Genomic DNA, 51374 nt, shown 5'->3' on the forward strand with positions numbered 1-51374 from the left:
ACGCCCTGCGCTCCCGCGGTCCCGGTCGGCCCGGCAGCGCCCTGCGGACCCGAGGGCCCTGCGGCCCCGGTGCCCTGCACGCCCTGCGCTCCGGCAGTCGGCCGCACCCGACCACCTTCCGGCCGACGCCCCCCTTACCGCCCTGGCGCCCAGTGCCCCCGCGCCCCCGAGACCCCGCGCCCCCACAACGAAAAAGCCCCCGGCCTGCGAGTGAACTCGCGAGCCGGGGGCTTTTTCACATGGGGTGGTGGAGATGGCGGGAATCGAACCCGCGTCCAACGGTGCAGAAATAGGGCTTCTCCGAGCGCATTCCGCTGCGCTTTTCTCGGCCCCGGAGATCACACGGACAAGTCTCCGACGGGCTCAGTCACTGTTTGATTTCCCTCTATCCCCCGTGACCGGAGTTAGAGGTTTAGATCCCTAATTGACGCCAGGATCCGGACCGGGACCACTTCCGGGCTGACGCTCCTCACAGAGGCTTCAGCTCACTGTTATTAGGCAGCGAGGGTGAAGCGGGAGTTATCGCTCTTGGAGTTGGCGATTATTGTTTGCGACATATGGTTAACGAGATCATTGCCGCTTTCTCGGCTCGCTTCCCCTACATCGACATCCGCTGTCGAAACCGATCATCCCCATGTTTCACGCTGTTCAGTTATGAGATCCAGCAGGCGCTCTCCATGCGTCCCGCTCGACCGGCGCCACCCGCAAGCGCGTGGTGCTGACGCCATCGTACGCGAAGTGGACCACGGTGTGCCAGGAGGTTAAAGCTGGCCGCGCTCCTTGCGCTTCACCGCCGAGATCACCCGGTTCGTCTCGCGCGTGTCCTGCTTCTCGCGCAGCGACTGCCGCTTGTCGTACTCCTTCTTGCCCTTCGCCAGCGCGATCTCGATCTTCGCCCGGCCATCCTTGAAGTACAGGGCGAGCGGCACGATCGTGTTGCCCGTCTCCCCCGTCTTCGAGTCCAGCTTGTCGATCTCCTCGCGGTGCAGGAGCAGCTTGCGCTTGCGCCGCGCGCTGTGGTTGGTCCAGGTGCCCTGGCTGTACTCCGGCACGTGCACGTTGTAGAGCCAGGCCTCGCCGCTCTCCACCGACACGAAGCCGTCGACCAGCGAGGCACGGCCCTGACGCAGGGACTTGACCTCGGTACCCGTGAGCACGAGGCCGCACTCGTAGGTGTCGATGATCGTGTAGTCGTGCCGCGCCTTCTTGTTCTGGGCGATCAGCTTGCGCCCTGTTTCCTTAGCCATAGTGCGGTCATTTTCGCACTACGGACCCACCCCGATGCCACCCAATACCGTGCGGGCCCGTTCCTCGACCCGGTCCGCCGCCGCCAGGTCCGGGGTGATGCCCGTGCCGTCCAGCCCGCGGCCCGCCGGAGTGCGGTACGTCCCCACCGTCAGCTCCGCCACCGATCCGTCCGGCAGCTCCGTGGGCATCTGCACCGAACCCTTGCCGAAGGTGCGGGTGCCGACCACCACCGCGCGGCCGCGGTCCTGGAGGGCTCCGGTGACCAGTTCGGCCGCGCTCATCGTGCCGCCGTCGATCAGCGCCACCAGCGGGCGGGCCGTATCGCCGCCCGGGGCCGCGTAGAGGGCCCGCTGCTCGCCGCGTACGTCGTACGTCGCCACCAGGCCGCCGTCCAGGAAGGCGGAGGCGGCCGTCACCGCCTCGGTGACCAGGCCTCCGGTGTTGCCGCGCAGGTCGAGCATGACCCCGCCGCCGGCCGGGGCGGCGCGGACCGCGGAGCGGACCCGGTCGCCGGAACCCCGGGTGAAGGAGGCGACCTTGATGACCGTGATCCCGCCGGGGAGCGACCGCACCGTCACCGGCTCGCTGCGCAGTTCCTCGCGCCGCACGGTCTGCGTGAGGTCGGCCCCGCCGCGGGTCAGCTTCAGCTCCACGGGGGTGCCGGCCTCGCCGCGCAGCAGGGACACCACCTCGGCCACCCTGAGCCCGGTCACGCCCTGCCCGTCGATGCTGAGCAGCCGGTCCCCGGCGCGCATCCCGGCCCGCGCCGCGGGGCTGCCGGGCTGGACCCGGTCGATCTCGATGCGGCCGTCGCGCAGCCGCCCGGCCCACACGCCGACGCCCGTCCAGCGGCCGTCCAGGTCGTCGGCGAAGGCCGCGTACTCGCCCTGGTCGTACACCGCGGCCCAGCGGTCCCCGCTGCGGCTGACCACGTCCTGGGCCGCCGACTTGGCGGACTTGCCCTCGGCGACGGCCTCGGCGGCCGCGCGGGCCACGGCGTCCCGGTCGGCGGTCGCCGCCTCGCGGGGCACCTGCGCGGGGACCCGCGGCCCGGGCGGGGCGGCGGCGGGTTCGGTACCCACCACCAGCGCGGCGGGACCCGCGGAGTCGGCGGAGCCGCCGTGGCCCCAGCTCCCGGTGCCCGCGCCGACCCCCACGGCGGCGAGGAGGAGCAGCGTCACAACAGCCCCGCGACGCACGTCGCGGGGCTGGAGACAGAAGGCGGGAACACTCGGCAAGCCCGGCATGGCGCCGAGTCTAGGACAAGGCCCCGCGCGGTACGGGTGGTTGGCCGTACCGCTCGCGGGGCACTCGTCAAACCTTCAGGTACTTGCGCAACGCGATGAAGGCGGCCAGCGAGGGCATCAGTACGCCGATGACCAGGACGAGCGGCAGCTTGGTCAGGACCGAGTCCCAGCCGATGAAGTTGATGAGCTCCATCTTCTCGCGCAGCGCGGCGCCGTGGTCGATCACGAAGTACTGGCCCGCGCCGAGCATCCCGCAGGCGAGCAGTGCGCCGATCAGGCCGGCGAAGGCCGCCTCCATGATGAACGGCACCTGGATGTAGAAGCTGGAGGCGCCCACCAGGCGCATGATCCCGGTTTCGCGCCGACGGCTGAAGGCCGAGACGCGCACCGTGTTGACGATCAGCAGCAACGCCACGACCAGCATGATCAGCATGATGCCGAGGGCGGCCCAGTTGAGGTAGCCGAGGAGCTTGAAGAGGTTGTCCGTCACACTGCGCTGGTCCTCGACGGACTGGACGCCGTCACGGCCGGAGAAGGAGGTCGTGATGACCTTGTACTTCTCGGGCTGCTTCAGCTTCACCCGGAAGGATTCCTGCATCTGGTCCGGGGTGATGGAGGCCGCCAGGGCGGTCTTTCCGAACTGTTCCTGGTAGTGCTTGAAGGCCTCGTCGGAGGACTCGTAGGTGACGCCCTTGACGAGGTCCATGCCCTTGAGCTCGGCTTCCAGGGCCGCCTTCTGCTCCGGGGTCACCGCCCCCTTGGAGCAGGCCGATCCGCCCGTCGCCTCGGCGTCGTTCTTATTGCAGAGGTAGATCGAGACATTGGCCTTGTCGTACCAGTACCCCTTCATCTTGCTCACCTGGTCGCGCATGAGCAGGGAACCGCCGAACAGGGCCAGCGACAGGGATACGGAAATGATGACCGCGAAGGTCATGGTGAGGTTACGGCGGAGACCGACCCCGATCTCCGACATGACGAACTGGGCGCGCATCGCGTCTCAGGAGCCTTTCAGTGCTGGTAGCCGTAGACGCCGCGCGACTGGTCGCGGACGAGACGGCCCTGCTCGAGTTCGATGACGCGCTTGCGCATCTGGTCGACGATCTGCTGGTCGTGGGTCGCCATGATCACGGTGGTGCCGGTCCGGTTGATCCGGTCCAGCAGCTTCATGATGCCGACGGAGGTCTGGGGGTCCAGGTTGCCGGTCGGCTCGTCCGCGATCAGCAGCGCCGGCCGGTTGACGAAGGCACGGGCGATGGCCACGCGCTGCTGCTCACCACCGGAGAGCTCGCCTGGCATGCGGTCCTCCTTGCCGCCGAGGCCGACGAGTTCCAGGACCTGGGGAACGGCCTTCTTGATCTCGCCGCGAGGTCTGCCGATGACCTCCTGGGCGAAGGCCACGTTGTCGGCCACCGACTTGTTGGGCAGGAGGCGGAAGTCCTGGAAGACGGTCCCCAGCTGGCGCCGCATCTGCGGAACCTTCCAGTTGGAGAGCTTGGCGAGGTCCTTGCCCAGGACGTGCACCTGGCCGTGGCTCGCCCGCTCCTCGCGCAGGATGAGCCGCATGAAGGTGGACTTGCCGGAGCCGGAGGAGCCGACCAGGAAGACGAACTCGCCCTTCGCGATGTCCAGGGAGACATCTCTGAGTGCGGGGCGGCTCTGCTTCGGGTAGGACTTGGAGACGTTGTCGAATCGGATCACGGGTGCACCACGGTCGCCGGGAGTAGGTGTGCGTGACCATACGCGAACAGGCGCGAGGTGTGGACCCGGCGTCCGGAGTTGCCCGATATATCCCCTGGTCCGAGAGGTGAGCGACCGCGATTGCCCGGAGGGGCCGCGCCGAATGTCATCGAAGCTGGCACAGTGGGAGGGGGAACGGACCGGTTCCCGTGACCGTTGTAACCGAGGGGACGAGAGGAGGAGCGCATGACATATGACCGGCTCGTGTGCGCGAACTGCGCCGGACCCGTCAGCCAGGGCCGCTGCCGTGTGTGCCGGGCGAACCGGGAGCGCCTCCAGCAGGAGGGCCCCTTCTCCGGTGGCGTGAACCCGGTGGCGCTCGTCGCGCTGCTGGTGATCCTGGTGGCCGCGCTGGCACTGGTGGCTCAGCAGACGGCGTAGCTCCTCAGCCGCCACGTCCCGATCAGACGCGGAAGACACAAGACAAGAACGGAAGGACCCGGACACCGCAGAGGTGTCCGGGTCCTTCCTTCGCCACGTACGCAGGTCGCAGGTACGCGTACCTGCCGACTACGCGGTCTGCTCCTGCTGCTTGCGCCAGCGGATCCCGGCCTCCAGGAAGCCGTCGATCTCGCCGTCGAGCACCGCCTGCGGGTTGCCGACCTCGAACTCCGTCCGGAGGTCCTTGACCATCTGGTACGGGTGCAGGACGTAGGACCGCATCTGGTTACCCCAGGAGCTTCCGCCGTCCTTGAGGGCGTCCATCCTGTCCTTCTCCTCCTGGCGGCGCCGCTCGAGCAGCTTGGCCTGGAGGACGTTCATCGCGCTGGCCTTGTTCTGGATCTGCGAGCGCTCGTTCTGGCACGAGACCACGATGCCGGTCGGCAGGTGCGTGATGCGCACCGCGGAGTCGGTCGTGTTGACGCCCTGGCCGCCGGGGCCCGAGGCGCGGTACACGTCCACGCGCAGCTCGCCCTCGTCGATCTCGACGTGGTCGCTGGACTCGACGACCGGCAGCACCTCGACGCCCGCGAAGGAGGTCTGGCGGCGGCCCTGGTTGTCGAAGGGCGAGATCCGGACGAGGCGGTGGGTGCCCTGCTCGACGGAGAGCGTGCCGTAGGCGTACGGGGCCTTGACCACGAAGGTGGTCGACTTGATGCCGGCCTCTTCCGCGTAGGAGGTCTCGTAGATCTCGGTCGGGTAGCCGTGCCGCTCGGCCCAGCGCAGGTACATGCGCTGCAGGCGCTCGGCGAAGTCGGAGGCGTCGACGCCGCCGGCCTCGGCACGGATGTTGACCAGCGCCTCGCGCTCGGCGTACTCGCCGGAGAGCAGGGTGCGGACCTCCATCTCGTCCAGGGCCTTGCGTACGGAGACCAGCTCGATCTCCGCCTCGGCGAGGGTGTCCGCGTCGTCCATCTCCTGGGCGAGGTCGAACAGCACCGCCAGGTCGTCGATGCGCCCGCGCAGGTTCTCGGTCTTGCGGACCTCGGCCTGGAGGTGCGAAAGCTTGCTCGTGATCTTCTGGGCGGCGTCCGGGTCGTCCCACAGGGACGGCGCGGCCGCCTGCTCCTCGAGCACGGCGATTTCTGCCCTCAGCTTGTCGAGGTCCAGGACGGCCTCGATCGACCCCATGGTCGAGGAGAGGGACTTCAGCTCTTCGGAAACATCGACGACTGCCACGGGTCCAGCGTAGCCGGTCCACGGGGGGCGCTCTCCGGCCGCTCTCCGGCCAGACCGAATCACCCGTACTAATGACGGGTCGCACGGGCGTACGCTCACGATATGACCGTCTTCCTCGTCAAGCGCCGCCATGTGGACCACATGCGTGTCACGACGACGAGCTGTCTGCCGCCGGACCATCCCCAAGCCTGATCCACCCCGATCCGACTTGGTCCTGTACGTGGCCTCGCGGTCCCGGCGCCAACCCTGCCGGCGGCCCTCCCCAGCCGCGGCCCCCGCCACCCCTGGGGACAGGACCCCGTGACATCCGAAACGGAGCCGTCATGCCGTCCGCGCACCCTTCTTCTTCTCCTGCTCCTGCTGCCGCCGCTTCTCCTTCTCCCGCCTCCTCCGCTTCGCCCGGGGCGCACTCCCTCCCGGTCCTGGACCTGTCCCAGGCCGATGATCCGGCCCTGCGCGAGGCCTTCCGCAAGGAACTGCACGCGGCCGCCCGGGACAGCGGTTTCCTGCACCTCACCGGGCACGGGATCACCGCAGCCGAGACCGCCCACATCCTGGCTCTGACCAGGGCGTTCTTCGCCCTCCCGGAGGCGGACCGGCTGGCCGTGAGCAATCTCAACTCCCCGCACTTCCGGGGGTACACCCGCATCGGGCACGAGCTGACCGGCGGCGCCTGCGACTGGCGCGACCAGCTCGACGTGGGAGCGGAGCGGCCGGCGCGGGACGTGGGACCGGACGACCCGGCGTACCTGTGGCTGGAGGGCCCGAACCAGTGGCCCGCGGCGCTTCCGGAACTGCGGGACGCGGTGCTGGAGTGGCAGTCCCGGCTGGCGGCGGTCGCCCACCGCCTGCTCCGGGAGCTGCTCGCCTCGATCGGCGCCCCGGCGGACTTCTTCGACGCCGCCTTCGCGGACCGGCCCCACCTGCACACGAAGCTGATCCGCTACCCGGGATCCGCCCCCACGGGCACCGACCAGGGGGTCGGGGCGCACAAGGACTACGGCTTCCTCACCCTGCTCCTCCAGGACTCGGTGGGCGGGCTCCAGGTGGTCCGGGACGGGGCCTTCCTGGACGTCCCCCCGATGCCCGGAGCCTTCGTGGTCAACCTGGGCGAGCTGCTGGAGATCGCCACGGAGGGGTACCTGACGGCGACGGACCACCGCGTGGTGAGCCCGGCGGGGGCCGTGGAGCGGTTCTCGGTGCCGTTCTTCTACAACCCGCGCCTGGACGCCGTCATCGAGACGGTCCCGGGCGACTACCTGGACGCGGCGCCGGGGATAGCGCACGACGCGTCGAACCCGCTGCACGCGGAGTACGGCCGCAACGAACTGAAGGGCTGGGTCCGGGCCCACCCCGCGGTGGCGCGGCGCTGGCACCCGGAACTGGTCCCCGGCGCGTAGCCCGGGAGCCCTGCGGGGCTGTCCCCCACCCGCAGGGCCGCCCACCCCCGCACCCGGCTACGGGGCCGTAGAGCCCGACTGCTTGTTGTCCTGCGGCGGCGCCGAGTCGGAGGAGACGGCCAGCCAGCCGCCGACGCCGACCGCCGCGGCCAGGGCGACGGCGGCGGCCGACAGCGCGAGCCGGCGCTTGCGGACGGTCTCCGCCCGGTGCCGCGCGGAGCCCGGCCGGTGCCCGCCGGCCGGACGCGGCACCCGGGCCGTACCCAGCGCACCCCCCGCCAGCTCGTCCGGCCCCGGCACCCGCATCGAGGTGTGGGTGTCCCGGTTGGAGTCGGTGGAGGAGCCCGGGACCAGCGGAACCACACCCCGCCGCCGCACCGGATCGGCGGCGGCCTCCGGTTCCGGGAAGTCCGCCTGCTCCGGCTCGTCCGGCTCGTCCACGTCCAGCGGCGGCATCCCCGCCAGCAGCGGCAGCAGGTCCCGCAGGCGCAGGGAGAGTTCCGAGGCCCGCAGCCGCGAGGCGGGGGCCTTGGCCAGGCACTGGACCATCAGCTGCCACAGCTCGTCGGGGATGCCCGGCAGCGGGACGACGGTCTCCGTCACGTGGCGCCGCAGCACCGCCCCGGGATGCCCGCCGCCGAACGGCGTGAAGCCCGCGAGCAGTTCGTACAGCACGGTGGCCAGCGCGTATATGTCCACCGCCGCGCGCGGCGGCAGTCCCTCGACGATCTCCGGCGCCAGGTAGTCGGGCGTGCCGATGATCCGGGTGGTGGGGGCCGAGGCCCGTCCGCCGGTGGACCGCCGCGGTGAGTCGATGAGCTTGGCCACGCCGAAGTCGGTGAGCAGCGCCGGGTGCGCGCCGCCCGGGCCGAGCGGGCCCTGCATGTCGAGCAGGACGTTCTCCGGCTTCACGTCCCGGTGCACGACCCCGGCCGCGTGCGCCGCGGCCAGCGCGTCGGCGACGTCCGCGACGATCGCGACGGCCGCCTCGGGGGCGAGCCGCCGCTCGCGGTCGAGGCGCGTGCGCAGGTCCGTACCGCGGACGAGGTCCATGACGAGGGCGAGGTCGTTGCCGTCCACGACGAGGTCGCGGACGCAGACGACGTGCGGGTGCTCCAGGCCCAGGAGCGCGCTGCGCTCCTGGACGAACCGTCCGACGAGTTCCTGGTCGGACGCGAGGTCCTCGCGCAGCAGTTTGACGGCGACGGGGCCGTCAGGCCCCTCGCCCAGCCACACCGTGCCCGCGCTGCCGCGTCCCAGGATCTGGTGCGCGGTGTACCGGCTGCCGATCTTCCGTGCCACAACTGCTCCCTCAGCGGCTGGCGTACGCACCAAAGCTACGCGGCCAGATGGGTGTTGGAGTCCACGGATCGCGGCGACCTTCACTTCTGCGGGCGAAATCACGTCCCGGAAGTCGACAAATCCACGAAGTCACCGGTACAAGGCCCGGTTCGGGTGGATTGTGCGGATCAGGGGGTCGGGCCGCCGCCCGTGGCGTCTCCGATCGCGGTGACCCAGTCCACGACGTCCGAGCCCCAGGTCCACACCTGGTCCCACCAGCCGCGGCCGGTGCCGACCCACTCCTGGAGGGGGGTCAACTCCCAGATCAGCCAGCCCGCGACGAAGAACACCAGGATCATCACCAGGCAGCCCTTGAGGCAGCCCAGCCCCGGGATCTTCACCGGGTTCGCGCTGCGGCGCGGCTCGCGGGGCTCGCGCCGCTCCGGCCGGCGGCCCGGCGGCGGACCCTGAGGGGGCTGCTGCTGAGGCTGCTGGGGCTGGCGGTACTGGGGCTGCCCCTGCGGCTGCTGGTACTGCTGGGGGTGCTGCTGCTGCGGCTGATAGTGCTGCGGCGGGGGCTGCGGCGCGTACTGCTGCTGCGGGTACTGCTGAGGCTGCTGGTACTGCTGCGGTGGCGGGGCCTGCCGGTACGGCTGCTGCTGCGGTCGCTGCGGCTGCGGAGGCTGCTGCGGTCGCTGCGGCTGCTGCTGGGGCCGCTGCGGCTGCTGGTGCTGCTGCGACGGCGGCGCCTGGCGCTGCGGCCGGCGGCGCAGGGGATCCTCGCTCGGGTCCAGGTACTGCATCTGAGTCTGCTCGTTGCGGTCGCGGGCCGCCTGCAGCTGCGACTGCCACGGGTGCGGCTGGTCCGGCCGCTGCACGGGCGGCATCACGGAGGTCGCGTCGGCGCCGGGCGCCCCCGTGCTCGGGAGCACGGACGTGGCGTCGGCCCCGCCGACCGGCGGCATCACGCTGGTCATGGCGTTGGGGTCGTAGGCCCCCATCGGGGAGGCACCGGCCGGGCCGGGCAGCATCTGCGTCGCGTCCGCGGCGCCCGGGGTCTCGGGGACCGGCGCGGGCGAGGGGTCGGGCGCCAGGAGCGCGCCGACGCCGAGGGCGGCCTCGACCTCGGCGGCCGTGGAGTGCACGCCGATGCCGGAGGCGACGACGCGCAGGCCGCGCGCCAGGGTCTCCGCGCTCGGGCGCTCGTAGGGCTCCTTGCGCATGCAGCGCTCGATGACCGTCCACAGCGGCTCGGGCACGTTCGGCGGGCGCTGCGGCTCCTCGCTGAGGTGGCGGTGCAGCACCTCCAGTGCGGTGCCGCCGGCGAAGGGCGGCCGGCCGGTGAGAAGCTCGTAGAGCAGGATGCCGGCGCCGTAGATGTCGACGGCGGAGGTTTGCGGGCGGCCCTCGGCGGACTCGGGGGCGACGTAGGCCGGGGTGCCGACGAACTCGTGCGTGCGCGTGAGGCCCGGGGAGTCCGCCAGGCGCGCGATGCCGAAGTCGGTGAGCATCGGCTTCATCTGGCCGTCGCGCTCGTCGACCAGGACGTTGGCGGGCTTCAGGTCGCGGTGGACCACGCCGTCGGCGTGGCTGGCGGCGAGCGCGTCCGCGATCTGGGCGGTGAGCAGGCTCGCGGCGACCGGGCTGAAGGGGCCGTTCTCGCGGAGGTACCGGTGCAGGTCCGGGCCGTCGATGAGGTCCATGACGAGGGCGAGGAGATCGCCCTCGACGACGAGGTCGCGGGTGCGGACGATGTTGGGGTGGGTCAGGCGCAGCAGGACCGAGCGCTCGCGCAGGAAGCGCATGACGATGTCCGGGTCCTGGGCCAGCTCCTCCTTGAGGACCTTGATGGCCACGGTCTCGCCGGGGTGGCCGGCCACGGCCGCCTCCGCACCGGCCGCCTCACGCTGGCGGGCGCGCCAGACGGTGCCCGTGGCGCCGCGCCCGAGCGGCTCCTCGAGCAGGTACTTGCTGCCGACTGGCCGCACGTCACGCGCTCCCTGCTGTCGTCGATTCCGGCGGGGGGTCCGCGTGCCGCACGCTCGGTGCACGCTCGATCCACGCCTGATCCGCGCAATGGTTTTCCGGCCCACTCTAGGGCTTGTCCCGAAGGAAGACGCGGGGTGAGGGAGGTTGGTTGCCGCACGTATGCGCGAAGGGTGATGTTTGCGGCGTATGCCGGAGGCGAATTTCCCGGCCATCCTGTCGATATCCGATCGGCCCGCTCGCAGGTCCGGTGCAGGTCCGCGACCGATCAAGATCACTTGCCGGTGGGTGGCGGGCGTGTCGATGACGACAGGTGCGAGGATGCACCCGTACGGAACGGCCGGGACGGGAGCCCCGCCTTCCGGGCAGACCTGACCGGACGACGCGTCCGTGCCGGGTGGGGGCGGACGGACGGGCACCGCGTGCGAACGGCACGCGTGATACGTCCCGCAGGTCCCTGCCGGGCGCACGCACCGCGCACCGCGCAGAAGGGACCGCTGACGGCGATGCAGATCCGGCTGACCGTCCTCGGGTCGGGGTCGCGCAGCGGCCACCAGACCGCCACCGCGAGCGCCTCCGGCGGGGGTACCGGCGGGGGAGGCACCCCGGCGAGCTGTGACGTGCTCGTCACCGCGCCCGCCGGCACGGCACTGTCCGCGGTGGCCTCCGGGCTCGCGGCGACCGTCGGCGGCCCCGACACCGGTGGCACGGTCGTGCTGTACGCCGGTACGGAGCGCCTGGACCCCGCGCGGTGCGCGCTCGGCGAGCCGCCGCTCGTGGACGGGGCGGTGCTGTCGCTGAACGTGCCCGGCCCCGACGTCCGCGCGGACGGGACCGCTGCGGCCCTCGGCGACGGGCCGCAGCTGCACGTCGTGGCCGGGCCGGACGCGGGCGGGGTGCACCTGCTGCACCCGGGGGCGATCCGGATCGGGCGCTCGGCCGACGCGGACGTCCCGCTGGACGATCCGGACGTCTCGCGCCTGCACTGCACCGTGACGGTGCTCCCCGACGGGCGGGTGGCGGTGGCCGACCTCGGGTCGACGAACGGTACGACCCTGGACGGCGCGGCGGTCGGCGCGGAACGGGTGGCGCTCGCGCCCGGCGCGCTGCTGCGGGTCGGCGAGTCCACGCTCCGCCTGGCCATGGGCCCCTTCCCCTCCCCCCTCCCCCTCACCCCGGACCTGGAGGGCCACCTCGCCGTCTCCCTCCCGGGCCACCCCGATGCCGACCCCCCAGCGGGTTCACACCCCGACGGCGACACCTCGGGCGGAGCCCGGGCCGGAGCTACGCCGGGCAGCCCGGCCGGGTCACACCCCGACGGCGACACCTCGGGCGGAGCCCGGGCCGGAGCTACGCCGGGCACCCCGGCCGGGTCGCGGTCCGCAGGCGGAGCCCGGGCCGGAGGGGCCTATCCCGACACGGGGAGCCAGGGGACGCAGGCGTGGATCCCCCACCCCGCCCCTTCCCGGAACGGCGGCTCCGCCCCCGCCCCCGCCCCCGACCACGGCCGGCCCGGCTACGGCGCCCCGGCAGCGCCCCCGGCGCACCGGGACGGCGGCACCGGAGCGGTCCCCGCCGCCCGGGGCTCCGAACACCACACCGGAGGCGGCCCGGCCGCGTCCGGCCCCGCCGCCGCGGCCCCCTGGCCGTACGGCGAGGCCGGCCGGGACGGCGAAGCCGACCCGCACCGCGCCGGCCGGATCGCCAGGCCCGGCGCCGGACAGGACGGCGGGGCATCCCACCGGGCCGGAGCGGCACACCCGGCCGCAGACCCGTACGCCGGCCCCCAGGGCCCCCACGGCCAAGGCGGCCAAGACGGCCCGGCGGCGCGGCGGACCGGGGTCGAGCATCACGGTGCGGGCGGCTGGGAGGGATCGGAGGCGGCCCCGGAGGCCGAGCCCCGGCGTGCGGGGCGTCGCGGTATCGGGGCCTGGGCGCGGAAGTGGGTGCGCGGGCCGGAGGCCCCCGAGGTGGAGGTGGCCGCCGAGGCGGCGGCCGCCGTCACCGTGCGGCCCGGCTCCGACGATCCCGCGACCCTGCTGCTCACCGCCCTCGGGCCGGCCCCGCGGCTGTGGGCCGGGCCCGGCGGGCTGAACGTCACGCTCGGCGCGGGCAGCGAGGTCGCGCTCCGCGAGACCGGCGCGCTCGGCATCGCGGGACCCCGGGCCCGGCTGACCGGTGTGGCCCGCTCCGTCATCGCGCGGCTGGCGGCGCTGCACGCCCCCGGCCAGCGTCTGGAGATCGTGCTGATCTCCACCGACCGGGCCCGCCCGCTCGCCGAACGCCGCCGCGACTGGGGCTGGCTCGGCTGGCTGCCCCACGTACGCCCCGCGCACGGGCAGGACTGCCGGCTGCTGCTCGCGTACGACCGTGATCAGGCGGCCGCCCGCGCCGGGGAGCTGACCCGGCGGCTCGACGACGGCCCCCTCGGCACCCACTGGGCCGCCGCGGGCCCGGACGCGGTGCGCGAGGCCTCGTACGCCTACCGGGGCCCCTTCACCCTCCTGGTCCTCGACGGGGACCCCGGTCCCGGGGCGCTGCGGGACATCACCAGCCGGCTGGCCTCGCACGGGCCGGCCGCCGGGATCCACGTGCTGGCCCTGGCCGAGGCGCCGGCCGCGACGCCCGCCTCACCCGTCACCGAGACCTACGAGGTGGCCTGCTCGGCCGCACCCGCCTTCCGGGACTGTTCCACCGCCGCCCTGCTCAGCGGTGATGTGGCCACGACCGTACGGACCTTCGCGGTCTCGGGCGGCAAACCGGCCGCGTCCGGCGGGACGGCGACGGCGGACGCCGTTTCGGCGGCCTGGGCGGAGCGGTTCGCCCGCGCCCTGGCCCCCCTCAAGGCCGACTCCCCCGCCACCGAGGGCGGTTACCGCCCGGCCGCCGCGCAGCTGCCCCAGACCTCGCGGCTGCTGGACGAGTTGGGGCTGGCCCGGGCCACCCCGGCCTCCCTGATGGCCCGTTGGGCCGCCGCCACCGACCAGGGGCAGCGCGTCGGCGGGCTCGCGGAGATAGTGCTCGGCACCGGCCGGCGCGGGTCGGTGGGCGCCGAACTGGTCACCGACGGGCCGCACCTGCTGATCGAGGGGCCCGCCGGCAGCGGCCGCACCGAACTGCTGCGTTCCGTGGCGGCCTCCCTGTCGGCGGCGGCCCGGCCCGACCGGCTCGGCCTGGTCCTGCTCGACGGGGCCGGCGGCGAGCGCGGCGACGGCCTGCTGCCCTGTACGGAGCTGCCGCACGTCTCGGCGCACCTGATCGCCTCGGACCCTCTGCGGATGCGGGAGTTCGCGCAGGCGCTGGGCGCGGAGCTGAAGCGGCGGGCCGAGCTGCTGGACGGGGCGGCGTTCTCCGAGTGGCACGCCGTGCGCGAGGTGTCCGACCGGATGGTCTCCCCCCGCCAGCCGACCCCGGGCGAGCTGCGCGGCGATCTCGAACCCCAGCGGTCCGGCACCCTGCGGCTGCGTTCCTCGGCCACCCGGACCGATCCGCCGGCCGGGCCCAGCCCGCTGCCGCGCCTGGTCGTGCTCGTGGACGACTTCGACGCGCTGGTCGCGCCGGGTCTGGGCAGCACGGGCCGGCCCGCCGCCGGTTCGGTGGTCCGCGCGCTGGAGGCGGTGGCCCGCGAGGGGGCCCGGCTCGGGGTGCACCTGGTGGCCACCAGCGCCCGCCCCGACCGGACCGCGGACACCGTGCTGGCCCGGCTCACGAACCTGCGCGTGGAGCTCGACGCCCCCGACCAGCCGGGTCCCGGCCGGGGCGTGCTCCGGTACGCCGACGGGCGCGCGGTCCCGTTCCAGGGCGGCCGGGTCACCGGCCGGATCCCCCGGACGGCGACGCTTCGGCCGACGGTGGTGCCGGTGGAGTGGGAGCGGATGGGCGATCCGCCGGCCCGTCGCCCGGTCCGTGAGCTGGGCAACGGCCCGACCGACCTGGCGTTGCTGGCCAGCGCCCTGGACCGGGCCTCGCACCTGGTGTCGGCGGTACCGGTGTTGTTCCCGCCGGCCCCTTGACCACCGCTTGACCAGTACCTGACCGGCCCCCCGAGCGGTCGCCCGCACACCCCCGTCCGCCGCGAGGCGCTATTGCGGGGGTGCGCGGGGCGGCGTAGACCTTGTGGCACGGGACACACCATCGCCAGCGAGGCACCGGGGGCACCGCCATGCGCAAGCACGGAACGAGCCGCACGACATCAGTTCGTACGCACCACACGTGGGCCGCTCTGGCCGTGGCCGGCGCACTCGCGCTCAGCGCGTGCGGCGGCGACGGCAAGGAGCCGGCGAAGGGCCCGGACGGCCCCGACACCTCGGGCGGGCCGTCCGTCGCGTTACCCCGTCTCGACGGGGAGAAGCTTGAGGTCGCCGCCGTCTGGACGGGCGCGGAGCAGGCGAACTTCGTCAAGGTGCTGAAGGAGTTCGAGCGGCGGACGGGCGCCACCGTCACCTTCGTCCCCGCGCAGGACCCGATCGTCACCTTCCTCGGCTCGAAGATCGCGGGCGGCGCCCCGCCGGACGTGGCTCTGCTCCCACAGGTCGGGGCGCTGGTCTCGGCGGTGAAGAGCAAGTGGGCGCAGCCGGTCGGCGCCGAGGCGCAGGCCCAGCTCGACCAGAACTACTCGCCCGGCTGGAAGACGCTGGGCGCGGTCGACGGCACCCAGTACGGCGTCTACTACAAGGCCGCCAACAAGTCGCTGATCTGGTACAACGCGAAGGCCTTCGAGGCGGCGGGCGTGACGCCCCCGAAGACCTGGAAGGAGCTCATCACCGCGGCCGACACCCTGTCCGCGTCAGGCACCCCGGCGGTTTCGGTGGCCGGGGCCGACGGCTGGACCCTGACCGACTGGTTCGAGAACGTCTACCTCTCGCAGGCGGGCCCGGAGAAGTACGACCAGCTGGCGAAGCACGAGATCAAGTGGACGGACGACAGCGTCAAGCAGGCGCTGACCTCCCTCGCCGAGCTGTGGGGCCGCAAGGACTTCCTGGCGGGCGGCCAGAGCGGGGCGCTGGCGACCGAGTTCCCGAAGTCGGTGACGCAGACCTTCACCGGCGGCGACCGGCCGGCGGCCGCGATGGTCTTCGAGGGCGACTTCGTGGCGGTGAACATCGCGCAGACCGACGCGAAGGTGGGCACGGACGCGCTGGTGTTCCCCTTCCCGGCGGTCGGCGGCACCGCCCCGGTGGTCTCGGGCGGGGACGTGGCGGTCGCGCTGAAGGCCTCGAAGGGCGCGCAGGCGCTGCTGACGTTCCTGGCCTCGCCGGACTCGGCGCGGATCCAGGCCCGTGAGGGCGGATTCCTCTCGCCGAACAAGGCCCTGGAGCCGGACGCGTACCCGAACGACATCCAGCGCGGCATCGCCGAGGCCCTGATCGCGGCGGGCGACCGCTTCCGCTTCGACATGTCGGACCAGGCCCCGGCGGCCTTCGGCGGCACGCCGGGGGCGGGCGAGTGGAAGGCGCTCCAGGACTTCCTGGCGAACCCGGCCGACGTGGCGGGGACCCAGGCGAGGCTGGAGGCGGACGCGGCCAAGGCCTACGGGAACTGATCCCGTGGCCTCCCCGAAGAGCAGGGAGACCCGGCGCCGACGGCTGACGGCCGCGGCGTTCCTCCTCCCCTCCCTGGTCCTGCTCGGCGCGCTCGTCGTGCACCCCATCGGTTACTCGCTCTACCGCAGCTTCTTCGACCGCTCGGGCCAGGAGTTCGTGGGCGCCGGGAACTACGGGGAGATCCTGCGCGACGACACGATCCGCACCGCGCTGGGCAACACGGCGATCTGGGTGGTGCTGGCCCCGGTCAGCGCCACCGCGCTCGGTCTGCTCTTCGCCGTGCTGACCGAACGGGTGCGCTGGGGAACGGCGTTCAAGCTGATCGTCTTCATGCCGATGGCCATTTCGATGCTCGCGGCGGGCATCATCTTCCGGCTCGTCTACGACGCCGACCCCGACCGGGGCGTCGCCAACGCCGTCTGGGTCGGCGTCCACGACACCTTCGCCGAGTCCTCCGCCTTCCCCAAGGCCCGCCCCGGCCGGGATTCGCCGCTGGTCCCGGCGGACGGGGGCGCGTACGTGACCCGCGAGCCGGTACGGGCGGGCGTCCCCGCGCCGCTCCCGCTGGTCGGCATCGCCCCGGACGCCCTTCCCCCGGAAACGCGTACGGCGCGGCCGGCCGCCGGCGAGCCCGGGAAGGTCACCGGCACCGCCTGGCAGGACTTCACCCGGGGCGGGGGCGGTACGACGAACACGGTCGACCCCACCGAGTCCGCCCTGCCGGGGCTGCGCGTCGAGGCGGTCAAGGACGGCCGGGTGGTCGACTCGGCGCGGACCCGGGCCGACGGCACCTTCACCCTGTCCGCCGCGGCCGACGGCGCGCTGCTGCGGCTGCCCGCCTCGAACTTCCGGGAGGCGTACGCGGGCGTCGAGTGGCTCGGCCCGACCCTGGTGACCCCGGCGGTGATCGGCGCCTACGTGTGGATGTGGTCCGGGTTCGCGATGGTGCTGATCGCGGCCGGGCTGGCCGCCGTACCGCGCGAGCTGCTGGAGGCGGCGCGGGTGGACGGGGCGAGCGAGTGGCAGGTGCTGCGGCGGATCACGGTGCCGCTGCTGGCGCCCGTCCTGGCCGTCGTGCTGGTGACCCTCGTCATCAACGTCATGAAGGTCTTCGACCTGGTCTTCGTGATCGCGCCGGGCGCGGTGCAGGACGACGCCAACGTCCTGGCCCTCCAGCTGTACCGGACCTCCTTCGGTACGGACGCCGATCCGGGGCTGGGCAGTGCCATCGCGGTGCTGCTGCTGGTGCTGGTCGCTCCCGTCATGGCCTACAACATCCGCCGGATGCGCCGGGAGGCCCGCCGATGAGCACACCGCCGCGCACCCAGCCCCGCAAGCCGTCCCCCGCCTCACCCCTCGCCCCGCTCCGCACCCCGCCGACCGCTCGGTCCCTGGCCGCCCGGGCGGCCGGCGGGGCGCTGCGCGTCTTCCTGGTCCTCGCGGGCCTGTTCTGGCTGCTGCCCACGCTCGGACTGCTGGTCTCCTCCTTCCTCTCCCCCACCGCGCTGAACGACGGCGGCTGGTGGCGGGCGCTGACCGCTCCCTCCCGGCTGACGGCCGGCAACTACGAGCGGCTGCTGGCCAACGAGACCGTCACGGGCTCGCTGATCGACACGGCGGCCATCGCGATCCCGGCGACGCTGCTCGTCCTGGCGCTGGGATCGTTCGCCGGATACGCCTTCGCCTGGATGGAGTTCCCCGGCCGCGACTGGCTGTTCCTGCTCGTGGTCGCACTGCTCGTCGTACCCGTCCAGGTGGCGCTGATCCCGGTCTCCGAACTCTTCGGTTCCGTCGGCCTGTTCGAGACCACGGCGGGCGTGGTCCTCTTCCACACCGCCTTCGGGCTGCCGTTCGCCGTGTTCCTGCTGCGGAACTTCTTCGCGGAGATCCCGCGCGAGCTGCTGGAGGCGGCCCGGCTCGACGGAGCGGGCGAACTGCGGCTGTTCGCAAGGGTGGTGCTGCCGCTGGGCGGTCCGGCGATCGCCTCGCTCGGCATCTTCCAGTTCCTGTGGGTGTGGAACGACATGCTGGTCGCCCTGGTCTTCGCGGACTCGGCGCACCCGCCCGTCACGGTCGCGCTCCAGCAGCAGGTACGGCAGTTCGGGAACAACATCGACGTGCTGGCGCCCGGCGCCTTCCTGTCGATGGTGGTGCCGCTCGTCGTCTTCTTCGCCTTCCAGCGGCAGTTCGTGTCGGGGGTGATGGCGGGAGCGATCAAATAGGCGGCCGGGCGGGCGACCAGGCAGACGATCGGGCAGGCCATCGGGCAGGTGGTCGGGGGGCCATCGGGCGGACCATCGGGCGGGCAGGCGGTCTCTGATCATGGTGTTGACGTGCCGTGTTGACGCTCCGTAACCCGAATGCCGCACCCTGCGTAACCCGATCACCACGCCGGGGGTTCCTGGGCCATATGTCCGCGCCGACCCCTGGATGTGCCGTGCCCCGGTTCAGCGTCATCGTGCCCGCGTACAAGGTCCAGGCGTACCTCCAGGAGAGTCTGGACTCGGTCCTGACCCAGTCGTACCCGGATCTCGAACTGATCGTGGTCGACGACGCCTCCCCGGACGCCTGCGGTTCGATCATCGACGACTACGCGGCCCGGGACCCCCGGGTCACCGCCGTGCACCTGGCGCACAACCTCGGCCTGGGACCGGCCCGCAACGCGGGCCTGTCCCGGGCCACCGGCGACTACGTCCTCTTCCTCGACGGCGACGACACCCTGGCCCCCGGCGCCCTCCAGGCCGTCACCGACCGACTGAAGGCCACCGGCTCCCCGGACGTCCTCGTCTACGACTACGCGCGCACCTACTGGACCGGCGAGCTGGTCCGCAACAGCCTCTCCCACCGCCTCTCCGAGGAGGGTCCGGCCAGCTTCCGCCTCGCCGACCGCCCCGCCCTCCTCGGCATGCTCATGGTCGTGTGGAACAAGGCATACCGCCGCGAGTACGTGGAGCGCGAGGGCCTCTCCTTCCCGCCCGGCTTCTACGAGGACACCCCCTGGACCTATCCGGCGCTCCTGGCGGCGGAGTCGGTCGCCGTCCTCGACCGGGTCTGCGTGCACTACCGCCAGCGCCGCACGGGTTCGATCCTGACCACGTCCACCCGACGCCACCTGGACGTCTTCGACCAGTACGACCGCGTCTTCGGCTACCTCGCCACCCGCCCCGAACTGGAGCGCTGGCGGCCCGCCGTGCACCGGCGGATGGCCGAGCACTTCTGCGCCCTGTACGCGGACCCGCGCCGGCTCCCGCGCGCCGCCCGGGCCGAGTTCTTCGCCCGGGCCTCGGCCCTGCTGCGCCGCTACCGGGTGCCGGGCCCCCGGCCGCTGTCCCTGAGCCGCACGGACCGCACCCGCCACCTCCTGATGCGGCTGGGCACCAGGCGCGCGTACCGCGTCCTGTCCGTGCTCCGCTCGGCCTCGCTCACCGCGGGCCGCGCCGGGGTCGCCCTGGGCCGGGGCCTGCGCGAGGCCGCCCTGCGCCTGCACTACCGCGCCCAGCGCCTGCTCCCGCTCCAGCCGGAGCTGGCCGTCTTCTCCGCGTACTGGCACGGCGGTTACGCCTGCAACCCGGCGGCGATCGAGGCCAAGCTGCGCGAACTCGCCCCGCGCATGCGGACGGCGTGGATCTGCGACCCGGCGCACGCCTCGACCGTGCCCCGCGGCACCACCCCGCTCCGCCCGGGCTCGGCGGCGTACTGGACGGCCCTGGCCCGCGCCACGTACCTCGTGACGAACGTCAACTTCGACCGTGCGCTGGTCAAGCGCCCCGGCCAGATCCTCGTCCAGACGCAGCACGGCACCCCGCTCAAGCGGGTCGGCCTCGACCTCCAGGACCGCCCGGCCGCCACCCCCACGACGGACTTCGCGGGCCTGCTCCGCGGCGCGGACCAGTGGGACTACCTGCTCTCCTCCAACCGCCACTCCACCCTCGTCTGGGAAAAGGCGGTCCCCTCCTCCTACACCACGCTCGAATACGGTTACCCCCGCAACGACGTGTTCCACCGGGCCACCCAGGCGGAGGTCCTGGAACTGCGCGAACGCCTCGGCATCCCGCCGGGCTCCACGGCGATCCTGTACGCGCCGACCCACCGCGACTACCGCCGCAGCCGCCCCGCGCAGCCGGACTTCGACCGCATCCTGCGCGACCTGGGCCCCCGCTACACGATCTTGACCCGCGCCCACCTCACGTACGCGGGCTCACCCGCCCCGGACCCCCACCCGCGCCTCCTCGACGTCTCCTCGCACCCCTCGGTCGAGGAACTCTGCCTGGCCTCGGACGCGTTGGTGACGGACTACTCGTCGCTGATGTTCGACTACGCGTCCTTGGACCGCCCGATCGTCATCCACGCGGACGACTGGGAGGCGTACGAGGCCTCCCGCGGCACGTACTTCGACCTGCGGGCCTTCCCCCCGGGAGCGATCGCCCGCACGGAGGACGAGCTGGTGGACATCTTCGCGACCGGCCACTGGCAGGGGTCCCGCTCGGCGCAGCTCCGCGCGTCCTTCCGGAGCCGGTTCTGCACGCACGACGACGGCCAGGCGGCGGAGCGCGTGGTCCGCCGCGTCTTCCTGAGCCAGCCGACCGCCCCCATCACCCCCCTGGAAGACCGCCGCCCCACCCCCGCGGCCCCCTCCGCCACCCCGGAACCCACCCTGGCCCACCTCACAACGGGCCGCTGGCCGTAGCCGGTCAAGCCGTCCGGCGTTTGGTCTTCCCAGCCGTCCGGCGTTTGAGGACCGGGGTCTGGGGCGGAGCCCCAGGGGGGTCCGGGCGCAGCCCGGTACCCCTGCTCTTCAGCCCGTCCGGCGCTTGAGGACCGGGGTCCGGGCAGCGCCCGGGGAACGGTGGAAGGGCGGGTAGGGGACCCAGCCCCGCGCAGCGGCAACGGTCGCAACGGGGACTTTCGCCCCGCGCAGCGGCCAGGGTCGCAGCGGGGAACTCCGCCCCGCGCAGCGGCACACCCGCAGCCGGGCCTCCCGGGAACGGCCCCGCGCAGCGCGAGCCCTCAGTCGGCGGGCCCGGCCGTCAGGCCGGCGACCACCGACCGCGCGAGGTCGTCCAGGTAGCCCCGCGACACCGCGTCCCGCACCACCACCTGCCGCCAGTACAGCGGCCCGATCGCCAGATCGAGCGCCCTCCCCGCATCCACCCCCGCCGGCAGCTCGCCCCGCGACACCGCCTCGGAGATGATCCCCTCCGCCATCCGCCGCTGCCCCTCCAGCAGCGCACCCCGCACCGCGTCCGCGATCTCCGGGTTCCGCGCCGCCTCCACCAGCAGGTCGGGGATCACCGCCGAGGCCACCGGATGCCGCAGCACGTGTGACATGACCTCCAGCAGCGCCCGTACGTCCCCGTAGAGCGACCCCGTCGACGGCACCGGCAGGCCGTCCGTGGCGAAGGCGCCCACCAGGTCGAGCACCAGGTGCAGCTTCGACTTCCACCGGCGGTACACGGCCGTCTTCCCGACGCCCGCCCGCCGCGCGATGCCCTCGATCGACATCCGCGCGAACCCCACCGTCGCCAGCTCCTCGACGACGGCCGTCCGGATCGCCTCGGTCACGTCCTCGCGCAGAACGGCGGCCCCCGCGGGGGCTCTGCGGGCGGCGGGGGAGGCGGGGGCAGCGGGGGCGGCAGCGGGCTCAGGCGTCATAAGCAGAGCATAACCCCCGACGACGATACGGTTGCGTTTCGACGCTCCACGACCTAACCTCGCCGTAGCGACGATACGGACCCGTTCCATCGCCAGCCGACGCCCCGACCCCGTCGAAAGCGACCCTCGTGACAGTGACCACCGCGCCACCGCCCGCCCCCTCGCACCGCAAGGGCCGCAGCACGGGCAAGGGCAGTGACAAGAACAGGATCCAGGCTCCGGACCCCGTCGCCGAGCTGGCGGCGGCCCACGACCTGACCCTCAGCGGAGCCCGCCCCACCCTCCCCCGCTACATCGCGCAGCTCTGGGGCCGGCGTCACTTCGTGACCGCGTACGCCACCGCCCGGATGCACGCCCAGTACAGCCAGGCCAGCCTCGGCCAGGTCTGGCACCTGATGACCCCGCTGCTCAACGCGGCCGTCTACTACTTCATCTTCGGCATCGTGATGCACGCCCAGAAGGCCGTACCGGACTACATCGCGTTCCTGATCACGGGCGTCTTCGTCTGGGACTTCATCGGAAGCTGTTTCAACGCCTCCACCCGCGCCGTGCAGTCCAACCTGGGCCTGGTCCGCGCCCTGCACTTCCCGCGCGCCTCGCTGCCGCTGTCCACCGTCGTCCAGCTCTTCCAGCAGCTCCTGATCACCATGGGCGCGCTGATCGTCCTGCTGCTCATCTACGGCCAGACCCCAGCCCTGAGCTGGCTGCTCGCCGCCCCCACCCTCCTGCTCATGGCCGTCTTCTGCGCCGGCTGCGCCATGGTCATGGCGCGGATCGGCGCGAAGAGCCCCGACATCAGCCAGCTGATGCCGTTCGTCCTGCGGACCTGGATGTACGGCTCGGGCGTCATGTGGTCGATCGACCAGATGCTCCGTACGGACCACCTGCCGAGCTGGGTCTCGATGGCCCTCAAGCTCAACCCCGCCGCCGTCTTCATCGACCTGATGCGCTTCGCGCTCATCGACTCGTACAAGGCGAGCCAGCTCCCTCCGCACGTCTGGCTGGTCGCCCTGGGCTGGGCCCTGCTCGCCGGGATCGGCGGGTTCGTTTTCTTCTGGAAGGCAGAGGAGGAGTACGGCCGTGGCTGACACCGCAAGCGCAACCGCAACCTCAACCGCAAGCGCAACCGCAACCGTGAGCGCAACCGCAACCGTGAGCGCAACCAAGACCGAGACCCGCACCCCGACCGTCATCGCCGACGACGTCCACGTGATCTACAAGGTGCACGGCTCGGGCGGCCGCAAGGGCGGCGCGACCGCGGCCCTGAGCCGGATCTTCTCCCGCGAGCCCGCCCCCGGCATCCGCGAGGTGCACGCCGTCAAGGGCGTCAGCTTCACCGCGTACAAGGGCGAGGCCATCGGCCTGATCGGCACCAACGGCTCGGGCAAGTCCACCCTGCTGTCCGCCATCGCCGGCCTCCAGCCGGTCGCGCGCGGCCGGATCTTCTCGCACGGCCAGCCGTCGCTGCTCGGTGTGAACGCCGCCCTGATGAACGACCTGACCGGCGAACGCAACGTGGTCCTCGGCGGCCTCGCCATGGGGATGACCAAGCAGCAGATCCGCCAGCGGTACCAGGAGATCGTCGACTTCTCCGGCATCAACGAGAAGGGCGACTTCATCAACCTGCCCATGCGCACCTACTCCTCCGGCATGGGCGCCCGGCTGCGCTTCTCCATCGCCGCCGCCAAGGACCACGACGTCCTGATGATCGACGAGGCCCTGGCCACCGGCGACGCCGCCTTCCAGCGCCGCAGCCAGGCCCGCATCGAAGAACTCCGCGAACACGCCGGCACCGTCTTCCTCGTCAGCCACGGCATCGGCACGGTCCGCGAGACCTGCGACCGCGCGATCTGGCTCGAATCCGGCGTCCTGCGCATGGACGGCCCCTCGGAAGAGGTCTGCGACGCGTACGAGGAGTTCACCAGGAAGCGCTGACCAATCCGCCGCGCCAAAATCCAGCCCCTCCGGCGTTCGAGGAGCGGGGGTCCGGGGGCTGGCCCCCGGCAACGGCGCCGCACCCGCCCACGACGAACCGCACCACGAACGGGCCGGGCCCGGAACCCCAGAAGGGGGTCCCGGGCCCGGCCCGTTGCATCAAGCGGCCCGCCAGGACTACGCGTGCGCCCTCAAAAGCGAGCGCATCGTCCGCATGGCGACGGACAGGTTCGCCAGGTCGAAGTCGTCCGACCCCTGGATCTCGTCCAGAGTCGTCCGCGCACGCCCGATGATCGCCGCGTTCTTCTCCTCCCACGCCTTGAAGCGCTCCTCGGGAGTGGAGGCCCCGTTCCCGACCGCCAGCACGTCCGCGGTCAGCGCCGCGTGCGCGGAGAACAGGTCCTCGCGGATGGACGCGCGGGCCATCGACTGCCAGCGGTCGGCCCGCGGCAGCTCGATGATCCGGTCCATCAGCTGGGTGATGTCCAGCCGGTCGGCGAGGTCGTAGTACACCTCGGCGACGGCCAGCGGCTCGACACCCGTACGGTCCGAGATCGCGACGATGTCCAGCGTCGGGAAGGCGGAGGAGAACCCGGCCACCTTGGCCGCCAGCTCCTGCGGCACGCCCTCGCCGATCAGCTCGGCCATGACCGCCTCGTACCACTCCAGGTCCGCGCCGCGCACCAGCTTCGGCAGGTCCGACCAGACCTGCGTCACCCGCTCGGTGAAGAGCTCGATGGTCTCGGTGATCTGGAGCGGCTGCGGCCGGTTGTTCAGCAGCCAGCGCGTACCGCGCTCGACCAGGCGCCGCGAGTGCAGCCGGATCCGGGTCTGGACGTCGGCGGCGACCTCGTTGTCGAGGGCCTCCACCTCGTCCCACACCCCGGCCAGGCCGAAGATCTCGCGGGCCGCGAGCTGCGCCCTGATGATCTCCTCCAGGGAGGCTCCGGTCTCCTCGCGCAGGCGGTGCAGGAAGGTCGAGCCACCGCTGTTGACGGTGTCGTTGACCAGCACCGTGGTGATGATCTCGCGGCGCAGCGCGTGCCCGTCGACCTGCTCGGGGAACTTCGCGAGCAGCGCGCCCGGGAAGTAGGCGTGCAGCAGGCGGGCCAGGTACGGGTCGTCCGGCAGCTCGGTGTGGATGAGCTCGTCCGCCACCGTGATCTTGGTGTAGGCGAACAGGACGGCCAGCTCCGGCTGGGTCAGGCCCTTGGCGTTGTTCAGCAGCTCGCGCAACTGCCGGTCGTTGGGCAGGAACTCCAGGGCGCGGTCCAGCAGGCCGTCACGGCCCAGGCGGCGCATGAAGCGCTGCTGGGCGTGGAGCAGGCTGGGGGCCTGGGCGGCGCCGTTGGCCAGGGCCACGTTCTGCGCGTAGTTGTTGCGCAGCACCAGCCGGCCGACCTCGTCGGTCATCGCGGCGAGGAACTTGTTGCGCTGCTTGACGGTCAGGTCCCCTTCGGCGACCACCGAGTTCAGCAGGATCTTGATGTTCACCTCGTGGTCCGAGGTGTCCACGCCCGCACTGTTGTCGATGGCGTCGGTGTTGACCTTGCCGCCCTCGCCGCCGGCGCCGCTGCGCGCGAACTCGATGCGGCCGAGCTGGGTCAGGCCAAGGTTGCCGCCCTCGCCGATGACCTTGGCCCGCACGTCGGAGCCGTTGACGCGGATGGAGTCGTTGGCCTTGTCGCCGACGTCCGCGTGCGTCTCGGCCGTCGCCTTGACGTACGTACCGATGCCGCCGTTCCACAGCAGGTCCACGGGGGCCTTGAGGATGGCCTGCATCAGGTCGGCGGGGGTCATCTTGGAGACGCCCTCCTCGATCCCGAGGGCCGCGCGGACCTGCGCGTTGACCGGGATGGCCTTCGCGCTGCGCGGGTGGATCCCGCCGCCGGCCGACAGCAGCGAGCTGTCGTAGTCCGCCCACGAGGAGCGCGGCAGGTCGAAGAGGCGCCGGCGCTCGGCGTAGGAGGTCGCCGCGTCCGGGTTCGGGTCGATGAAGATGTGCCGGTGGTCGAAGGCCGCCACCAGGCGGATGTGCTCGGAGAGCAGCATGCCGTTGCCGAAGACGTCGCCGGACATGTCGCCGACGCCGACGACCGTGAAGTCCTGCGTCTGGGTGTCGTGCCCGAGCTCGCGGAAGTGCCGCTTGACGGACTCCCAGGCGCCGCGGGCGGTGATGCCCATGCCCTTGTGGTCGTAGCCGGCCGAGCCGCCGGAGGCGAAGGCGTCGCCCAGCCAGAACCCGTAGGACTCCGCGACCCCGTTGGCGATGTCGGAGAAGGTCGCGGTGCCCTTGTCGGCGGCGACGACGAGGTAGGTGTCGTCCTCGTCGTGGCGGACCACGCCCTTGGGCCGCACGACCTCGCCGCCGACCATGTTGTCGGTGATGTCGAGCAGCGCCGAGATGAAGATCTTGTACGAGGCGATGCCCTCGGCGAGCCAGGCGTCGCGGTCCACCGACGGGTCGGGAAGGTTCTTCGCGACGAAGCCGCCCTTGGCGCCGACGGGCACGATGACGGTGTTCTTGACCATCTGCGCCTTGACCAGGCCGAGGATCTCCGTACGGAAGTCCTCGCGGCGGTCGGACCAGCGCAGGCCGCCTCGGGCGACCTTGCCGAAGCGCAGGTGGACGCCCTCGACGCGCGGGGAGTAGACCCAGATCTCGAAGGCCGGACGCGGCGCCGGCAGATCGGGGATGGCCTGCGGGTCGAACTTCATCGACACGTAGGAGTGCTGCTCGCCGGAGTCGTTGAGCTGGAAGAAGTTCGTGCGCAGCGTCGCCTTGATGAGGGTGAGGAAGGAGCGCAGGATGCGGTCCTCGTCCAGCGAGGCGACCTGGTCCAGGGCCCCGTCCAGCTCCTCCAGCATCGCGTCGACGAGCTCGGTGCCCGCGGACTGGCGGCCGGGGGACATCCGGGCCTCGAAGAGGGAGATCAGCAGCCGGGTGGTGTGGGCGTTGTTGCGGAGGGTGTCCTCCATGTAGTCCTGGCTGAAGGTGGCACCGGCCTGGCGCAGGTACTTGGCGTACGCGCGCAGGACCACGGCCTGGCGCCAGGTCAGTCCGGCGCCCAGCACCAGGGTGTTGAAGTTGTCGTTCTCCGCGTCGCCCTGCCAGACGGCGGAGAAGGCGTCCTGGAACCGCTCGCGGGCGTCGTCGCCGAGGTAGTTCGAGGTCCCGGCGGAGTCACCGCCGCTCGGCAGCGGCATCCGCAGACCGAAGTCGTAGATCCACGCGTTGGTGCGGTCGGTGCAGCGCAGCTCGTACGGCCGCTCGTCGGTGACCTCGACGCCCAGGCGCTGCAGGACCGGCAGGACCGCGGAGAGCGAGACCTGCTCGCCCGTGCGGTAGATCTTGAACCGGCGTTCGCCGGGGCCCGCGCCGACCGGCTCGTACAGCGACAGCGCGAACTCGCGGTCGCTGGCATTCAGCCGCTCCAGGTGGACCAGGTCCGCCACGGCCGAGCGCGGCGAGTGGTCGGCCTTGTACCCCTCGGGGAAGGAGTTGGCGTACTTGCGCAGCAGCTCGGCGGCGCGCTCCTCGCCCAGCTCCGCGACGAGCGCCTCACCGAAGCCGTCGGCCCAGGAGCGGGCGGCCTCGACCAGCCGGCCCTCGATCCGCTCGACGTCGGCGTCGGTCAGCACGGGCAGCTCGGTGCCCTGCGGGACGCGGACGACGAAGTGGATGCGGGAGAGGATCGACTCGGTGTTCCAGGCGGTGAAGTCGACGCTGATGCCGTCGAGCTCCTCCTGCAGGATCGCGATCAGCCGCAGCCGCACGCCGGTGGTGTAGCGGTCGCGCGGCAGGTAGACCAGCGCGGAGTAGTAGCGCCCGTACTCGTCCTGGCGCAGGTACAGCCGCAGCCGGCGGCGCTCCTGGAGGTACAGCACGGAGGTGGCGATGGCCTGGAGCTGGTCGACCGGGGTCTGGAACAGCTCGTCGCGCGGGTACGTCTCCAGGATCTGGAGCAGGTCGCGGCCGTCGTGGCTGGACGGGGCGAAGCCCGCGCCTTCCAGGACCTCGGCGACCTTGCGGCGGATGACCGGGACCCGGCGCACCGACTCGGTGTACGCGGCGGAGGAGAACAGGCCGAGGAAGCGGCGCTCGCCGACGACGTTGCCCTCGGCGTCGAACTTCTTCACGCCGACGTAGTCGAGGTACGACGGGCGGTGGACGGTGGAGCGGCTGTTGGCCTTGGTCAGCACCAGCAGGCGGTGCTCGCGGGCCTTGGCCCGGGCGTCGGCCGGCAGCCGGTTGAAGGACGGGGAGACGGGGTGCGCCTCGTCCTGGCCGTGGTGCAGCGGGTCGGAGCGCAGGATGCCGAGGCCGGTGCCGGGCACGGCGGACAGGGAGTCGCCGTCGACGAGGTTGTACTCGCGGTAGCCGAGGAAGGTGAAGTGGTCGTCGGCGAGCCAGCGCAGCAGCTCGCGGGCCTCTTCGAGCTCGTACTCGCGCAGGTCCGGGGCGGTCGGCTCCTCGGGCAGCTCCTGCGCGATGCGCAGCGCCGCGTCGCGCATCTTCTCCCAGTCCTCGACGGACTCGCGCACGTCGGACAGGACGCGCTGCAGATCGGCGGTGATCTGCTTGAGGTCGGCCTTGTCGGTCTCGCGGTCGATCTCGACGTGGATCCACGACTCGACGAGGGAGTCGTGAGGCCGCGCGGTGCGGGGACCGTGCGCGTCGCAGTCGGGGCCGAGGATCTCGATCAGCTTGCCGGTGACGTCGCGGCGGACGACCACCTGCGGGTGGATCACGACGTGGATGCCGCGCCCGTGGCGGGACAGCTCGTTCGTCACCGAGTCCACGAGGAAGGGCATGTCGTCGGTGACCACCTCGACGACGGAGTGGCTGGAGGTCCAGCCGTTCTCCTCCACCGTGGGCGTGTGCACGCGCACGCTCGCCGTGCCCTGCGGGCGCTTCTCCGCGAGCCGGTAGTGCGAGAGCGCGCCCCCGAACACGTCGACCGGGTCCCGGTCGAGCAGGTCCTCCGGGGCGGTGTGCAGGTAGTAGCGCTGGAGGTAGGCGAGAGTCGTGTCCCGGTCGGGACGCTCCCCCTGTTCGGACCCAGTCGGAAGTAGCCCCCCGGCCGGGCTGTTCTCAGCTACCCGTGCCGCCCGCGCGAGCAGCTCGGCCTTTGCTTCGTCCAGCTTGGTCTGCATGTCCTCTGGCTCCTGTCGCGCGCCATTGCGTGACGTAGGTGAAGGAAGGAACGGCATAGCACCGCGAGGCGGGGATTCGTTGTCCGTCCGGGATCGACGCTATGCCGTCGAGAGAGCCCGCCGGGAGGAAATCGGCCAAGATCGGCAGGACGTCCCGGGGGCGGAGATCAGCGACGGCCCGGGCACGGATGTGCGCCGGGCGCCGGGCGGAGGCTTCAGTGCCTCCGAGAACTATCGCGCTGATCACGGGTACCAGGCTATCTCGCTCCACCCCCGGCTCGTCATGAGCTGTATGTGTACAAAAGAGGGGGGGTAACTTTGACACTCTGGACAGGGCCCGGGCCGGCCGGGCGTGCCAGACCGGTGCGCGGTCGCTCTCCGCTCATGACCCGGTCGCTATCCGGCCAGCTCGCGAGCAGTGCGTACGGCCTCCGCCAGGCTGTCCACTACGGGCACACCGGCTGATTCCAGACTGCCGCGGCTGTGCGAACCGCCCGTATAGAGGACGGCCCGCGCGCCCACGTGCGCGGCGGCCAGCGCGTCGTCCACGGCGTCTCCGATGAGGACCGTACGCCCGGCCGTCACTCCCGTCCCGTCCAGGGCCGCCAAGTGACGTACGAGGTGTCCCGCCTTGGTGGTGTGGGAGGGCCCGGTGCGCCCGTCGACGCGCAGGAAGTGCGTGTCGATCCCGTGCGCCCGGACGAGCGGCACGAGCTTGTCGTGGGGCGCGAGGGACAGCAGGGACTGCGTGAGCCCGCCCTCCTGCCAGTCCCGCAGGAGCTCGCGAGCCCCCTCGGCGAGCCCGGCGTCCTCGGCGGCCGCCCAGTAATGGCGGTGGAAGGCCTCGTCCATGACCAGCCACTCGGCGTCCGTGGGGTGCCGGCCCATGAGCCGCTCGTAGAACTTCGGCACCGGTACGACGTACAGCTCGCGGTACCGCTCCAGGGTGATCGGAGCGAGGCCGAGCTCGGCGAAGGAGGCGTTGGTGGCGGCTATCACGGCGTCGATGTCGTGGAGCAGCGTGCCGTTCCAGTCCCACACGATGTGCGGGGCCGCGAGCGCGGACACCGGGGCCGCCGGGCCCCCGGACGCGGTGGCGACGGATACGGGCACGGACACGGGCACGGCGGCAGACTGGGCCGGCACCGCGAGCGCGGGGCCCTCGGGCGTCGGGACCACGAGTACGGGGTCCTCGGGTGCGGGGTCGCGGGGTGCGGGGTTCCGGGGTGCGGGGTTCCGGGGTGCGGCGCTCACTTCAGCAGCCCCGGAATCTCCTGGACCCCGAACCACAGCAGCTCGTGGTCCTCGGCCCCGTCGACGGTGTGGCGCGCGTCCTCGTCGCCCCCCTCAGCGGCCGCGACGGCCGCGACGGCGGCGCTCACGTCCTCCAGGGCCTCTTCGGCATCCACGTGCACCGCGGCCGCCACCGAGAGCCGTACGGCCCCGGCGAGCGCCACCCGGCCGAGCGCGGCCTCGTCGGCGCCGGGGGCGTCGGTGGCGGCCTTGTCGTCCACGTCGACGGCCACCACGACCCGCTTGCGGGGTGCGGCCCCGTCCTCGGCGATCATCCGCAGCGAGGCGGCGGCGGCCCTGTTCAGGGCGGCGTACTCCAGCTCCTCGATGTCGTCCGACACGAACCACTCGCGCAGCCCGGGCGTGACGGCGTACGCCCGCAGCGGAGCCGGGCCCAGCTCACCCGCCCGGTGCGCCTCGGCGAGCCCGGGCAGGGTCAGGGGGACGTACACGCGCATGGCCGGCTGCTTTCGGTAGTCGGAAACGCCCCCAGGATACGACCGTGACGCGCCGCGCATCCCCCCGCGCCCCCCTCGCACACGTCGACCCCAGGCGCCTCCGCGCCTCCGCGGCGAGCCGCACCGAACCCCATCCGCTGACACCCCCGGGGAGCAGTCCCCGGGGCCGGGCACCCGCCCCGGGGACACAGCCACCGTGACGCACTGTCCAGGCCGGACCCCGGCACAGCTCCCCACCACCCCGTGCCCGGCCCCGGCCCACCCCGAAGGCAACGGGGATCCAAGGGCCAACCCGAACCCATGACCCGCTGTCCAGGCCGAACCCCGGCCCCGGCACAGCTCCCACTTCCAGCACCCCCCACCACCCCGTGCCCGGCGCCAGCGCACCCGGAAGGCCCCGAGGCTCCACGAGCCGACCCAAAGCCATGACCCCGTGTCCAGGCCGAACCCCGACCCCGGCACAGCTCCCTACCTCCAGCACCCCCCACCACCCCGTGCCCGGCCCCGGCCCACCCGGCAGGCCCCGAGGCTCCACGAGCCGACCCAAAGCCATGACCCCGTGTCCAGGCCGAACCCCGACCCCGGCACAGCTCCCTACCTCCAGCACCCCCCACCACCCCGTGCCCGGCCCCGGCCCACCCGGAAGGCCCCAGGGCTCCACAGGCCAACCCGAAGCCATGACCCGGTGTCCGGGCGGGGCCCCGGCCACGGGAGAGCTCTTCGCCTCCAGCACCCCCCACCCCACTGCGTCCGGTGACGGCGCACCCGGTAGGGGGCCGGGCCCCGGACTCCGTCCGTGACGGCCCGCGTCCCCCTTCGGGCTGCCGCGGCGCGGCCCGGCGGCGTCCACTTCGCTCCCGGTGGGCCCCGGGGGCGGGGCCCGGGGCGGCCGGGGACCGACCCGGATAGGTGAAGGCGGGCCGGACGCGGGGCACCCCCGCGGCGTCGTTGCGGAGCGTGTTCGCGGCCCCGTAGAAGTCCCCTATCAAGTTACCGCCCGGTACCACGCCGGGCCCGACCCCGGGGACGACCACCATGACCACCAGCACCCCCCGCACCACGGAAACCACCCCCGGAACCGGCGCCACGGGGACCACCGGGAGCCCTCGCCTGCCCAGGACCACCGGAAGCCCCGGGACCGGGACCGGGGCCAGGTCCGGGTCCCGGTCCGGGGCCGCCCAGCCGAACCGCACCACCGAAGCGACCGCGCCCACCGGTACCGGCCGGGGCCCCGGGGGCCCCGGGCGCCCCGGGAGCGGCGGCCCCCGCACGGCCGCCGGGGGCGGCGCCGGCACCGGCCCGGGCCGCGGCTCCGCGAGGCCCGGCCGCCACGACCGGCGGCGGCCCCCCACCACCCTCCACCGCGGCAGCGGCCCGCACCACTGGTTCGCCGAACGGCTGCTCGCCGTCCTCAGCGGACGCCGCCCCGTGCACTCCCTGATCGGCCACACCATCGGCCCGGCCTACGACCAGCTGATCACCCTCGCCCCCGCCGACCCCGCGCAGGAGCGCGCGTACGGCGCCCGCCGGCTGAGCCCCGTCCTCCACGGATGCGGCCGCTTCACCCCCGGCCCGGGGGTCATCGAGGCCTTCGCCCGCATCGCGACGGGCGACCGCCTCACCGCGCTGGCCTTCCGCCTGGAGCAGGGCCCCGACCTGCGCTGGCGCTGCGCCGCCGTGGAACTCCAAGGCCCCCGCCCATGAACCCGCGTCCGCACACACCAACGCCGCCGGGGCCGGACCCCACGCACAGCGTGGTGTCCGGCCCCGGCGGCGTTCCCGCGAGCAGCCCGCGGGCTACTTCTTGCGGCGACGGCCGCCCGTGGCCTTCGCGGCCTTACGGCGCTCCGCGCGCGTCATCCCGGAGTCGTCACCGGAATCGGATTCGAAGTCACCCTCGACGACGCCGCCCTCACCGTCCACGGTGGGCGCGGAGAAGTGCAGGCGGTCCGGCCGCTGCGGGGCGTCCAGACCCTTCGCCCGGATCTCCGGCTTGGTCAGCGACGGACCGGAGTCCGACACCAGGACCTCCTCGACCTGCTGCTCGACCTGGACCTCCAGGTTGAACAGGTAGCCGACGGACTCCTCCTTGATGCCCTCCTGCATGGCGTTGAACATGTCGAAGCCCTCGCGCTGGTACTCGACCAGCGGGTCCTTCTGGGCCATCGCCCGCAGGCCGATGCCCTCCTGCAGGTAGTCCATCTCGTACAGGTGCTCGCGCCACTTGCGGTCCAGCACCGACAGCACCACGCGCCGCTCCAGCTCGCGCATGATGTCGGAGCCGAGCGTGCTCTCGCGGGCCGCGTACTGCTCGTGGATGTCGTCCTTGACGGACTCCGCGATGAACTCGGCGGTGATGCCGGCGCGGTCGCCCGCGGCGTCCTCCAGCTCCTCCACCGTGACCTTGATCGGGTAGAGCTGCCGGAAGGCGTTCCACAGCCGGTCCAGGTCCCACTCCTCCGCGAACCCCTCGACCGTCTCGGCCGTGATGTACGCGTCGATGGTGTCGTCCATCATGTGCCGGATCTGCTCCTGGAGGTCTTCGCCCTCCAGCACCCGGCGGCGCTCCTTGTAGATGACGGTGCGCTGGTTGTTCAGCACCTCGTCGTACTTCAGGACGTTCTTGCGCGTCTCGAAGTTCTGGGTCTCGACCTGCGACTGGGCCGAAGCGATGGCCCGCGTGACCATCTTGTTCTCGATCGGCACGTCGTCCGGCACGTTCGCCATCGACATGACGCGCTCGACCATCTGCGCCTTGAACAGCCGCATCAGGTCGTCGCCGAGCGACAGGTAGAAGCGGGACTCGCCCGGGTCGCCCTGTCGGCCGGAACGGCCGCGCAGCTGGTTGTCGATGCGGCGCGACTCGTGGCGCTCGGTGCCCAGCACGTACAGCCCGCCGAGGTCCTTGACCTCCTCGAACTCCGCCTTCACGGCCGCCTCGGCCCGCGTGAGCGCCTCGGGAAGGGCGTGCGCCCACTCCTCGATGTGCTCCTCCGGGTCCAGGCCGCGCTGGCGCAGCTCGGCTTCGGCGAGGTCGTCCGGGTTGCCGCCGAGCTTGATGTCGGTACCGCGGCCGGCCATGTTCGTGGCGACCGTGACGGCGCCGCGACGGCCCGCCTGGGCGACGATCGTGGCCTCACGGTCGTGCTGCTTCGCGTTCAGCACCTCGTGCGGGATGCCGCGCTTGGAGAGCTGCTGCGAGAGGTACTCGGACTTCTCGACCGACGTCGTACCGACGAGGATCGGCTGGCCCTTCTCGTGCTTCTCCGCGATGTCGTCGACGACGGCGGCGAACTTCGCGACCTCGGTGCGGTAGATCAGGTCCGCCTGGTCCTTGCGGACCATGTCGCGGTTGGTCGGGATCGGGACGACACCGAGCTTGTAGATCTGCTGGAACTCGGCGGCCTCGGTCATGGCCGTACCGGTCATGCCCGACAGCTTCGAGTACAGGCGGAAGAAGTTCTGCAGGGTGATCGTGGCGAGGGTCTGGTTCTCGTCCTTGATGTCCACCCCTTCCTTCGCCTCGATCGCCTGGTGCATGCCCTCGTTGTAGCGGCGGCCCGCGAGGATACGGCCGGTGTGCTCGTCGACGATCATGACTTCGCCGTCGATGACGACGTAGTCCTTGTCGTTCTTGAAGAGTTCCTTGGCCTTGATCGCGTTGTTCAGGTAACCGACGAGCGGGGTGTTCACCGACTCGTAGAGGTTCTCGATGCCGAGCCAGTCCTCGACCTTCGCGACACCGGACTCGTGGATGCCGACGGTGCGCTTCTTCTCGTCGACCTCGTAGTCGCCGGTCTCCTCGATGCCCTTGAGGGGCTGGCCGGGCTCGCCCTTGGTCAGGCGCGTGACCAGCTTCGCGAAGTCCGCGTACCACTTGGTGGCCTGGTCGGCCGGGCCCGAGATGATCAGCGGGGTACGGGCCTCGTCGACGAGGATCGAGTCGACCTCGTCGACCACGGCGAAGTTGTGGCCGCGCTGGACGAGCTCGTCCTGCGACCACGCCATGTTGTCGCGGAGGTAGTCGAAGCCGAACTCGTTGTTCGTGCCGTACGTGATGTCGGCGGCGTACTGCTCGCGGCGCTGCGCCGGAGACATGTTCGCCAGGATGCACCCGACCTCCAGGCCGAGGAACTTGTGCACCCGGCCCATCATCTCGGAGTCGCGCTCGGCGAGGTAGTCGTTCACCGTGATCAGGTGGACGCCCTTGCCGGACAGCGCGTTCAGGTACGCCGGGAGCGTGCCGACGAGGGTCTTGCCCTCACCGGTCTTCATCTCGGCGACGTAGCCGAGGTGCAGGGCGGCGCCGCCCATCATCTGGACGTCGTAGTGACGCTGGCCGAGGACGCGCTTCGCGGCCTCGCGGACCGTCGCGAAGGCCTCGGGCAGCAGGTCGTCCAGGGTCTCGCCGTCCTGGAAGCGCTGCTTGTACTCGTCCGTGAGCGCACGCAAGTCGGCGTCGGAGAGGTTGACGAAGTCCTCTTCGATGGAGTTGACCTGGTCCGCGATGCGGTGCAGTTTTTTGAGGATCTTGCCTTCGCCTGCACGCATGAGCTTGTTGAAGACGGACACCGAGGTTTGTCTCCTTGCCGGTCGGGCCTGGCACTGTTTCGTGCACGGGCACGGAGGGTGGGCCCCACCGCAACGGCCATCGTAAGCGAGGACGCGGTCACGTCGGGAGGTCCGCACTGCCGCGGGGCTGGACTGCCCGGAAATGAGAACGTGCGAGGGGCACCGAAGGTGCCGGTATGGGCGGTCTCTCTTCCACAATCCGTTCCCCCGCGACCGTCCTCCCACAGCGGAATCCGTCCATGGAACCGATCACCCTGACCACCGAGCGCCTCGTCCTGCGCCCCCTGGCGCGCGGGGGTCGGCAAGGACGTCTCCCGTACCTTCCTCGCCTGTCGGTGGCCGGGTCTAGGGTGCGGTCATGACACCCGCACCCCCGCCGACCGTGTCCCTCTCCGCCGACGAGGCCCGCCGCATCGCGCTGCGCGCGCAGGGGTTCCTGGGCGCCCCGGACCGGCGGGGCGGGGTCCGCGGCGTCCTGCGCCACCTGGGCGCCGTCCAGCTCGACACGATCTCCGTACTGGCCCGCTCCCACGAGCTCGTCCCGTACGCGCGCCTCGGCGCGGTCGGCCGCTCCGCCGTCGAAGCCTCGTACTGGTCGGACCAGCACGCCTTCGAGTACTGGTCGCACGCGGCCTGCATCCTGCCGATCGAGGAATGGCCGCACTTCGCCTTCCGCCGCCGGGCCCGCAAGACCCGCGGCCACCGCTGGCACGTCCTGGCGGACAAGGACCGCTCGACGAAGACGGTCCTGGACCGCCTGGCGGCCGAGGGCCCCCTCACCTCCACCGAACTGGGCGGCGCCAAGAACGGCGGCGAATGGTTCGAATGGTCCGAGACGAAGATCGCGGTGGAGTGGCTCCTCGACATCGGCGAGGTCGTCTGCACCGAACGCCGCGGCTGGAAGCGGGTCTACGACCTCCCCGAGCGGGCCGTCCCCGGAGCACTGCTCCACGACGACCTGGACGACCGCGAGTGCAAGCGCCGCCTGGTGGCGCTCGCCGGTCAGTCCCTGGGCGTGGGCACCCGTTCCGACATCGCGGATTACCACCGCCTCAAGAACCAGGACTTCGACGCCGTGATCGAGGACGCGGGCCTGGTCCCGGTGGAGGTGGAGGGCTGGGGCAAACCGGCCTGGGCGGACCCCTCGGCCCTCTCCCCGCTCCCCCGGGGCCGCCACCGCACGACCTTGCTCTCGCCCTTCGACTCCCTGATCTGGGAACGCCCGCGCACGGAGCGGATCTTCGGCTTCACCCACCGCCTGGAGGCCTACGTGCCCAAGCCCCGGCGGATCCACGGCTACTTCGCGATGCCCCTGCTGGCCGGAGGCCGCCTCCAGGGCCGCGTGGACCCGGCCCGCGAGGGCACCACCCTGGTGGCCCGCCAACTCTCCCTGATCACCCCGAAGGCGGCCCGCCCCATGGCAGAAGCCCTCCGCGAAGCCGCCACATGGGTCGGCTGCGACACGATCCGCATCGACCGCGCGAGCTCCCCGGCGGAAGCGGCAGCGGTAACGGCGGAACTGTCGACCCTCTGAAGCCGCTTTTCAGCCGTCCGGCGCTTGAGGACCGGGGTCTGGGGCAGGCCGGACCCCTACCGGATCTCGAGGATCTTCTCCCGCATCGCGTACACCACCGCCTCCATCCTGGAGTGCAACTGCAGCTTCTCCAGAATGTTCCGCACATGGTTCTTCACGGTGTTCTCGGAGATGAACAACTCCTTCGCGATGTCGCGGTTGTTCATCCCGGTGGCCACCAGCTTCAAGACCTCCAGCTCCCGATCCGTCAGCCGCGGCGCCGGCACCAACCGCCGCTCGTCCGTCCGCTGGATCATCGACTTGAACTCCGTCAGCAGCTTCGACGCCATCGAAGGACTGATCTGCGACTGCCCGTCGGCCACCGCCCGGATCGCCGTCGCGACCTCGTCCGTGGAGATCTCCTTCAGCAGGTACCCGGTGGCCCCCGCCTTGATCGCGTCGTAGAGGTCCGCCTCCTCGTCGCTGATCGTCAGCATGATGATCTTCGCGGAGGGCGCCACCTCCTTGATCGAGGTGCACGCCTCGATCCCGCCCCGCCGCGGCATCCGCACATCCATCAGCACGATGTCCGGCAGCAGATCCGCCGCCTTGTCCACGGCCTCCGCCCCGTCACCCGCCTCGCCGACGACCTGGATGTCCTCCTCCTGCGCGAGGACGATCTCCAGCCCGCGCCGGAACAGCGCGTGGTCGTCGACCACGAGCACCCGGATCGGCTCTGCCACCCGGTCCTCGTCACGGCAGCCCGCACCGTTGTCATCACGCACCGGCCCGAAGCTGTCCGCCATCGTTCCTCCCCCTGCACCACGGTGCTGAGCTGCTGGGTCAATCCGACGAGAGCGGCCGCCGGCTGACTGCCCGACATGATTCCATGCCCAGGTAACCGAACGGGGGCCGACGATTACAGGCCGACCCTTACGAGCCACCGTTTCGCAGCCATCACCTCACACGAGTGCCCCCGCGCCCGCCTGGGCGAACGCGGGGGCACCACACCGGCACCGCACGGACATCCGGATCCAGCCCGGAATCAGTCCGGAATCAGTCCGGATCCAGCCCGGAATCAGTCCGGAATCAGTCCGGAATAGGCGGCTCAGCCTCCGAGCGCGCCACCCGCGCCCGCGCCGTCGAGCTCACCCGAGCTGGAGGCGGCGTCGGAGGCGTTGAGGTGGATCACGCCGTAGTCGTAACCGTGGCGCCGGTAGACGACGCTCGGCATCTTGGTGTCGGAATCGACGAACAGATAGAAGTCGTGACCGACCAGTTCCATCTCGTACAGGGCCTGGTCGAGCGACATGGGTGCGGCCGAGTGGGTCTTCTCGCGCACGACGAGCGGGCCGTCGCCCTGCACTTCCAGCGATCCGATCCGGGTGGTCGGAATCGCGTCGGTCTCCTCGCCGTTGACCGGCTCGCCGTTGGCGTTGAGGGTGGCGGCGTTCGGGACCACATCGGCGACCTCGGCCGCCGAGAGCCGTCCGGCGCCGCGCCGCGTGTAGCGCTTGTCGTGCTGCTTGCGCAGCCGGGCCTCCAGCTTGTCCTGAGCGAGGTCGAGCGCCGCGTACGCGTCGGCGGCGGAAGCCTCGGCACGAATCACCGGGCCCCGCGAACGCAGGGTGATCTCCACGCGGTCGGAACGGTCGGCCTGGCGCGGGTTGTGCTCCTTGGACACCTCGACGTCCAAGCTGATCACCTTCGCGTCGAGCTTCTGGATCCGCTCCGGATTCAGCTTCTCGGCCACGTGCTTGCGGAACCGGTCGGGCACCTCGGTCTTACGGCCCTTGACGACGATGTCCACGCAGAACTCCGTTCCCGGATAGCTCCGCCTCAGGGGCGAAGCGTCTCCCTTTCGCACCAGACCCCGGTGAACACCGGAGCCTCGGACTTGGCGACTTCCACCTCCTCCTCCCCCATCGGCAAGATCTACACCCCACCGACTTCGGAGTCGAGGGACGACCTCTGACACGAAGTTCCGACACGTCACGACGCTCGAAACGTACGCTCCGACGCGTGGGGCCAAGGTTCGCCAATTCCTTACAACCGAACATATCCCTCTATGCCGGTTGTCGGCACCCGCTACCGGAACGTACCTCCGTTCAGGTGGCCGTTCCTCTTACTACCTGCAACGATGCGCCTTCCCCTCCAGTTCCAAATCTATTCACGCGTTTTTTGGTCTGTCCGGGTCGCACCGATGCCGGGACGTACGAAGGAGTCCGCCGGCGCGGCCACCACGGCGGCCACCAGAACCGCCGCCGAGACCGCCCCGCCCGGCCCCCGGGCCGGCGCCCCGATCCCGGCCGCGCGCAGGGCCCGCGCCGCCTCCGCCAGCGTGGATCCGGTGGTCACGAGGTCGTCGACGACGACGATCCGGGCCGCCCCCGCCGTCACCCGACCGGCGCCGGGCCGCGCCTCCAGGGCCCCGGCGAGGTTCTCCCGGCGCTGCGCCGCCCCCAGGCCCGCCTGGTCGGCCACCGCCCGCCGCAGCCGCAGTACGGGCGCCACGCGCGCGGGCACCCCCTCGTGCCGCAGCCGCGCCGAGGCGGCCAGGGCGATCCTGCGCGCCGGATCGTGCCCCCGTGCCCGGACCCGGTGCCGCGCGGAGGGCACGGGAACCAGGACGACGCCCCCGCCCCCACCGCCCGCCCCGCCCGCGCGGACCGCGGCGGCCAGGGCGGCGCCGAGGGCACCGGCCAGCGGCAGCGCGCCGCGCTCCTTGTGGGCCAGTACGACGGCCCGTACGGCCTCCCGGTACGCGGTGGCCGCATGGACCGCGGGCAGCCCCGCGGGGCACGGAGACGGCCGCACCGGCCCCGCCACGGCCCCACTGAGCTCCGACCGGCAGCCTCCGCACAGCACCGCCCCGCCGCCGGCCCCGCCGCCGGCCCCGCAACCGGCGCACCGGACCGGCAGCACCAGCCCTGCCAGCTCACCCGCCAGCCCCCGCCACCACTCCCGCATGCCGACCACTGTGCCGGGCCGGGACAGCCGTCCACCACCCCTGTGGACAACCACGGAAAAGGGCGGGCCGGCGCTTCGGCCGCGGCCGTCAGCCCGGGTAGACCGGAGCCCGTCCGCCGGCCACCACCGTGCGCCACTGCGCTCCCGGCGGCAGCCACACGATGCCGTCCTCCAGGGACTCGGCGACCACCGGCTTCTTCTCGTCCTCGCTCGCGGCGACCGCCACCAGCCCCGTCGCCCCGGGCAGCCCGGCCCCGACCATCGAGCCGTCGGCCAGCATGTAGCGGGCCTGTACGACCCCGCCGCTCTCCCGGCCCACCACCAGCAGCCGGCCCCGCGGCGCCCAGCTCATCGCCGTCACGTCGGCCAGCTGCGGAGCGGCCGGGCGCAGCTCGCGCACCGAGACCGCCGAGGCGTCACCCTTCCCGTCGGGCCGCTCGATCCGCCCGGTGAACAGGTACTTGCGGCTCTCCCGCTGCACCAGCAGCGCGATCCGCACCCCGTCGGGGGAGGCCTTCAGCCCCGTGATCCGCCCGCCGGCCAGCCCGGACACCTCGACCCGCTCGGCCGGCCCGGCGCCGCCGGGCAGCCGCCACAGCGTCGAGTTCTGCACGTCCGAGTCCGCGACCCACAGGTCGCCCGCCGCGTCCCACGTCGGGGTGGTGAGCCCATGGGGCTTCGTGCCCTTGGCGGTCAGCAGCGCCGGTGGCATCGGTCCGGCGGTGGTCAGGTTGACCACGTACAGCCCGTGCCCGTCCTCGGAGACGACCGCGGCGCGCTTCTCGTCGTAGGACACGGCGGCGGAGCCCACCTTGAAGGCCGGGTTCGCGGCCAGCGGCCCGGGAGCCGGTGACGGCGGGTCCTGCTGCTCCTCGCTGTTGGGGTCCAGGTTCAACCGCTGGAGCCGGTTGTCGGCGTCCACGTAGTACTGGTGCCCGGGCGAGAGCGGCAGGTTGGCGATCACGGCGGCGGCCACCTCGGACACCTGACAGGCCGTGGTGCCGTCGGAGCGCACGATGTCGACCCGGTCAACCCGGAAGCCCGTCAGATCCTTGACGGTGTACAGGAGTTGGGTCGCCATCCGCTGGCACTGCGGCTCCGCGACGTCGTCCGCGTTCTTGTTCAGGGGGACGCGCAGCGTGTTCTGACCGTCGATCGAAAGGGACTTGGTGCCCTCCCGCAGTTCCGTCCCGGTCGGGAAGCTGGAAGTGACCACCGGCCCGAGCCACTTGGACGGACCGTCCAGCAGCGAGGTGACGGTCTGGGTGGTGGGGTCCATCCGGGAATCGGGGTCGCTGCGCTGGCGCACGTAGACCGGGTCGGCGACGAGCGTGGAGCCCGCGAAGTAGTACTTGTTGACCGGCCGGTAGATGCGCTGGAAGTCGGACTCGCTCAGCACCAGGCTGCTGGGCGGGGTCGCGATCCGCCACTGGCCGTCCTTCTGCTGGAGCTGGAGGAACTGCTCGTAGGGCTGGCCGCCGGTCTCCGGCTGGTACGCGCTGCGCTCGTCCACCGTGGCCAGCATCTTGCCCGCGATCTTGAACCGGGGGGTGGCCGCCGGCTCCTTCTCGCCCGGTACGGAGAACCGGTCGAGGCCGGCGGAGAGCACGGTGACCGCCGCTCCGGGCTTCCAGTTCTTCGCCGCGTCCTCGGTGAGGTACTTGCGGGCGGTCTGGAGCTGCGGATCATCGCTGGTCATGGCCTCCAGGAAACCGTCGACGATCTCCTGCGGGCTGGCCTTGTCGGCCGGCGGCACGCCGAAGACGCGGACCTGGGAGTCGACGCCCTGGGAGGCCTCCACGGGCCGGACCTCGCCGTGGTCGGGCATGGAGGCGCAGCCGACCAGCAGCAGCCCCGCCGCACCGAAGGCGAGAGCCCTCAGGGCGCCGGGTGCGCCCGGCGTGCGCCGGCTCGGCCGGCCCGGGTCAGTGCCCATGCGATCCGCCCCCGGCACCCGCACCGCCCCCTCCGCCTGATCCGCCCGCTCCGCCGGTTCCACCGCTGCCACCCTCCCGGTCGGTTGATCCCGCCGCCCCGCCGGAGCGCGCGTTCGCCGCCCCGCCCCCGGAACCGTGTCCCTGTTCCGCCGGCCGGGTCACGACCCGCGCCCCGCTGCCCGGCAGCGCCGTCGGGTCGGCCGGTACGGGCACCGCGCCCGAGACCGGGGACCTCGGCGGGATCGGCGACCGGTCGGTCCGCCCCGCCTGCTGCGCCTGGCGCCCGGCCGCCGCGGAGCCCTCCGCGGCCCCCGCCGCATCCGCCGCGGCCCTGGCCCGGTTGGCCCGGGAATCCTCGGGCTCCAGCGGGATCGGCGATCCGCGCAGCGGCTCGTCGGCGGTGCGCGGCAGCGTCAGGCGGAACTGCGAGCCGCCGCCGGGCTCGCCCCACGCCTGGAGCCAGCCCCCGTGCAGCCGGGCGTCCTCGACGGCGATGGACAGGCCGAGGCCGGTACCGCCGGTCGTGCGCGCCCGCGCCGGGTCGGCGCGCCAGAAGCGGTTGAAGACGCGGGTGGCCTCGCCGGGCTTGAGCCCGACGCCGTAGTCCCGTACGGCCACGGCGACGGCCCCGCCCGCCGAGGCGAGCCGGACGACCACGTCGCGGCCCTCGCCGTGCTCGACGGCGTTGACGACGAGATTGCGCAGGACCCGCTCCACGCGCCGGGCGTCGGCCTCGGCTATCACCGGCTGGGTGTCCCCGAGGACGCGGATCCGGGTGTTCTTGTGCTCGGCGAGCGGCTCGGCCCCGTCGATGACCCGGCGCACGACGTCCCGCAGGTCGATCGGCTCCGCCTCCAGGGCCGCGGCGCCCGCGTCGAACCGGCTGATCTCCAGCAGGTCGGCGAGCAGCGACTCGAAGCGGTCGAGCTGCCCGGCGAGGAGCTCGGCGGAGCGCGCGGTGACCGGGTCGAAGTCGGCGCGGGCGTCGTGGATGACGTCCGCCGCCATACGGACCGTCGTGAGCGGGGTCCGCAGCTCGTGGGAGACGTCCGAGACGAAGCGCCGCTGGAGCCTGGAGAGGTCCTCCAGCTGCTGGATCTTGTTCTGGAGGGTTTGGGCCATCTTGTTGAAGGCCTCGCCCAGACGGGCGATGTCGTCCTCGCCGGTGACCTTCATCCGCTCCTGGAGCCGCCCCGCCGAGAGCCGCTCGGCGATCCCCGCGGCCATCCGTACGGGGGTGACCACCTGGCGCACGACCAGCCAGGCGATCCCGCCGAGCAGGACGACGACGAACAGGCCCGCGGTGGCGATGGTGACCTTGACCAGATTGAGGGACTCCTCCTCCTGGGTGAGCGGGAAGAGGTAGTACAGGTCGTACGGGTCGCCGTTGATGTCGGTGAGCCGCTTGCCGATGACGAGCGCCGGCTCGGGCAGCTTGTCCCCGGCGTCGGTGTAGCGGATCTGCGAGAAGGTCTTGAAGGCACCGGTCGCGTGGTTGACGTCGCGCCGCAGCCCCAGCGGGACGCTCGCCGTCGGGTCCACGTTGCCGGAGGCGCGGGCCCCGCGGACACCGAGAGCGCCCCGGCCGGCCGGCTGTTCCTCGCCGGTTCCGGTGCCGGCGCCCAGCGCCGCCACCTCGAAGGCGCTCTGCCCACCACTGGCGAGCTGTTTGACCAGGGAGTTCATCCAGGTACTGGCGTCCCGGCCGACCTTGTTGTCGGCGGCGTCGGGCCCGTCCGCCGTATAGGGCGTGTTGGCCTTCTCCTGTGCGACCGCGAAGCCGCCCGCGGCCTGGCTCTGCGCGGCCTCCTCCTTGGCGTCGAGGAGGCCCTTGCTGACCTGCGCGATGACCACGAACCCGAGGGCGAGGACCACGGCGAGGGAGATCAGCAGGGTGGCGGCGACCACCCGGAGCTGGATGTTGCGCCGCCACAGCCGGACAGCCGGAAGCAGCGGCCGGCGTACGAGGCGTACGAACAGCCGCAGCACGGGGCCGCCGGGCGCTCCGACCGCGTCGAGGCGGAGCTGCCGGCCGCCCCGCAGCGCTCCCCAGCGGGAGCGGCCACGGGGCTTGCCGGGTGTCATGTCAGCTCGGTCCGGCCTTGTAGCCGACCCCGCGCACCGTCACGACGATCTCGGGGCGCTCCGGGTCCTTCTCGACCTTGGAGCGCAGTCGCTGGACGTGCACGTTGACCAGGCGGGTGTCGGCCGCGTGGCGGTAGCCCCAGACCTGCTCCAGCAGTACCTCGCGGGTGAAGACCTGCCAGGGCTTGCGGGCGAGCGCGACCAGCAGGTCGAACTCCAGCGGGGTCAGCGCGATCGAGGCGCCCTCCCGCTTGACCGAGTGCCCCGCCACGTCGATGACCAGGTCACCGATGGTCAGCTGCTCGGGCGCCGGCTCCTCCGAACGGCGCAGGCGGGCCCGGATGCGGGCCACCAGCTCCTTCGGCTTGAACGGCTTGACGATGTAGTCGTCGGCCCCGGACTCCAGGCCCACGACCACGTCCACGGTGTCGCTCTTGGCGGTGAGCATCACGATCGGTACGCCAGACTCGGCGCGGATCAGTCTGCACACCTCTATGCCGTCCCTACCGGGCAGCATGAGGTCGAGCAGCACGAGATCCGGCTTCGCCTCCCGGAAGGCAGCCAGTGCCTTGTCGCCGTCCGCTACGAACGACGGCTCAAAACCTTCTCCACGCAGCACAATGCCGAGCATCTCGGCCAGCGCGGTGTCGTCGTCGACGACAAGGACGCGTCCCTTCATGGTTGACATCATCCCATTAGCTAATCGTTACCCGGCGGTGAGCTGTCCCACAGCCAAAGGGGCTGGAAATCGTCCCTCGGACCTGCGTGGAGATCAGGGCGCCCAGTGTGCCCCGGATCCGCCCGTCAGACGAAGGCGCGAACATCCGGGATCCATCCGGGACCCATTCGGGATCCAGGAGGCCCCCGTTCCGTTCGGGACGGCTGGTCCGTTCGAGGTTGTCACATGGCACGATGGCAGCCGGACCAAGCGCCCGCACCCCGCGTGCACGTGAAGGAGCGACGATGAACGACTCTCCGGGCTGGGCTACGCCCGGATCCTCCCCGTCCGACGGTGAGGGCTCCCACGGTACGCAGCCGCCCACGGGTGGATCCGGCAGCGATTCCAAGTGGTCCGCCGAGCAGCCGCCGCCCGGCCAGTGGTCGAGCCCGACCCCGGGCCAGACCCCACAGGCCCCGCAGACCCCACAGGCCCCGCACCAGCAGCCCCCGGCTCCGCAGCCGGGCGCGGGCTGGGGTTCGTACGGCGGGGGCCCCCAGAGCGGCCCCCAGGGCGGCTGGGGCGGGCACGCCCACGCGGCGAAGCCCGGCGTGATCCCGCTGCGCCCGCTCGGCATCGGCGAGATCCTCGACGGGGCCGTCACCACCATGCGCAAGCACTGGCGCGCGGTGCTGCCGATCACCCTGGTCGTGGCCGTCCTCGTACAGCTTGCGAGCGTGCTCTCCCAGAAGTACCTGTTCGGCGACCTCGTCGTGGACGCGTCGAGCACCGCCCCCGCGGAGGAACAGCTCGAATCCTTCAGCAGCCTGATCGGCGTGAGCGCGCTCGACGCCTTCATCCAGCTCGTCGGATCCATCGTGGCCACCGCCATGCTCACCATGATCTTCAGCCGCGCCGTCCTCGGCCACGGCTCCTCCATCGGCGTCGCCTGGCGCGAGGCCCGCCCGCAGCTCCTGCGGCTCTTCGGCCTCACCCTCCTCCTGGGCATCGGATCGGCCGTCCTCTTCACCGTCCTGGTCCTGCCCGGCGCCCTGGCCGGACAGGCCGGCCTCGCCATCCTCGGCGGTCTCGCCGCCCTGGGCGTGATCCTCTGGCTCTGGATCAGGTTCGCCCTGGCCTCGCCCTCCCTGATGCTGGAGAAGACGACGGTCCGCAAGGCCCTCGCCCGCTCCTCGAAGCTGGTCAAGGGCTCCTGGTGGCGGATCTTCGGCATCACCTTCCTGACCGGCATCATCACGACCCTGCTCGCGGGCCTCATCGTCCTCCCGCTCACCCTCGTGGGCGGGCTGGTGTTCGGCGGCGGCCTCGAGGGCATGGCCGACGGCACCGGGGCGACGAGCTGGGGCTACCTGATCTTCGCGGGCATCGGCGGGGTCATCGCCCTGACGATCACCATGCCGGTCCAGGCGGGCGTCACCGTCCTGCTCTACGTCGACCAGCGCATCCGCCGCGAGGCCCTCGACCTGGAACTGGCGCGGGCCGCGGGCATCGAGAACTACGGCACCAGCACCCCGCCGACCGGAGGCTGACGCGGGCATGAGGAGCACGGGGGGCCTGCTCGCACCACAACCCACGCCACAACCCGGCACCGGCCGCGACGCCGCCCGCGAGGCGGCCCGCCACGAGCTGTCCAAACCCGCGTACCACGAGAACGACCCGGGGCTGGTCCAACGAGCCCTGAACCGCTTCTGGGACTGGGTGGGCGACCTCTTCGACCGCGCGTCCGGCGCGACCCCGGGCGGCGCGCTGGGCCTGCTGGCCATCGCCGTGTTCGCCCTCCTGGTCGCCGCCGCCCTGTGGTGGCGCCTGGGCACCCCCGGCCGTACGGCCTCCCGCCCCCCGGGCACCCTCTTCGACGAAGGCATCCGCAGCGCGGCGGACCACCGCGCCGCCGCCGAAGCGCTGGCCGGCGAGGGCCGCTGGAGCGAAGCCGTCCAGGAGCGCATGCGCGCCGTGGTCCGCTCCCTGGAGGAGCGCACCCTCCTCGACCCCCGCCCGGGCCGCACCGCGGACGAGGCGGCCGCCGAAGCCGCCCGCTCCCTCCCGTCCCACGCCACGGCCCTGCGCACGGCGGCGCGCACCTTCGACGACATCACCTACGGCGCCCACCCGGCCACCCCCGAGATGTACGCGACCCTCACCACCCTGGACCGGGCCCTGTCCCACACCAAGCCCCTCCTGACAGGCCCCACCCCATGACCGACAACACCCCCGCCCCGAACACCCCCGCCCCGGGCACCCCGAGCAAGCCCACCCCCGGCACGGTCCACCCCACCGAAGCCACACCCCCCGCCCACCCGGCAACGCCCCCGCCATCCGCAGCCCCCGGCACGCCGGACGCAGCCCCGGGCCAGGGCCACCCCACGGAAGACACCGACCCCGTACCCCCTCCCCACGCGGCAGCGCCCCCGGGCGCAGGCCCCGACGCGCCGGGCGCAGCCCCCGGCCAGGGCCACCCCACGGAAGGCACACCCCCCACACACCCGGCAACGCCCCCGCCAGGCTCCGGCACGCCCGGCGCAGCCCCAACGCCCCCTCCCCACGCGGCAGCGCCCCCGAGCGCAGGCCCCGTTCCCCCAGCCCACCTCGCAGCGGCCCCGCCCGGCGCAGGCTTCGCCGCACCGGGCGCGGCCCCCGTGCCCCCCGGCTCCGCGGCAACATCCCCCGGGACGGGTCCCGGCGGACCGGTCGCAGCCACCGCGGCAGCGACCCGCACCGGCGGAGCCCCCGCCCCGGCGTCCGGCGAGGCCGCCGCCCCTCCCCGTACGACCGCCGGAGGCGCGAGCCCCCGCGACCTGTGGACCCGCTCCCGCGGGTTCCTCCTCGCGCTCGCGGTGCTCCTGGCCGCCGGGCTGGCCCTCGCCGCCCTGAACTCCGGTGCCCGGCACGGCTACCTCGACCCCCGCTCCGCCGACCCCTCCGGCAGCCGGGCCGTGGCCGAACTGCTCGCGGACCGCGGCACGACGACCCGGGTCGTCACCACCGCCGCGGAGGCCGCGGACGCCGCCGGACCCGACACGACCCTGCTGGTCACCGACCCCGACCGGCTCGGGGAGACCCAGCTCCGCGCCGTCCGTTCCGCGATCGACCTCTCCGGCGGCCGGACCGTCCTGCTCGCGCCGAGCTCCCTCAGCCTCCCCGCCCTGGCCCCCGGCACCCGCACCCCCGGCGACCGGGCCGCCCCGGAAACGAACCTCGACCCGGGCGGCAGCTCCTGCACCCTCCCCGCCGCCATCACCGCGGGCCGCGCCGCCACGGGCGGCGGCCACGGCTACGCCACCACCACCCCCGGAGCCACCGGCTGCTACCCCGGCGCCGGCCACCCCACCCTGCTGGTCCTGCCCACCGGCATCCCCGGCGGCGACACCGTCCTCCTCGGCTCCGAGAACGTCTTCCTCAACAAGAACCTCGCCAAGGAGGGCAACGCCTCCCTCGCGCTCCAACTCCTCGGCTCCCGCCCGCACCTCGTCTGGTACCTGCCGTCCCTCGCCGACAGCGACCCCGACAACGCCGAAGGCGCCGGCGAGGAGCAGAACTTCCTCGACCTGATCCCCGCCGGCTGGAGCTGGGCCCTGCTCCAGCTCTTCCTCGCCGCCGCCGTCGCCGCCCTCTGGCGCGCCCGCCGCCTCGGCCCGCTCGTCACCGAACGCCTGCCCGTCCTCGTCCGCGCCTCCGAGGCCACCGAGGGCCGCGCCCGCCTGTACCGCAAGGCCGGCGCCCGCGACCGCGCGGCCACCGTGCTGCGCGCCTCCGCCCGCGAACGCCTGGCCGCGCTGGTCGGCGTACCGGCCTCCCGGGCCCACGAACCGGCCTCCCTGCTCCCCGCCGTCGCGGCCCGCCTCACCGCCGGACGGCCCCCGCACGACCCGGACACCCTGCTCTTCGGCACCACCCCCACCACCGATGCGGCGCTCATCGCGCTCGCCGACCACCTCGACGCCCTCGAAAGGGAGGTCCGCACCTCATGACGGCCACCACGGACAGCGCCCGCTCCGCCCTGGAGGCGCTCCGCACCGAGATCGGAAAGGCCGTGGTCGGCCAGGATTCCGCCGTCACCGGTCTCGTCGTAGCCCTCCTCTGCCGCGGCCACGTCCTCCTCGAAGGCGTCCCCGGCGTAGCGAAGACCCTCCTCGTACGGGCCCTCGCCGCCTCCCTCGAACTCGACACCAAGCGCGTCCAGTTCACCCCCGACCTGATGCCGAGCGATGTGACCGGCTCCCTCGTCTACGACGCCCGCACCGCGGAGTTCTCCTTCCAGAACGGCCCGGTCTTCACCAACCTCCTCCTCGCCGACGAGATCAACCGCACGCCCCCCAAGACCCAGTCCTCCCTCCTCGAAGCGATGGAGGAGCGCCAGGTCACCGTCGACGGCACGCCCCGAAAGCTCCCGGAGCCGTTCCTCGTCGCCGCCACCATGAACCCGGTCGAGTACGAGGGCACCTACCCCCTCCCCGAGGCACAGCTCGACCGCTTCCTCCTGAAGCTCACCGTCCCGCTCCCCTCCCGGGAGGACGAGATCGGCGTACTGACCCGCCACGCGGCCGGCTTCAACCCCCGCGACCTGCACTCCGCGGGCATCCGCCCGGTCGCCGGCCCCGCCGAGCTCGACGCCGCCCGCAAGGCCGTCGAAGCCACCAGCGTCTCCCCGGAGATCACCGCGTACGTCGTCGACATCTGCCGCGCCACCCGCGAATCCCCCTCCCTCACCCTCGGCGTCTCCCCGCGCGGCGCCACCGCCCTGCTGGCCACCGCCCGCGCTTGGGCCTGGCTGGTGGGCCGCGACTACGTCACCCCCGACGACGTGAAGGCCCTCGCCCTGCCGACCCTGCGCCACCGCGTCCAACTGCGCCCCGAGGCCGAGATGGAGGGCGTCACGGCCGACGCGGTCATCACCGCGATCCTCACCCACGTCCCCGTCCCGCGCTGATGGCGTTCACCGGACGCGCCGCGCTGCTCGCGGCCCTCGGCAGCATCCCCGTCGGCCTCCTCGGACCGAGCTGGGCGGGGATGCTGGCGGTCAACGCCCCCCTCGCCCTGGCCTGCGCGGTCGACTACGCCCTCGCCGCCCCGGTCCGCACGCTCCAACTGGCCCGCTCCGGCGACACGTCCGTGCGCCTGGGCGAAGCCGCGGACGTCCACCTCACCGTCACCAACCCCTCCCCCCGCACCCTCCGCGCCCGGATCCGCGACGCCTGGCCCCCGAGCAGCTGGGTCCCCGGAACGGAAGTCGCGGACTCCCGCCACACGCTGACGGTTCCCCCGGGGGAACGCCGCCGCCTCACCACCCGCCTGCGGCCCACCCGCCGCGGCGACCGCCGGGCGTCCCGCGTCACGATCCGCTCGTACGGCCCGCTGGGCCTGCTGGCCCGCCAGGGCTACCACACCGTCCCCTGGACGGTCCGGGTCCTGCCCCCGTTCACCAGCCGCAAGCACCTCCCCTCCCGCCTCGCGCGCCTGCGCGAACTCGACGGCCGCACCAGCGTCCTGACGCGCGGTGAGGGCACGGAGTTCGACAGCCTGCGCGACTACGTACCCGGCGACGACACCCGTTCCATCGACTGGCGGGCCACCGCCCGCCAGAACAAGGTCGCCGTCCGCACCTGGCGCCCCGAACGCGACCGCCACATCCTGATCTGCCTCGACACCGGCCGCACCGCGGCCGGCCGCGTCGGCGACGCCCCGCGCCTGGACTCGGCGATGGACGCGGCCCTGCTCCTGACCGCCCTGGCCACCCGCGCGGGCGACCGCGTGGACCTGCTGGCCCACGACCGCCGCCTCCGCGCGCAGGTCCAGGCCCGCAGCGCGGCCGACACCCTCCCCGCCTTCGTGAACGCGATGGCCACCCTCGAACCAGAGCTGGTCGAAACCGACTCCCGCACCCTGGTCTCCACCATCCTGCGCAGCGCCCCGCGCCGCTCCCTGGTGGTCCTCCTGACCAGCCTGGACGCAGCCCCCGTCGAGGAGGGTCTGCTCCCGCTGCTCCCCCGCCTCACCCAGCGCCACACGGTCCTGATGGCCTCGGTCTCCGACCCCCACGTAGCGGAAATGACGCGGTCCCGCGGCACGGTGGAAGCCGTCTACGAAGCCGCCGCGGGCACCCAGTCCCAGTCGGCCCGTCGCCGCACCGCCGAACAGCTCACCCGCCACGGCGTCCACGTGGTCGACGCCACCCCGGACACCCTGGCCCCCGCCCTGGCCGACGCCTACCTGTCCCTCAAGGCCGCCGGCCGCCTGTAGGGCGTGCCCGACTGAATACGCTGGTCGGGTACCCACCAGGAGGACACCATGGCCGACCTCACTCCCGAGCAAATGCGCCGCATGCACGACTTCGCGGAGCAGCTCGCGGAGCTGGCCGAGCACCAGGAAGACCAATGGAAGGTGCAGACCACCGACGGTCAGATCTCCCTCACGATGATGACCCCCACGGCCCCCCACGGCCTGAACGTGGGGCGCCTGCGCCGCCAGATCGAGGCACAAACTCCCGAGATCATGGCCCTCAACGACACGACCATGGGGGACCCGATCACAGGGATGACCAAGGTCCCCGACCTCATGGTCATCGCCGAAGAGGACACGGACGACACGGCAAAGGCCGTCAATTCCCGCGATGTCCTGATGGTCGTGGAGGTCGTCTCCCGTACGAATTCGCTCACTGGCGTCCGTGACGAACTGCACGACTACCCGAAGATGGGGGTGCCGCTCTATGTCGTCGTGGATCCCCGCAAGGACAAGAAGGCCGTCACCGTGCACAGCGACCCGTCGGACGGGCCGGACGGCATCCAGTACCGCAAGAAGGTCCCCTACGCCTTCGGGGACACCGTCACCGCCGGCCAATGGACGCTCGACACGAACAGCCTCAAGAGCTACCCCGCCGACTGGAGATGAGCCGGACTCCGTCCCGTCCTGCAAAAATGCCTGTAAACGCAGAAGAGCCCCGTACCAGTTCCCTGGTACGGGGCTCTTCTCCAATGATTGTTCGGCGGCGTCCTACTCTCCCACAGGGTCCCCCCTGCAGTACCATCGGCGCTGAAAGGCTTAGCTTCCGGGTTCGGAATGTAAAC

The 51374-nt window shown here is 72.4% G+C and carries 36 protein-coding genes, 1 rRNA gene and 1 other RNA gene (1 of these 38 cut by a window edge); 17 read left to right on the forward strand and 21 right to left on the reverse strand.

Going from position 1 to position 51374, the window contains the following annotated elements; all coding sequences use genetic code 11:
* From ACIQV3_RS24960 to ftsE, 6 genes are all read right to left on the reverse strand, one after another.
* On the reverse strand, positions 1-107 hold the 5' portion of the coding sequence (locus ACIQV3_RS24960; protein WP_403715268.1) for a hypothetical protein. The gene continues 541 nt to the left of window position 1, outside the view; 107 of the gene's 648 nt are visible here — the first part of the coding sequence; it begins with the start codon at positions 105-107; the stop codon falls past the left edge of the window.
* A gap of 138 nt (positions 108-245) precedes the next feature.
* Positions 246-634: a transfer-messenger RNA gene (gene ssrA / locus ACIQV3_RS24965) on the reverse strand.
* 127 nt (positions 635-761) lie between these two features.
* On the reverse strand, positions 762-1247 hold the full coding sequence (gene smpB, locus ACIQV3_RS24970; RefSeq protein WP_266908355.1) for an SsrA-binding protein SmpB: 486 nt from the start codon (positions 1245-1247) through the stop codon (positions 762-764).
* Positions 1248-1265: 18 nt separating this feature from the next.
* Positions 1266-2495, reverse strand: a complete 1230-nt coding sequence (locus ACIQV3_RS24975) for a S41 family peptidase (protein ID WP_403715270.1) — start codon at positions 2493-2495, stop codon at positions 1266-1268.
* Positions 2496-2562: 67 nt separating this feature from the next.
* Complete coding sequence (gene ftsX / locus ACIQV3_RS24980) at positions 2563-3486, reverse strand: permease-like cell division protein FtsX (RefSeq protein ID WP_403715272.1); 924 nt, start codon at positions 3484-3486, stop codon at positions 2563-2565.
* 17 nt (positions 3487-3503) lie between these two features.
* Positions 3504-4193 carry a cell division ATP-binding protein FtsE gene (ftsE, locus tag ACIQV3_RS24985; protein ID WP_243337359.1) on the reverse strand — a complete coding sequence of 230 codons (690 nt, stop codon included), beginning with the start codon at positions 4191-4193 and terminating at the stop codon, positions 3504-3506.
* Between the two features lie 225 nt (positions 4194-4418).
* Here ftsE and ACIQV3_RS24990 point away from each other — a divergent pair, with 225 nt between their 5' ends.
* Positions 4419-4613: a hypothetical protein gene (locus tag ACIQV3_RS24990; RefSeq protein WP_403715275.1), complete on the forward strand. Its 195-nt coding sequence runs from the start codon at positions 4419-4421 to the stop codon at positions 4611-4613.
* Positions 4614-4742: 129 nt separating this feature from the next.
* On the opposite strand, the gene prfB is transcribed toward ACIQV3_RS24990, so the two are convergent.
* Complete coding sequence (gene prfB, locus ACIQV3_RS24995; protein WP_403715276.1) at positions 4743-5852, reverse strand: peptide chain release factor 2; 1110 nt, start codon at positions 5850-5852, stop codon at positions 4743-4745.
* Between the two features lie 323 nt (positions 5853-6175).
* On the opposite strand from prfB, the gene ACIQV3_RS25000 reads away from it, so the two are divergent.
* A complete protein-coding gene (locus ACIQV3_RS25000) occupies positions 6176-7252 on the forward strand; it encodes an isopenicillin N synthase family dioxygenase (RefSeq protein WP_403715278.1) in 1077 nt (358 codons plus the stop codon).
* Positions 7253-7309: 57 nt separating this feature from the next.
* Here ACIQV3_RS25000 and ACIQV3_RS25005 read toward each other — a convergent pair whose 3' ends face one another.
* Together ACIQV3_RS25005 and ACIQV3_RS25010 are read right to left on the reverse strand one after the other, a co-directional pair.
* The gene (locus ACIQV3_RS25005; protein WP_403715280.1) at positions 7310-8554 is read right to left on the reverse strand and encodes a serine/threonine-protein kinase; all 1245 of its coding nucleotides are present in this window, start codon (positions 8552-8554) and stop codon (positions 7310-7312) included.
* Between the two features lie 167 nt (positions 8555-8721).
* Positions 8722-10521, reverse strand: coding sequence for a protein kinase (locus tag ACIQV3_RS25010; protein WP_403715284.1), 1800 nt, complete (start codon positions 10519-10521; stop codon positions 8722-8724).
* Positions 10522-11025: 504 nt separating this feature from the next.
* Between ACIQV3_RS25010 and ACIQV3_RS25015 the strand changes: the two genes are divergently transcribed.
* The 5 genes from ACIQV3_RS25015 to ACIQV3_RS25035 all read left to right on the forward strand — a co-directional run bounded on the left by ACIQV3_RS25015 (position 11026) and on the right by ACIQV3_RS25035 (position 20749).
* Complete coding sequence (locus ACIQV3_RS25015) at positions 11026-14532, forward strand: FHA domain-containing protein (RefSeq protein WP_403715286.1); 3507 nt, start codon at positions 11026-11028, stop codon at positions 14530-14532.
* Positions 14533-14681: 149 nt separating this feature from the next.
* Complete coding sequence (locus tag ACIQV3_RS25020) at positions 14682-16061, forward strand: ABC transporter substrate-binding protein (RefSeq protein ID WP_403715288.1); 1380 nt, start codon at positions 14682-14684, stop codon at positions 16059-16061.
* A gap of 4 nt (positions 16062-16065) precedes the next feature.
* Positions 16066-17370 carry a carbohydrate ABC transporter permease gene (locus tag ACIQV3_RS25025; protein ID WP_403715290.1) on the forward strand — a complete coding sequence of 435 codons (1305 nt, stop codon included), beginning with the start codon at positions 16066-16068 and terminating at the stop codon, positions 17368-17370.
* On the forward strand, positions 17367-18284 hold the full coding sequence (locus tag ACIQV3_RS25030; RefSeq protein WP_403715292.1) for a carbohydrate ABC transporter permease: 918 nt from the start codon (positions 17367-17369) through the stop codon (positions 18282-18284). The genes ACIQV3_RS25025 and ACIQV3_RS25030 overlap by 4 nt, the downstream gene beginning before the upstream one ends.
* Positions 18285-18499: 215 nt before the next feature.
* A complete protein-coding gene (locus tag ACIQV3_RS25035; protein ID WP_403715294.1) occupies positions 18500-20749 on the forward strand; it encodes a CDP-glycerol glycerophosphotransferase family protein in 2250 nt (749 codons plus the stop codon).
* Positions 20750-21069: 320 nt separating this feature from the next.
* Here the strand turns inward: ACIQV3_RS25035 and ACIQV3_RS25040 are convergent, their stop codons facing one another.
* Complete coding sequence (locus ACIQV3_RS25040) at positions 21070-21714, reverse strand: TetR/AcrR family transcriptional regulator (protein ID WP_403715296.1); 645 nt, start codon at positions 21712-21714, stop codon at positions 21070-21072.
* Positions 21715-21842: 128 nt separating this feature from the next.
* Between ACIQV3_RS25040 and ACIQV3_RS25045 the strand changes: the two genes are divergently transcribed.
* Entirely contained in the window at positions 21843-22802 is a 960-nt protein-coding gene (locus ACIQV3_RS25045; protein WP_403715299.1) for an ABC transporter permease, read from the forward strand.
* Between the two features lie 64 nt (positions 22803-22866).
* Complete coding sequence (locus tag ACIQV3_RS25050) at positions 22867-23649, forward strand: ABC transporter ATP-binding protein (protein WP_403715301.1); 783 nt, start codon at positions 22867-22869, stop codon at positions 23647-23649.
* Between the two features lie 177 nt (positions 23650-23826).
* Here ACIQV3_RS25050 and ACIQV3_RS25055 read toward each other — a convergent pair whose 3' ends face one another.
* The 3 genes from ACIQV3_RS25055 to ACIQV3_RS25065 all read right to left on the reverse strand — a co-directional run bounded on the left by ACIQV3_RS25055 (position 23827) and on the right by ACIQV3_RS25065 (position 30557).
* Positions 23827-28806 (reverse strand): NAD-glutamate dehydrogenase, encoded by a 4980-nt coding sequence (locus tag ACIQV3_RS25055; RefSeq protein ID WP_403715303.1) that lies wholly within the window; start codon positions 28804-28806, stop codon positions 23827-23829.
* 396 nt (positions 28807-29202) lie between these two features.
* On the reverse strand, positions 29203-29874 hold the full coding sequence (locus tag ACIQV3_RS25060) for an HAD family hydrolase (RefSeq protein WP_403715347.1): 672 nt from the start codon (positions 29872-29874) through the stop codon (positions 29203-29205).
* A gap of 182 nt (positions 29875-30056) precedes the next feature.
* Entirely contained in the window at positions 30057-30557 is a 501-nt protein-coding gene (locus tag ACIQV3_RS25065) for a DUF6912 family protein (protein ID WP_403715305.1), read from the reverse strand.
* Positions 30558-31592: 1035 nt separating this feature from the next.
* Between ACIQV3_RS25065 and ACIQV3_RS25070 the strand changes: the two genes are divergently transcribed.
* Positions 31593-32261, forward strand: coding sequence for an Rv3235 family protein (locus tag ACIQV3_RS25070; RefSeq protein WP_403715308.1), 669 nt, complete (start codon positions 31593-31595; stop codon positions 32259-32261).
* A gap of 93 nt (positions 32262-32354) precedes the next feature.
* Here ACIQV3_RS25070 and secA read toward each other — a convergent pair whose 3' ends face one another.
* Positions 32355-35129: a preprotein translocase subunit SecA gene (gene secA / locus ACIQV3_RS25075; protein WP_403715310.1), complete on the reverse strand. Its 2775-nt coding sequence runs from the start codon at positions 35127-35129 to the stop codon at positions 32355-32357.
* Between the two features lie 358 nt (positions 35130-35487).
* Here secA and ACIQV3_RS25080 point away from each other — a divergent pair, with 358 nt between their 5' ends.
* Entirely contained in the window at positions 35488-36663 is a 1176-nt protein-coding gene (locus ACIQV3_RS25080) for a winged helix-turn-helix domain-containing protein (RefSeq protein WP_403715312.1), read from the forward strand.
* Positions 36664-36719: 56 nt separating this feature from the next.
* Here the strand turns inward: ACIQV3_RS25080 and ACIQV3_RS25085 are convergent, their stop codons facing one another.
* From ACIQV3_RS25085 to mtrA, 6 genes are all read right to left on the reverse strand, one after another.
* A complete protein-coding gene (locus ACIQV3_RS25085; RefSeq protein WP_266878018.1) occupies positions 36720-37448 on the reverse strand; it encodes a response regulator transcription factor in 729 nt (242 codons plus the stop codon).
* 302 nt (positions 37449-37750) lie between these two features.
* Positions 37751-38452 (reverse strand): ribosome hibernation-promoting factor, HPF/YfiA family, encoded by a 702-nt coding sequence (gene hpf, locus ACIQV3_RS25090; protein WP_403715314.1) that lies wholly within the window; start codon positions 38450-38452, stop codon positions 37751-37753.
* Between the two features lie 356 nt (positions 38453-38808).
* Positions 38809-39612: a ComF family protein gene (locus tag ACIQV3_RS25095; protein ID WP_403715316.1), complete on the reverse strand. Its 804-nt coding sequence runs from the start codon at positions 39610-39612 to the stop codon at positions 38809-38811.
* Between the two features lie 88 nt (positions 39613-39700).
* Positions 39701-41548, reverse strand: coding sequence for an LpqB family beta-propeller domain-containing protein (locus ACIQV3_RS25100; protein WP_403715318.1), 1848 nt, complete (start codon positions 41546-41548; stop codon positions 39701-39703).
* Entirely contained in the window at positions 41538-43634 is a 2097-nt protein-coding gene (mtrB, locus tag ACIQV3_RS25105; protein ID WP_403715320.1) for an MtrAB system histidine kinase MtrB, read from the reverse strand. Before mtrB ends, ACIQV3_RS25100 begins: the two co-directional genes overlap by 11 nt.
* Before the next feature lies 1 nt (position 43635).
* On the reverse strand, positions 43636-44325 hold the full coding sequence (gene mtrA / locus ACIQV3_RS25110; protein WP_274552971.1) for a two-component system response regulator MtrA: 690 nt from the start codon (positions 44323-44325) through the stop codon (positions 43636-43638).
* A gap of 272 nt (positions 44326-44597) precedes the next feature.
* On the opposite strand from mtrA, the gene ACIQV3_RS25115 reads away from it, so the two are divergent.
* From ACIQV3_RS25115 to ACIQV3_RS25140, 6 genes are all read left to right on the forward strand, one after another.
* The gene (locus ACIQV3_RS25115; RefSeq protein WP_403715323.1) at positions 44598-45842 is read left to right on the forward strand and encodes a glycerophosphoryl diester phosphodiesterase membrane domain-containing protein; all 1245 of its coding nucleotides are present in this window, start codon (positions 44598-44600) and stop codon (positions 45840-45842) included.
* Between the two features lie 7 nt (positions 45843-45849).
* Positions 45850-46512, forward strand: a complete 663-nt coding sequence (locus tag ACIQV3_RS25120; protein WP_403715325.1) for a DUF4129 domain-containing protein — start codon at positions 45850-45852, stop codon at positions 46510-46512.
* 437 nt (positions 46513-46949) lie between these two features.
* On the forward strand, positions 46950-48281 hold the full coding sequence (locus ACIQV3_RS25125; RefSeq protein ID WP_403715327.1) for a DUF4350 domain-containing protein: 1332 nt from the start codon (positions 46950-46952) through the stop codon (positions 48279-48281).
* A complete protein-coding gene (locus ACIQV3_RS25130) occupies positions 48278-49240 on the forward strand; it encodes a MoxR family ATPase (protein WP_243337432.1) in 963 nt (320 codons plus the stop codon). Before ACIQV3_RS25125 ends, ACIQV3_RS25130 begins: the two co-directional genes overlap by 4 nt.
* A complete protein-coding gene (locus tag ACIQV3_RS25135; protein WP_403715329.1) occupies positions 49240-50550 on the forward strand; it encodes a DUF58 domain-containing protein in 1311 nt (436 codons plus the stop codon). Before ACIQV3_RS25130 ends, ACIQV3_RS25135 begins: the two co-directional genes overlap by 1 nt.
* A 48-nt stretch (positions 50551-50598) precedes the next feature.
* Complete coding sequence (locus ACIQV3_RS25140; protein ID WP_403715331.1) at positions 50599-51198, forward strand: Uma2 family endonuclease; 600 nt, start codon at positions 50599-50601, stop codon at positions 51196-51198.
* Positions 51199-51287: 89 nt separating this feature from the next.
* Here the strand turns inward: ACIQV3_RS25140 and rrf are convergent.
* Positions 51288-51374: ribosomal RNA gene (gene rrf / locus ACIQV3_RS25145) — 5S ribosomal RNA — on the reverse strand; the annotation flags it as partial.

It is taken from the genome of Streptomyces sp. NPDC099050 (assembly GCF_044759865.1).
Taxonomy (GTDB): Bacteria; Actinomycetota; Actinomycetes; order Streptomycetales; family Streptomycetaceae; genus Streptomyces.

Excerpts from the sequence above, each read along its gene's own strand:
- smpB (WP_266908355.1), bottom strand. The coding sequence starts at position 1,247 with ATGGCTAAGGAAACAGGGCGCAAGCTGATCGCCCAGAACAAGAAGGCG.
- ACIQV3_RS24975 (WP_403715270.1), bottom strand. The coding sequence starts at position 2,495 with ATGCCGGGCTTGCCGAGTGTTCCCGCCTTCTGTCTCCAGCCCCGCGAC.
- ACIQV3_RS25080 (WP_403715312.1), top strand. The coding sequence starts at position 35,488 with ATGACACCCGCACCCCCGCCGACCGTGTCCCTCTCCGCCGACGAGGCC.
- ACIQV3_RS25100 (WP_403715318.1), bottom strand. The coding sequence starts at position 41,548 with ATGGGCACTGACCCGGGCCGGCCGAGCCGGCGCACGCCGGGCGCACCC.
- ACIQV3_RS25015 (WP_403715286.1), top strand. The coding sequence starts at position 11,026 with ATGCAGATCCGGCTGACCGTCCTCGGGTCGGGGTCGCGCAGCGGCCAC.
- ACIQV3_RS25095 (WP_403715316.1), bottom strand. The coding sequence starts at position 39,612 with ATGCGGGAGTGGTGGCGGGGGCTGGCGGGTGAGCTGGCAGGGCTGGTG.
- ACIQV3_RS25115 (WP_403715323.1), top strand. The coding sequence starts at position 44,598 with ATGAACGACTCTCCGGGCTGGGCTACGCCCGGATCCTCCCCGTCCGAC.
- mtrB (WP_403715320.1), bottom strand. The coding sequence starts at position 43,634 with ATGACACCCGGCAAGCCCCGTGGCCGCTCCCGCTGGGGAGCGCTGCGG.
- ACIQV3_RS25070 (WP_403715308.1), top strand. The coding sequence starts at position 31,593 with ATGACCACCAGCACCCCCCGCACCACGGAAACCACCCCCGGAACCGGC.
- mtrA (WP_274552971.1), bottom strand. The coding sequence starts at position 44,325 with ATGATGTCAACCATGAAGGGACGCGTCCTTGTCGTCGACGACGACACC.
- ACIQV3_RS25055 (WP_403715303.1), bottom strand. The coding sequence starts at position 28,806 with ATGCAGACCAAGCTGGACGAAGCAAAGGCCGAGCTGCTCGCGCGGGCG.
- ACIQV3_RS25140 (WP_403715331.1), top strand. The coding sequence starts at position 50,599 with ATGGCCGACCTCACTCCCGAGCAAATGCGCCGCATGCACGACTTCGCG.
- ACIQV3_RS25135 (WP_403715329.1), top strand. The coding sequence starts at position 49,240 with ATGGCGTTCACCGGACGCGCCGCGCTGCTCGCGGCCCTCGGCAGCATC.
- ACIQV3_RS25030 (WP_403715292.1), top strand. The coding sequence starts at position 17,367 with ATGAGCACACCGCCGCGCACCCAGCCCCGCAAGCCGTCCCCCGCCTCA.
- ACIQV3_RS24990 (WP_403715275.1), top strand. The coding sequence starts at position 4,419 with ATGACATATGACCGGCTCGTGTGCGCGAACTGCGCCGGACCCGTCAGC.
- ACIQV3_RS25085 (WP_266878018.1), bottom strand. The coding sequence starts at position 37,448 with ATGGCGGACAGCTTCGGGCCGGTGCGTGATGACAACGGTGCGGGCTGC.
- ACIQV3_RS25120 (WP_403715325.1), top strand. The coding sequence starts at position 45,850 with ATGAGGAGCACGGGGGGCCTGCTCGCACCACAACCCACGCCACAACCC.
- ftsX (WP_403715272.1), bottom strand. The coding sequence starts at position 3,486 with ATGCGCGCCCAGTTCGTCATGTCGGAGATCGGGGTCGGTCTCCGCCGT.
- ACIQV3_RS25040 (WP_403715296.1), bottom strand. The coding sequence starts at position 21,714 with ATGACGCCTGAGCCCGCTGCCGCCCCCGCTGCCCCCGCCTCCCCCGCC.
- ACIQV3_RS25130 (WP_243337432.1), top strand. The coding sequence starts at position 48,278 with ATGACGGCCACCACGGACAGCGCCCGCTCCGCCCTGGAGGCGCTCCGC.
- ACIQV3_RS25020 (WP_403715288.1), top strand. The coding sequence starts at position 14,682 with ATGCGCAAGCACGGAACGAGCCGCACGACATCAGTTCGTACGCACCAC.
- ACIQV3_RS25000 (WP_403715278.1), top strand. The coding sequence starts at position 6,176 with ATGCCGTCCGCGCACCCTTCTTCTTCTCCTGCTCCTGCTGCCGCCGCT.
- ACIQV3_RS25065 (WP_403715305.1), bottom strand. The coding sequence starts at position 30,557 with ATGCGCGTGTACGTCCCCCTGACCCTGCCCGGGCTCGCCGAGGCGCAC.